The organism is Kribbella sp. NPDC003505 (assembly GCF_040610875.1).
GTDB lineage: Bacteria > Actinomycetota > Actinomycetes > Propionibacteriales > Kribbellaceae > Kribbella.
Window position 1 is genome coordinate 1 of sequence record NZ_JBEXNA010000003.1, and the last position, 57,066, is coordinate 57,066.

The 57,066-nt window shown below is 70.0% G+C and carries 50 protein-coding genes and 1 pseudogene (1 of these 51 only partly in view); 31 read left to right on the plus strand and 20 right to left on the minus strand.

What is annotated here, in order from left to right; genetic code table 11:
* Positions 1-98: 98 nt before the first annotated feature.
* Genes ABZX12_RS09080 through ABZX12_RS09105 form a run of 6 tightly spaced genes read right to left on the minus strand, consistent with a single transcriptional unit; the run spans position 99 to position 7,545 of the window.
* Positions 99-2,231, minus strand: a complete 2,133-nt coding sequence (locus ABZX12_RS09080) for a TIM-barrel domain-containing protein (RefSeq protein WP_355691334.1) — start codon at positions 2,229-2,231, stop codon at positions 99-101.
* Between the two features lies 1 nt (position 2,232).
* Positions 2,233-3,333: a glycoside hydrolase family 15 protein gene (locus ABZX12_RS09085; RefSeq protein ID WP_355691336.1), complete on the minus strand. Its 1,101-nt coding sequence runs from the start codon at positions 3,331-3,333 to the stop codon at positions 2,233-2,235.
* Positions 3,330-4,589, minus strand: coding sequence for a sugar ABC transporter substrate-binding protein (locus ABZX12_RS09090; protein WP_355691337.1), 1,260 nt, complete (start codon positions 4,587-4,589; stop codon positions 3,330-3,332). The genes ABZX12_RS09085 and ABZX12_RS09090 overlap by 4 nt, the downstream gene beginning before the upstream one ends.
* A 13-nt stretch (positions 4,590-4,602) precedes the next feature.
* Positions 4,603-5,406 carry a carbohydrate ABC transporter permease gene (locus tag ABZX12_RS09095; protein WP_355691339.1) on the minus strand — a complete coding sequence of 268 codons (804 nt, stop codon included), beginning with the start codon at positions 5,404-5,406 and terminating at the stop codon, positions 4,603-4,605.
* Complete coding sequence (locus ABZX12_RS09100) at positions 5,399-6,349, minus strand: sugar ABC transporter permease (protein WP_355691341.1); 951 nt, start codon at positions 6,347-6,349, stop codon at positions 5,399-5,401. The genes ABZX12_RS09095 and ABZX12_RS09100 overlap by 8 nt, the downstream gene beginning before the upstream one ends.
* Complete coding sequence (locus ABZX12_RS09105; protein WP_355691343.1) at positions 6,346-7,545, minus strand: ROK family protein; 1,200 nt, start codon at positions 7,543-7,545, stop codon at positions 6,346-6,348. Before ABZX12_RS09105 ends, ABZX12_RS09100 begins: the two co-directional genes overlap by 4 nt.
* 153 nt (positions 7,546-7,698) lie before the next feature.
* On the opposite strand from ABZX12_RS09105, the gene ABZX12_RS09110 reads away from it, so the two are divergent.
* The gene (locus ABZX12_RS09110; protein ID WP_355691345.1) at positions 7,699-8,328 is read left to right on the plus strand and encodes a hypothetical protein; all 630 of its coding nucleotides are present in this window, start codon (positions 7,699-7,701) and stop codon (positions 8,326-8,328) included.
* A complete protein-coding gene (locus ABZX12_RS09115; RefSeq protein WP_355691347.1) occupies positions 8,325-8,816 on the plus strand; it encodes a carbohydrate-binding module family 20 domain-containing protein in 492 nt (163 codons plus the stop codon). The genes ABZX12_RS09110 and ABZX12_RS09115 overlap by 4 nt, the downstream gene beginning before the upstream one ends.
* Here ABZX12_RS09115 and ABZX12_RS09120 read toward each other — a convergent pair.
* On the minus strand, positions 8,749-9,675 hold the full coding sequence (locus ABZX12_RS09120) for a proline dehydrogenase family protein (protein ID WP_355691349.1): 927 nt from the start codon (positions 9,673-9,675) through the stop codon (positions 8,749-8,751). The genes ABZX12_RS09115 and ABZX12_RS09120 overlap by 68 nt on opposite strands.
* Positions 9,676-9,790: 115 nt before the next feature.
* Between ABZX12_RS09120 and ABZX12_RS09125 the strand changes: the two genes are divergently transcribed.
* Complete coding sequence (locus ABZX12_RS09125; RefSeq protein ID WP_355691351.1) at positions 9,791-10,966, plus strand: helix-turn-helix domain-containing protein; 1,176 nt, start codon at positions 9,791-9,793, stop codon at positions 10,964-10,966.
* Here ABZX12_RS09125 and ABZX12_RS09130 read toward each other — a convergent pair.
* Positions 10,917-11,933, minus strand: a complete 1,017-nt coding sequence (locus ABZX12_RS09130) for a LacI family DNA-binding transcriptional regulator (RefSeq protein WP_355691353.1) — start codon at positions 11,931-11,933, stop codon at positions 10,917-10,919. The genes ABZX12_RS09125 and ABZX12_RS09130 overlap by 50 nt on opposite strands.
* Before the next feature lie 185 nt (positions 11,934-12,118).
* Between ABZX12_RS09130 and ABZX12_RS09135 the strand changes: the two genes are divergently transcribed.
* The 7 genes from ABZX12_RS09135 to ABZX12_RS09165 are packed head-to-tail and all read left to right on the plus strand — an operon-like array spanning position 12,119 to position 19,312.
* Positions 12,119-13,084: an ABC transporter permease subunit gene (locus tag ABZX12_RS09135; RefSeq protein ID WP_355691355.1), complete on the plus strand. Its 966-nt coding sequence runs from the start codon at positions 12,119-12,121 to the stop codon at positions 13,082-13,084.
* Complete coding sequence (locus tag ABZX12_RS09140) at positions 13,081-13,989, plus strand: carbohydrate ABC transporter permease (RefSeq protein WP_355691357.1); 909 nt, start codon at positions 13,081-13,083, stop codon at positions 13,987-13,989. Before ABZX12_RS09135 ends, ABZX12_RS09140 begins: the two co-directional genes overlap by 4 nt.
* A 29-nt stretch (positions 13,990-14,018) precedes the next feature.
* Positions 14,019-15,647 (plus strand): extracellular solute-binding protein, encoded by a 1,629-nt coding sequence (locus ABZX12_RS09145; protein ID WP_355691359.1) that lies wholly within the window; start codon positions 14,019-14,021, stop codon positions 15,645-15,647.
* A 6-nt stretch (positions 15,648-15,653) separates the two neighbouring features.
* Positions 15,654-15,956 carry a hypothetical protein gene (locus ABZX12_RS09150; protein ID WP_355691361.1) on the plus strand — a complete coding sequence of 101 codons (303 nt, stop codon included), beginning with the start codon at positions 15,654-15,656 and terminating at the stop codon, positions 15,954-15,956.
* Positions 15,953-17,005: a Gfo/Idh/MocA family oxidoreductase gene (locus tag ABZX12_RS09155; protein ID WP_355691363.1), complete on the plus strand. Its 1,053-nt coding sequence runs from the start codon at positions 15,953-15,955 to the stop codon at positions 17,003-17,005. The genes ABZX12_RS09150 and ABZX12_RS09155 overlap by 4 nt, the downstream gene beginning before the upstream one ends.
* A complete protein-coding gene (locus ABZX12_RS09160) occupies positions 17,002-18,165 on the plus strand; it encodes a Gfo/Idh/MocA family oxidoreductase (protein ID WP_355691365.1) in 1,164 nt (387 codons plus the stop codon). The genes ABZX12_RS09155 and ABZX12_RS09160 overlap by 4 nt, the downstream gene beginning before the upstream one ends.
* A 49-nt stretch (positions 18,166-18,214) precedes the next feature.
* Positions 18,215-19,312, plus strand: a complete 1,098-nt coding sequence (locus tag ABZX12_RS09165) for a glycoside hydrolase family 172 protein (protein WP_355691367.1) — start codon at positions 18,215-18,217, stop codon at positions 19,310-19,312.
* Between the two features lie 74 nt (positions 19,313-19,386).
* Here ABZX12_RS09165 and ABZX12_RS09170 read toward each other — a convergent pair whose 3' ends face one another.
* Together ABZX12_RS09170 and ABZX12_RS09175 are read right to left on the minus strand one after the other, a co-directional pair.
* Entirely contained in the window at positions 19,387-20,640 is a 1,254-nt protein-coding gene (locus ABZX12_RS09170; protein WP_355691369.1) for a HAMP domain-containing sensor histidine kinase, read from the minus strand.
* The gene (locus tag ABZX12_RS09175) at positions 20,637-21,329 is read right to left on the minus strand and encodes a response regulator transcription factor (RefSeq protein ID WP_355691371.1); all 693 of its coding nucleotides are present in this window, start codon (positions 21,327-21,329) and stop codon (positions 20,637-20,639) included. The genes ABZX12_RS09170 and ABZX12_RS09175 overlap by 4 nt, the downstream gene beginning before the upstream one ends.
* Positions 21,330-21,454: 125 nt before the next feature.
* Between ABZX12_RS09175 and ABZX12_RS09180 the strand changes: the two genes are divergently transcribed.
* From ABZX12_RS09180 to ABZX12_RS09205, 6 genes and pseudogenes are all read left to right on the plus strand, one after another.
* Positions 21,455-21,706, plus strand: a complete 252-nt coding sequence (locus ABZX12_RS09180) for a hypothetical protein (RefSeq protein ID WP_355691372.1) — start codon at positions 21,455-21,457, stop codon at positions 21,704-21,706.
* A pseudogene (locus ABZX12_RS09185) lies at positions 21,703-22,702 on the plus strand (MoxR family ATPase); the annotation flags it as partial. The gene ABZX12_RS09180 and the pseudogene ABZX12_RS09185, both read left to right, overlap by 4 nt.
* Entirely contained in the window at positions 22,686-23,615 is a 930-nt protein-coding gene (locus ABZX12_RS09190) for a DUF58 domain-containing protein (protein WP_355691374.1), read from the plus strand. The pseudogene ABZX12_RS09185 and the gene ABZX12_RS09190, both read left to right, overlap by 17 nt.
* Positions 23,612-24,550, plus strand: coding sequence for a VWA domain-containing protein (locus tag ABZX12_RS09195; protein WP_355691376.1), 939 nt, complete (start codon positions 23,612-23,614; stop codon positions 24,548-24,550). Before ABZX12_RS09190 ends, ABZX12_RS09195 begins: the two co-directional genes overlap by 4 nt.
* Before the next feature lie 13 nt (positions 24,551-24,563).
* Positions 24,564-25,502, plus strand: coding sequence for a trypsin-like peptidase domain-containing protein (locus ABZX12_RS09200; protein WP_355691378.1), 939 nt, complete (start codon positions 24,564-24,566; stop codon positions 25,500-25,502).
* Positions 25,503-26,127: 625 nt separating this feature from the next.
* Positions 26,128-26,280 (plus strand): SUMF1/EgtB/PvdO family nonheme iron enzyme, encoded by a 153-nt coding sequence (locus ABZX12_RS09205; RefSeq protein WP_355691380.1) that lies wholly within the window; start codon positions 26,128-26,130, stop codon positions 26,278-26,280.
* 221 nt (positions 26,281-26,501) lie between these two features.
* Here the strand turns inward: ABZX12_RS09205 and ABZX12_RS09210 are convergent, their stop codons facing one another.
* Together ABZX12_RS09210 and ABZX12_RS09215 are read right to left on the minus strand one after the other, a co-directional pair.
* Positions 26,502-28,403 carry a DUF222 domain-containing protein gene (locus ABZX12_RS09210; protein ID WP_355691382.1) on the minus strand — a complete coding sequence of 634 codons (1,902 nt, stop codon included), beginning with the start codon at positions 28,401-28,403 and terminating at the stop codon, positions 26,502-26,504.
* Positions 28,404-28,515: 112 nt separating this feature from the next.
* The gene (locus tag ABZX12_RS09215) at positions 28,516-29,355 is read right to left on the minus strand and encodes a phytanoyl-CoA dioxygenase family protein (RefSeq protein ID WP_355691384.1); all 840 of its coding nucleotides are present in this window, start codon (positions 29,353-29,355) and stop codon (positions 28,516-28,518) included.
* A gap of 87 nt (positions 29,356-29,442) precedes the next feature.
* Between ABZX12_RS09215 and ABZX12_RS09220 the strand changes: the two genes are divergently transcribed.
* From ABZX12_RS09220 to ABZX12_RS09275, 12 genes are all read left to right on the plus strand, one after another.
* Positions 29,443-30,282: an AraC family transcriptional regulator gene (locus tag ABZX12_RS09220; RefSeq protein WP_355691386.1), complete on the plus strand. Its 840-nt coding sequence runs from the start codon at positions 29,443-29,445 to the stop codon at positions 30,280-30,282.
* A 56-nt stretch (positions 30,283-30,338) separates the two neighbouring features.
* Positions 30,339-30,713, plus strand: coding sequence for a hypothetical protein (locus tag ABZX12_RS09225; protein ID WP_355691387.1), 375 nt, complete (start codon positions 30,339-30,341; stop codon positions 30,711-30,713).
* A gap of 61 nt (positions 30,714-30,774) precedes the next feature.
* Entirely contained in the window at positions 30,775-31,125 is a 351-nt protein-coding gene (locus ABZX12_RS09230) for a hypothetical protein (protein ID WP_355691389.1), read from the plus strand.
* A 13-nt stretch (positions 31,126-31,138) separates the two neighbouring features.
* Positions 31,139-31,444, plus strand: coding sequence for a hypothetical protein (locus tag ABZX12_RS09235; protein WP_355691390.1), 306 nt, complete (start codon positions 31,139-31,141; stop codon positions 31,442-31,444).
* 10 nt (positions 31,445-31,454) lie between these two features.
* Positions 31,455-31,967 (plus strand): DUF6507 family protein, encoded by a 513-nt coding sequence (locus ABZX12_RS09240; RefSeq protein WP_355691392.1) that lies wholly within the window; start codon positions 31,455-31,457, stop codon positions 31,965-31,967.
* 1 nt (position 31,968) lies between these two features.
* Positions 31,969-37,770, plus strand: coding sequence for a toxin glutamine deamidase domain-containing protein (locus ABZX12_RS09245; RefSeq protein ID WP_355691394.1), 5,802 nt, complete (start codon positions 31,969-31,971; stop codon positions 37,768-37,770).
* A complete protein-coding gene (locus tag ABZX12_RS09250; protein ID WP_355691396.1) occupies positions 37,767-38,306 on the plus strand; it encodes a YrhB domain-containing protein in 540 nt (179 codons plus the stop codon). The genes ABZX12_RS09245 and ABZX12_RS09250 overlap by 4 nt, the downstream gene beginning before the upstream one ends.
* 6 nt (positions 38,307-38,312) lie before the next feature.
* Positions 38,313-38,630, plus strand: coding sequence for a hypothetical protein (locus ABZX12_RS09255; protein WP_355691398.1), 318 nt, complete (start codon positions 38,313-38,315; stop codon positions 38,628-38,630).
* Positions 38,631-38,663: 33 nt separating this feature from the next.
* The gene (eccCa, locus tag ABZX12_RS09260; RefSeq protein ID WP_355691400.1) at positions 38,664-42,656 is read left to right on the plus strand and encodes a type VII secretion protein EccCa; all 3,993 of its coding nucleotides are present in this window, start codon (positions 38,664-38,666) and stop codon (positions 42,654-42,656) included.
* Positions 42,653-43,063 carry a hypothetical protein gene (locus tag ABZX12_RS09265; protein ID WP_355691402.1) on the plus strand — a complete coding sequence of 137 codons (411 nt, stop codon included), beginning with the start codon at positions 42,653-42,655 and terminating at the stop codon, positions 43,061-43,063. The genes eccCa and ABZX12_RS09265 overlap by 4 nt, the downstream gene beginning before the upstream one ends.
* Complete coding sequence (locus tag ABZX12_RS09270; protein ID WP_355691403.1) at positions 43,056-44,072, plus strand: DUF6177 family protein; 1,017 nt, start codon at positions 43,056-43,058, stop codon at positions 44,070-44,072. Before ABZX12_RS09265 ends, ABZX12_RS09270 begins: the two co-directional genes overlap by 8 nt.
* A gap of 5 nt (positions 44,073-44,077) precedes the next feature.
* Positions 44,078-45,403 carry an EsaB/YukD family protein gene (locus tag ABZX12_RS09275; protein WP_355691405.1) on the plus strand — a complete coding sequence of 442 codons (1,326 nt, stop codon included), beginning with the start codon at positions 44,078-44,080 and terminating at the stop codon, positions 45,401-45,403.
* A 115-nt stretch (positions 45,404-45,518) separates the two neighbouring features.
* Here ABZX12_RS09275 and ABZX12_RS09280 read toward each other — a convergent pair whose 3' ends face one another.
* The 6 genes from ABZX12_RS09280 to ABZX12_RS09305 form a co-directional block, all read right to left on the minus strand.
* A complete protein-coding gene (locus ABZX12_RS09280; protein ID WP_355691407.1) occupies positions 45,519-47,261 on the minus strand; it encodes a beta-galactosidase in 1,743 nt (580 codons plus the stop codon).
* 145 nt (positions 47,262-47,406) lie between these two features.
* Positions 47,407-48,474, minus strand: coding sequence for a LacI family DNA-binding transcriptional regulator (locus tag ABZX12_RS09285; RefSeq protein ID WP_355691409.1), 1,068 nt, complete (start codon positions 48,472-48,474; stop codon positions 47,407-47,409).
* Between the two features lie 20 nt (positions 48,475-48,494).
* Positions 48,495-50,432, minus strand: coding sequence for a family 43 glycosylhydrolase (locus tag ABZX12_RS09290; protein ID WP_355691411.1), 1,938 nt, complete (start codon positions 50,430-50,432; stop codon positions 48,495-48,497).
* A gap of 7 nt (positions 50,433-50,439) precedes the next feature.
* The gene (locus tag ABZX12_RS09295) at positions 50,440-51,309 is read right to left on the minus strand and encodes a carbohydrate ABC transporter permease (RefSeq protein WP_355691413.1); all 870 of its coding nucleotides are present in this window, start codon (positions 51,307-51,309) and stop codon (positions 50,440-50,442) included.
* 9 nt (positions 51,310-51,318) lie between these two features.
* Complete coding sequence (locus tag ABZX12_RS09300; RefSeq protein WP_355691415.1) at positions 51,319-52,278, minus strand: sugar ABC transporter permease; 960 nt, start codon at positions 52,276-52,278, stop codon at positions 51,319-51,321.
* The gene (locus ABZX12_RS09305; protein ID WP_355691417.1) at positions 52,278-53,558 is read right to left on the minus strand and encodes a sugar ABC transporter substrate-binding protein; all 1,281 of its coding nucleotides are present in this window, start codon (positions 53,556-53,558) and stop codon (positions 52,278-52,280) included. Before ABZX12_RS09305 ends, ABZX12_RS09300 begins: the two co-directional genes overlap by 1 nt.
* A 357-nt stretch (positions 53,559-53,915) precedes the next feature.
* Here ABZX12_RS09305 and ABZX12_RS09310 point away from each other — a divergent pair, with 357 nt between their 5' ends.
* Entirely contained in the window at positions 53,916-54,680 is a 765-nt protein-coding gene (locus ABZX12_RS09310; RefSeq protein ID WP_355691419.1) for a sulfite exporter TauE/SafE family protein, read from the plus strand.
* Between the two features lie 38 nt (positions 54,681-54,718).
* Here ABZX12_RS09310 and ABZX12_RS09315 read toward each other — a convergent pair whose 3' ends face one another.
* Positions 54,719-55,498, minus strand: coding sequence for a LysR family transcriptional regulator (locus ABZX12_RS09315; RefSeq protein ID WP_355691420.1), 780 nt, complete (start codon positions 55,496-55,498; stop codon positions 54,719-54,721).
* Between the two features lie 72 nt (positions 55,499-55,570).
* Here ABZX12_RS09315 and ABZX12_RS09320 point away from each other — a divergent pair, with 72 nt between their 5' ends.
* The gene (locus tag ABZX12_RS09320) at positions 55,571-56,230 is read left to right on the plus strand and encodes a type 1 glutamine amidotransferase domain-containing protein (RefSeq protein WP_355691421.1); all 660 of its coding nucleotides are present in this window, start codon (positions 55,571-55,573) and stop codon (positions 56,228-56,230) included.
* Between the two features lie 10 nt (positions 56,231-56,240).
* On the opposite strand, the gene ABZX12_RS09325 is transcribed toward ABZX12_RS09320, so the two are convergent.
* Entirely contained in the window at positions 56,241-56,663 is a 423-nt protein-coding gene (locus ABZX12_RS09325; RefSeq protein WP_355691422.1) for a MarR family winged helix-turn-helix transcriptional regulator, read from the minus strand.
* A 78-nt stretch (positions 56,664-56,741) separates the two neighbouring features.
* Between ABZX12_RS09325 and ABZX12_RS09330 the strand changes: the two genes are divergently transcribed.
* Positions 56,742-57,066, plus strand: the start of a protein-coding gene (locus ABZX12_RS09330; protein WP_355691424.1) for an alpha/beta hydrolase. The gene runs 434 nt beyond the window's last position; only the first 325 of its 759 coding nucleotides appear in the window; the start codon lies at positions 56,742-56,744; its stop codon lies beyond the right edge, outside the window.

Genomic DNA, 57,066 nt, shown 5'->3' on the forward strand with positions numbered 1-57,066 from the left:
CAGCCGCCGCGGCCGCCGCGGGGGTCGCCAACACCCCGTGCGGACCCCCGCGTCCGGCGGCCTGGGCATCGGCCGCCGGACGCCGGACGCCGGGGCGATCAGCGCAGTACGCCGGGCCTGCGGCTGTAGACCGGGATGACGTCGATCGGCACGTCGCGGGTGATCAGTCCGCTCCCGACGGGCTCGTCGGTCCAGGCGTCGTACCAGGTGCCCTCGGGCAGATACGTCGTCCAGGTGGTGACGCCGGGCTCGAGGATTGGGTTGACCAGCAGGTCGTCACCGAGCTGGTACTGGTACGGGTGGTTCCAGATCTCCGGGTCGCCGGCGTGGTCGAAGAACAGCGGCCGGAGCAGCGGGCGGTCGGTGGCGACGGCTCGCGCGGCCTGCGCCGCCAGGTACGGGACGAGCTTTTCCCGGAGTACGGCGTACGCACGGAAGACCGGGACGACGCGGTCGTCGCCCGTGGTCTCGGCGACGAACCACGGTGTCCGGTCCCGCAGCGGGAGCTGGTGGTGGTTGAACTCCGAGTGGTACTGCATGATCGGCAGGAACGTCGACGCGGCAGTGGCGCGCAGGTACAGCTCGGCGTCCGGCACCGGTCCGGAGAAGCCGGCCAGGTCCCAGCCCCAGTAGACGATGCCGCACGACGCCGCGGTCAGGCCCGCGGTGATCGACGACCGGAACGCCTCCCAGGTCGAGTCCTCGTCGCCGGCCCAGAAGATGCCGTGCGCCTGCGACCCGGTGAACCCTGCGCGGGAGAACGTCACCGGCGCCTTGCCGGCCGACCGGAGCAGGTCGCCGAACGCGCGGGCGTAGTGCACCGGGAACAGGTTGTTGCCCTCGTCCCCGCGCCGCCCGTCGGCGTACCGCAGGTCGTGACCCCACGCGTGCTCGCCGCCGTCGGTCTTGAAGCCGTCGACGTCGAAGTCCTCGACCAGGTACCGGCGCTTCTCGGTCCACCAGTCCCGGGTGCGCTGCACGGACAGGTCGGGCATCAGCGCCTTCGGGAACCACCAGCCGCGGTTGTGGTACGCCGTACCGTCCGCCTCCAGCACCGCGTGACCTTCACGCACCATGGCGGCGGCGTCCGCGGCGACCTGACCGCTGTCGAACTCGCTCTTCTGCAACGGGATCTGCCACAGGACGACCTTGATGTCGCGGCGGTGCAGCTCGTCGATCATCGCCCGCGGATCCGGCCACGCGCCGTCGGCCGGGTAGCTGAAGTCCGCGGCCTTGTGCGCGCTGCCGTCCGGCGTCACCTCGTACTGCGCGTCGCGCCAGATCGTGATGCCTTCCTCGTCGCTCCACGCCTCGATCACCACGGTCCCGACCGGGATGTCCAGGTCGCGGTGCGCGTCCATCCGGGCCATCACCAGCTCCTGGGTGTTCCATTCGTTGCCGGAGGCCCACAACCGGAAGACCCAGTCGGGCAGCTCTTCGGCCCGGCCGGCCTCGTCCAGGAACGCCGACAGCACCTCGGTCGGGTCGCCCTCGTAGATGCCGAGGTCGACGACCGGATCGTCGCCGAGGGCGACCTCCACGGTGACGCCGGTGTCGTCGGAGGAGAACCAGGTCCGGCGCGACGTGCGGACGTGGAAGCCCCAGCCGCCGTCGACCACGTGCGCGAACGGCATCGGCAGGTAGGTGCGGCCGTGTACGCCCTGCGCCTTGTACTGCTCGAACACGACCGCGTCGAGCTGCTGCCCGCGCTGGTCCAGGTGGTCGTAACGCTCACCGAAACCGACCAGGTGATCGGTCGGCTGCAAAGGCAGCCTGAACCGCGCGCGATGGACGCCTTCGGCCGACACCAGCCACTCCACGTCACGGACCCGATCACCCCCACCGCGTACCTGTCCACCTTCAGCCACCCACGCAGCCGGCGCCACGTCGAACCATTCGCTCGTCTCGGTTCCCGCGTGGAAGCGGTAACGGACCGGTTCGGTGATCGGCGGGGTGACGACCGACCAGCTGTCGTCGGAGCCGAGCGACTTCGCCTGGGCCGCGCTGAGGTGGCCTTCGCCGCCCGCCAACGCCGCCGCGTCGGCTGCCGTCGCCTGTGCCGGCGTGAGTTCGAGGGTTGTCGTGCCCCACTCGCAGACGACCGACGTGACGTCGGGGGAGGCGACGACGCCGAGGCGTACCTGTTCGCCGGCCAGCGGGAGGACCGGGACGCGCTGGTCCGGGGAGCTCGCGTACGGATGCTCGATGCCGTGCGGGCGATGGGTGATCATGTCAGGCCTTCTCGGAGAGGATGCCGAGCTCGTCGGCGAGGATCAGGTACATGCCGTGCGACCACAGCAGCGGCGTGGCGACGGTGCCCCAGCGGGCGATCCACTCGTCCCGCGACCCGGGGTGCAGCAGGTGGTGCGCGACCTGCTCGGGAAGGTCGCCGTCGGGTGTCGCCTGGTCGGCGATCCAGCGCAGCAGCCGCCACGCCCCGGCGGTGTCGCCGGCGACCGCGAGGTTCCAGCCGAGCAACGCGGACAGCAGGATCCATTGCCCGCCGCCGTAGAACACATCGGCGGTGAACCGGTGGACGCCGCCGTCGGCGTCGAGGTCGCGCGCGACCGCCGCTAGCGTCGCCGTCCCGGCGTCACCCGACACGAGCCCGAACGGTACGACGCAGGCGGGCAGCGAGCCGTCGACGGCCGCGGTCCCCAGCCACTTGGTCAGATGCCCGTCGTGCATGCCCTCGGCAACGACCAGGGACCGGATGCGCTCGGCGACGTCGAGGACGGCGACCTGGGTGTACGGCGCGATCGCGACCAGCCCGCCGTGGATCGCGCCGAGCGTCGACACGTGCCGCTGCTCGACGTGCTCCTCCCACCAGTCGTAACAGGGCCGGTCCCAGAACGCGACCAGGTAGTCGACGGCGACGTCGATCCCGCCACGCCACCGATCGAGGTCCAGTCCGTGCCGGGCCGCGTGCGTGACGACGGACCACAGCCACGTCCCGTAGCCGTCGGTCTGGAAGTCCCACCACGGGTCCGACCCGTCCGCGCCGTCGAGGGTGAAGCGGGTCGGCAGCATCGCCGAATCCGGGGGAGTGTCGCCGCGGGCGGTCGCCGCGCGCAGGTCGTCCACCTGCGCGCGACGGCTCCGCAGAACGCGATCCACCCAGTCGTGGAACCGATCGGCCGACGCGACGTCGCCGTACCGCGAGATCCCTTCCGCGGTGAACGATCCGTCCCGCAACCAGGCGTAGCCCTGGTACGCCGAGAAGGTGGGCGCCGCCGGATACGCACCACCGTCGTCCTGGTGCTTGGTGATGACTGCGTGGCTGGACTCGGCCAGCGCACGCAGTCTGGTCAGATCAACCTCCGACGCGATCACTTCTTCAGCAGACCGTTCACCTTGGACTGGGCGTCGGCCAGTGCCTTCTCGACCGTCTTCCGGCCGGCGGCCGCGGAGCTCAGTTCCTGGGTGACCGCGTCCTGCATCTCCTGCTGGCGCTCGACGACCGGCGGCAGCACCGGCTCCTCGAGCGCGGTGAAGACGGCCTCCCGGTTGGCCGGCTTCGGCTGGTCGAGATAGGTCTTGAGCTTGTTCTCGTCGGCGACCGGCGGCAGCTCCCAGGACGACGCGAGCCGGATCTTCGTGGTCTCGTCCGACGAGGACAGGTAGGTGATCCACTTCTGCGCGGCGGCCGCGTTCTTCGAGGCGGCGTTCACCACCAGGCCGTTCGCGAACATCGCCGACGCCTTCTTGGTGTTGCCGGGCTCGACCGCGACGTCCCAGTCGAACTTCGCGTCGCTGAGCGCGGAGAACATCCAGATCCCGGTGTGCCACATCGCGAGCTTGCCGGACTTGAACAGCTTCGAATCGAAGTCCGGCGTACCGGCGCCGTCGGCCTCGGTCGGCATCGTCTTGCCCACCTTGCCGACCAGGAACTTGGCCGCCTCGACACCCTGCGGCGAGTTGAACGTCGCCTCGGTCCGGTCGGCGTTCAGGAATTCGCCGCCGTTCTGCGCGAGCACCTTGTAGAACTCGTTGTACGACACCGGCTGGTAGTCGCCCCAGGTCTTGGTCGCCTTGTTCGTCAGCTTGGCGGCCGCGGCCTGCTCGTCCTTCCAGGTCCAGTCGGCGGTGGGCTCGGCGACGCCGGCCTGCTTGAACAGCGTCTTGTTGTAGAACAGCACGACGTTCGAGAACGACTCGGGGACGCCGTACTGCTTGCCGCCGTTGTTGAACGCGTCGTACAGGGTCTTCTTGTAGACCGACGAGTCGACGTCCTTCAGTTCGGCCAGCGAGCCGTTCGTCGCGTACGTCACGAAGTTCTCGTAGTTCAGCTCGAAGGCATCCGCCGCGGTGCCACCAGCGACCGCGGTCTGCAGCTTCGTGAAGTAGTCCGCGTACGGCACGGTCTCGACCTGGACGGTGATGTCCGGGTTGGCGGCCTGGAAGGCGTTGACGATCGCGGTCAGGTCCTTCTCGTGACCGTCGTTCGACGAGAAGTTCATGTAGCGCACGACCGACTTGCCGGCCGGCGCATCGGCCTGCTTGGTCGCGGATCCCTGCCCGCAGGCGGTCAGCGCGAGCGCGGCGGTCAGGCTCAAAGCAGAGACGGCCGCGAACTTCAGGAGGCGCATGGGGTGTTTCCTCTCACTTGATACCGGTGTGTGCGACACCGGCGATGATGTGGCGCTGCGCGAGCAGGTAGACGATGGCGATCGGCACGATCGAGACGACGGATCCCGCCATCACGACGTCCCACTGGGTGGTGAACTGGCCCTGCAGCGTGGACAGGCCGAGCGGCAGGGTCATGAACTCGGGCGACCGGATCACCACCAGCGGCCAGAGAAAGCTGTTCCAGCTGCCCATGAAGGCGAACACGGCGACCGTCGCGAGTGCGGGCCGGATCAGCGGCAGCACGATCGTGGTGAAGATCCGCAGGTGCCCGGCGCCGTCGATGGTGGCCGCCTCGTCGAGTTCGGCCGGTACGGCGGTGACCGCCTGCCGGAGCAGGAACACGCCGAACGCGGACGCGATCGTCGGCGCCAGCAGGGCGAAGTACGTGTCCTGCAGGTTCAGCGTCTTCATCTCGATGAACAGCGGTACGACGAGCACCTGCAACGGGACCATCAGCGTGGCCAGGTAGCAGCCGAAGATCACGTTCTTCAGCGGGAAGTGCAGGCGCGCGAACCCGTAGGCCGCCATCGAGCCGGTGATCAGCTGGAGCACCGTCGAGGCGATCGCGATCAGCAGCGAGTTCACCAGGATCCGCCAGATCGGCATCGCGTCGAGCAGCGTGCGGTACGCGTCCAGGGTCGGGTTGTGGACGATCAGCTTCGGCCCCTCGGCGAGCGAGCCTTCCGGGGTGATCGACGTGATCACGGTCCACAGGAACGGGAAGAGCATGATCGCCGCGCCCGCCACGACCGCGGCGTACAGCCAGAACCTACGCATAGTGCACCCACTTCCGCTGGCCGCGGATCTGGACCACTGTGATCACCAGGATCACCGCGAACAGGATCCAGGACAGTGCGGACGCCTCACCGGCGCGTCCGTACCGGAACGTGAGGTCGTAGATGTGCCCGACCACGACCTGGCTGCTGCCGGACGGCCCGCCGCCGGTCATCACGTACACCTGGTCGAACACCTGGAAGCCGTTGATCAGCGAGATGACCACGACGAAGAACGTCGACGGGGACAGCAGCGGCAGCGTGATCCGCCAGAACCGCTGCCATCCGCTCGCGCCGTCCACCAGCGCGGCCTCGTAGACGTCGGACGGGATCGCCTGCAGGCCGGCCAGCAGGATCACCATCACGAACCCGAGGTCCTTCCAGGCCGACGACAGGATCACCGCGGGCAGCGCCCACTGCGGATCGGTCCACCAGCCCGGGCCCGGTACGCCGAAGAAGCCGAGCACCTCGTTGACGAGGCCGTTCGCCGGGTTGAGCAGCCACTTCCACACCAGCGCGACCACGACCCAGCTCGTCACCACGGGCAGGAAGTACGTCGCCCGCAGGAACGCGCGGCCCTTCAGCCGCTGGTTCAGGACGAGCGCCAGGCCGAGCCCGCCGGCGTACACCAGCGGCAGGTAGCCGGCGACGTAGATCAGCGTGTGCAGGAAGACGCGGCGCGTCATCGGGTCGGTCAGCAGGTTCGCGTAGTTGTCCAGCCCGACCCACTGCATCGGCGAGATCAGGTTCCACTGGTGCAGGCTGACCCAGAGGCTCGACACCATCGGCACGAGCGTGAACGCCAGCAGCGGGATCGCGCTCGGCAGCAGGAAGAACAGCACCCAGCCGAGCTTCTTCCAGCCGCCGCCACGCCTGGCCGGCGCGGGTCGGGGCGGTGTGTGCGTCTTCCGGTCCCGCCGGCGCTCGGTGAGTGTCGGCGTACTCATGACGCTCCCAGCCGTGCGCGCACCAGACGGCTCTGCTCGCCGCCGTTGTCCGCCGAGTCGAACGGCGAGGCCAGCACGAGCGAGGCCGCGCCGCGCGCCCACTGGTCCTCCGTCCACGGCTCGACCAGCACGGGTACGCCCTTGCGGGCCGGCAGCAACGATCGCCGGAACGACGGTTCAAAGCCGGGCTGCCAGAACTCCCATCCGTCCACTCCTTCACCCAGCAGGACGACGACCTCCGGGTCGACGGTGTGGATCACGCCGGCCAGTGCGCGGCCGAGCAGGTCGCCGGCTTCGGCGTACACCGCCTGCGCGGATTCGTCCCCGGAGGCGGCGGCACGCAACAGACCGGCGAGCGTGCCGCGCGGGCCCAGGACGCCGCGGCTGCGCGCCGTCCGGACGAGTCCGTCCGCGCCGATGTAGGCCTCCAGGCAGCCGGTCGAGCCGCAGGTGCACGGCGGCTGCTCGGTCGCGGAGTCCCAGACCGGGATGTGCCCGATCTCGCCGGCGCCGCCGTTGGCGCCGCGGTAGATCCCGCCGTCGACGACCATCCCGCACCCGATACCGCGCCCGATCGTGACGACCAGGTACGACGAGTGCTCGCGGCCGATGCCGTACAGCCGCTCGGCCGCGGCGAGCGTGTTCACGTCGTTGTCCACGAGCACCGGCGTACCGACCGCCTGCCGCAGGATTGGCCCGACCTGCGCGGCCCGCCAGCCGAGTGTCGGCGCGTCGACGATCCCGGACGCCTGCGAGTCGACCGATCCGGGGACCCCGACACCGACACCGAACAGCTGGTCGTCGAGGCCGGCGACCTCCTCGGTCAGGATCCGGCCGAGCCGGTCGATGGCGTCGGCGGCCCGCGGGTCGAAGTCGTGCGATCCGGACGACCGCACGCTCCCGTCGAGCTCGACCGTGACCACGGCGACGTGGTCGGCGGTGACCTTCGCGCCGAGCGCGACGCCGGTCCGGCTGACCAGCCCGAGCAGCCGCGCCGGCCGGCCGCCGTTCGACGGCACCGACTCGAGCTCCTCGACGACGCCGCGGGCGATCAGGTCCTTGGTCACCTGGGTCACGGTGGCCGGGCTGAGCCCCAGGTTGCGCGCGATCGCGGTCCGCGACGTGGGCCCGCGGGTGCCGAGCATCGCCACGATGCCGGACGGCACCAGGTCGCCGCGGGGACTCTGACCGGTCACACTCGCCTACTTCCTTTGGGACTAAATTTAGTCAGAAACTAAGCAGTCCTGGTCAGAACTGTCAAGGGCTCGGGGCCTTGACCGCCCGTGATCGTGGGGGATACGTGCCGGGGCACTTGCTTCGGCTCCGACATCGGCGGGTTCCGGAGGGAGGTGCTCAACTCCGACCTGAACGAGCTCTACACGCAGTGGCTCGCGAACTCGGCGTGGTTCGACCTACCGATCCGCCCGCACACCGAGAACCTCTGCAACTGCGCCGAGACCTCATCGGACTCGATCGGCGACGTGCCGAGCAACCTGGCGAACCTGCGGCAGCGGTACGAGCTGATGCCGCCGCTGGTCTACCAGTACCAGAACGGCCCGAACGTGCGGGAGATCGGCCACGAGAAGCTGATCGGCAAGGACTTGCTGGTCGGGGTCGTTGCCGGCGCCAACCAACGGCAGCGCGACGTGTACCTGCGGGTCGGCGCGATCATCCCGAAGATGGCCGTCGACGACCAGACGATGAACGCCGTGGGCAAACGCGCCGACGGGACCACGCGCAACGAGCTGGTCGCGCGGGTCTATGCGGACAGTACGGCGTCGTCGTTCACGCTGGCCGAGGACGACGGGACGACGGTCGGGTACCAGGCCGGATCCAAGCGGACGACCGACCTGACCCCCAGCTGTCGGGCAGCACCGCCACCGTCGGGATCGCGGCGTCCTCCGGTACCTGTCCGGGAGCGCCGTCCGCCCGGTCGAACGTCGTCGAACTGGTCGCCGACACCCAGGCGTCCGCGGTGACGCTGAACGGCAGCGCCCTGACCCAGTACGCGAACAAGGCGGCGTTCGACGCCGCGACCAGCGGCTGGTACAACGCCGGCGGCAACCTGGTCGTCGCCAAGTCGGCGTCGCTCTCTCTCGGTTCGGCGAAGACCTTCGCGTTCACACTCGGACAGGCGGTCGTCTCGAAGACGTTCAGCTGCGCGAACGGCATGACGACGTCCGGCCAGTCGGTGTACGTCGTCGGCAGCGCGCCGCAGCTCGGCGCCTGGTCGGTGGCGAGTGCGGTGAAGCTGTCGCCGACCGCCTACCCGACCTGGACCGGAACGATCAGCAACCTTCCGCCGAGCACCGACCAGTGGGTCCGGATCCGAACATCTCGTTCACCACACCGGCTACCGGCAACGGCGGTACGACGAACGGAGGGTCCTGATCCAGTGGCTACTTGGTCACCAGTGAACGGAGGAGGAACCCGACGTTGGCGGGTCGTTCCGCGAGCCGGCGCATGAAGTAGCCGTACCAGTCGTCGCCGTACGGGACGTAGATCCGCATCCGCGAGCCCTGGGAGCGCAACTGCTCCTGGGTGCTCGTCCGGATGCCGTAGAGCATCTGGAACTCGAAGTCGTCCGATCCCTTGCCGTGCCGGTCCGCCAGGCGCTGGGCGGCGGCGATCATCCGCGGGTCGTGGCTGGCGACCATCGGGTAGCCGAGTCCGCCCATCAGGATGCCGAGGCAGCGTTCGTACGCGGCGTCGACATCGCTCTTCGCGGCGTGGGCGACGGACTTCGGCTCGGCGTACGCGCCCTTGACCAGCCGGATCCGCGACCCCGCGCCGGCCAGGTCGCGGCAGTCGGCCTCGGTGCGGTACAGCATGGCCTGCAGCGCGACACCGACCCACGGGTGGTCCTTGCGCAGGTCGCCGAGGATGCCGAGGGTCGAGTCGACCGTGGTGTGGTCCTCCATGTCGAGGGTCACCGTCATGCCGGCGCCGGCCGCGGCCGCGCAGATCGCGTGGGCGTTGTCGGCGGCCAGCTTCTCGCCGCCGCCGGGCAGCGCCTGGCCCATGGCCGACAGCTTGAGCGACGCCTCGGAACCGGCCGCGAGGCCGTGATCCGCGAGCAGCGCGATGAGCTGGAGGTAACCGTCGCGGGCGGCCTCGGCCTGCGCGCGGTCGAGGGTGTCCTCGCCCAGGCGGTCGAGGGTGACGGTGAAACCGCCCGTGGTCAGCCGGCGGGTGGCCTCGACGGCCGCGTCGGCGTCGTCGCCGGCGATGAAGCGGGTCACGACCCGGCGGGTGACACGCGACTTGGTGACCATCGCGCGGACGCGGCGGCTCCGGGAGGCGGCGAGCAGAGCGGTACCGAGCATGGGTGGCTCCTTCGAGGTCAGATGACGGCACTGTAAGGAGCCCGGTCTGCCCGAAGCCTCATCCAGTTGGCAGGAAGCTGGAGTGAATCTTCATACATTTGTCTAAACTGTCGTCATGGACCTCGACGAGCTGGTCGGTGCGATCTCTGACGTGTTCGGGACCCCGGCGGTCCTCGAGGATCGCGACTTCAACCTGGTCGCGTACAACACGCAGCCCAACGAGATCGACGCGGTCCGGGCCGGGTCGATCCTGCGGCGCCGGTCGACCGCCGAGGTCCGGAGCTGGTTCGAGCAGTTCGGCATCGCCGGCGCGACCGGCCCGGTCCGGACGCCGGCCGAGCCGAGCCTCGGAATCCTGCCCCGGCTGTGCCTGCCGGTGCGGTGGAACGGTGTGACCTACGGGTACTTCTGGCTCCTCGACCCCGAGGCCGGACTCGGTACGGCGGAGCAGCTCGAGGCGGCTGCGGCGGTCGCGCGGGAAGCGGGTGCCGTGCTCGCTCAGCGGGCCCGTGGCGGTCGCGACGCCTCGTTGCTGCTGACGAACCTGCTGGCGCCCGACGACGAGGTGTCGCAGCGGGCAGCGGACGAGCTCGACGGCCGCGGGCTGGTTCGGCGTACGGCGACGGTCGTGGTCGTGCACGCGGAGCAGCCGCCGGGCGAATCGCGGGAGGTGATCCCGCTGAATCTCTGGTCGCTGCCGCGGCACGTGATCGCCCTGTCCGGCGAGGGATTCACGACGTTGCTGCTCGACCTCGGCGTCGACCGGTCGTCGCGGATCGACCAGGCGATCGACCGGCTCCGGCAGCTGTATGCCCAGCGGCTGGGAGAGCAGGCCGCGAGCCGGTTGCTGGTAGGTGTCGGGGATCCGCAGCGCGGGCTCGCCCAGGTGCGGACCAGCCATGAACAGGCACGCCGTGCCGCGCAGGTCCTGGCCGCGGTTCCGGGGTCAGGTGTGGTGGCGCGCTGGTCGGAGCTCGGTGTGCGGCGGCTGGTTTCGTGCGGTCCGCATGACGCGCTGGTGGACGCCGTACTGGATCCGCGGGCGCGACGGCTCATCGCGGAGGGCGGCGAGCTGGTGCGTACGGCTCAGGTGTTTCTCGACAAGGCCGGGAACGTGCAGGAGCTGGCTGCTGAGCTGGCGATCCACCGTCAGACGGCGTACTACCGGTTGCGGCGTATCGAAGCCGTGACCGGCTTCGACCTGCGCCATGGTGAAGATCGGCTGGTCCTGCATCTTGCCCTCACGATGGCGCCCCTGCTGGCGGTGGGGCCGTCGACTCGCGAAAGATGAGGCGGTTGATGGTCCGGATGGCGGGCTCCGGGATCGGCTCGCCGCGGATCTCGGCGACCAGCCGGTGGATCGCCGCGCGGCCCTGCGCCTCGCGATCGACGGCCACGGTCGACAGCGACGGCGTGGCGAACCGGCCGATCTCCTCGTCGTCCCAGCCGAAGACGCTGAGGTCGCCCGGCACGCTCCAGCCGCGCGAGAGGGCGCCGCGGATCACGCCCATCGCGACGACGTCGTTGGCGGCCACGACGGCGGTCACTCCGCAGTCGTCGGGCAGGCTGGTGATCGCGTCGAAGCCGGACTGTGCCGACCAGTCGCCGTCGACGGCGCCGACCGAGCGCAGCCCGAGCTCCTCGATCGTCTCCAGGTAGACGCTCTTGCGGTTGCGGGCCGAGGCGAAGTTCTGGGCGCCGGCGACGTGCAGGAAGGTCCGGTGCCCGAGCGAGACCAGGTACTCGACGATGTCGCGGATCTCGGTGGCGTCGGCGAGCTCGGCCAGCCCGTGCAGCTTGTCGTCGTACGAGCCGCTGACCACGATCGGCACCCGGTTCGACCTCTTGCCCTTGAGGCTGATCGGGGACAGGGCGAGGATGCCCTCCACCTGGCCGGAGCGCGCCAGCTCGTCGATGCGGGCCGACCGTTCCTGTGATCCGCCCTCGACGCTGACGATCTCGACCTGGTATCCCGCCTCGTGCGCCGTCCGCGAGGCCGCGGCGAGCAGCCGGCCGGGAAAGTGGGCGCCCGACGCGAGCACGATCGCGAGCCGGTTGGTGTGCCGGGTCCGCATCGACCGGGCGACCAGGTTGGGGCGGTAGTCGAGCGCCTTGACCGCGTACTCGACCTTGATCCTGGTCTTCGGCTTCAGGCTGTCCTTGTCCTGGAGGTACCGCGACACCGTCGTGTGCGACACCCCGGCCAGGCTGGCCACCTGGTGGATGGTCGCCGGCCGGTTGGCTGCCGTGTCCGCCACGTTCCCCTCCTCGTGCCAGGCCGTCTCAGGCCGGGCAGCTTATCACCAGCGCCCGTCCGAATAGCGCGGCGAGGTCTTGACACCAAAAGTGGGCTGCGGTTAGCTACCGGCTCAGAAGTGGATCGATCACTTTTTATCCGAGTATCGAAGGAGTGCCTGTGGCTGAAGCTGACACTGCTTCTCGGGTGCGTGATCCAGTGCGCGTGGACGCGGATTCCGGGGTTCGCAGCCAGGAGCGCAAGCGATCCCTGCTGTCCCGGCTGAGACGCGATTATCCCGTGCTTTTGCTGGCGATACCGGGCCTGCTCGTGCTGCTGGCGTTCCAGTACTACCCGCTCTGGGGCAACGTCATCGCCTTCCAGGACTATCAGCCGTTTTTGGGAACGGCGAAGAGTCTGTGGTCCGGATTCGAGAATTTCTCCGTCATTTTCAATGGTGATCCGGAATTCCTCAATGCGGTCCGCAACACCTTGGTTCTGACCGCTATCCAGACCGTGATCGTATTTCCGGCGCCAATCGTGGTGGCGCTCGTGCTGCACAGCCTGCTGTCGAACAAGCTCCGCCAGGTCGTGCAGACGATCATCTACCTGCCGCACTTCATGTCCTGGGTGATCGTGGTCGCGGTGTTCCAGCAGGTGCTGGGCGGGACCGGGATGATCAACAACTGGCTGCGCGGCCACGGGTACGACCCGATCCACGTGATCGGGAACGTCGAGGCGTTCCGGGCGCTGCTGACCTCGCAGGTGCTGTGGAAGGACACCGGCTGGGCGACGATCCTGTTCCTCGCCGTGCTGTCCCAGATCGACCGCGCGCTCTACGAGGCCTCGGCGGTGGACGGCGCCGGACGCTGGCGGCAGACCTGGCACGTCACGCTGCCCGGGCTGAAGCCGATCATCATCCTGCTGCTGATCCTCAAGCTCGGCGACTCGCTGACGGTCGGTTTCGAGCAGATCGTCCTGCAGCAGCAGGCCGTCGGCGTCGACGCCAGTGAAGTGCTCGACACCTACGTCTACAACAACGGCATTCTCGGCGGGAACTGGGGAGTGGCGGCCGCGGTCGGCCTGGTGAAGAGCGCCGTCGCCCTCGCTCTGGTGCTGTCCGCCAACAAGATCGCCCATCGCTTCGGCGAGGAAGGGGTCTACCGCGGATGAAGGCCAAACCAGCTCCGACGATGGTCGGCGGGATGCCGATGCCAGGGCCGACCGAGCGGATCGTCAAGGCGGTCTTCCTCACGGTCATCTGCGGGGTCGTCGTGTTCCCGTTCATCGGCGTGATCTCGACCAGCCTCGCGCCCGCCGAGGAGGTGACCAAGGCCGGCGGATTCGTCCTGTTCCCGACGCACGGGCTGGACTTCACGGCGTACCGCTCGATTCTGTCGGGCGGGACGGTCACCCAGGCGCTGCTGATCAGCGGCTTCGTCACAGCGGTCGGTACGGCGCTCGCGCTGGTGCTGACCTGCACGCTCGGATGGGCGCTGAGCCGACGCGGCACGATCGGCAACAGGCCGCTGCTGCTGCTCGTGCTGATCAGCCTGCTGTTCAACCCGGGGCTGATCCCGTCCTACCTCGTCGTCCAGCAGTTCGGACTGCTCGACAGCCTGTGGGCCGTGATCGTGCCGGTCAGCGTCAGCGCGTTCAACGTCATCGTCGTCCGGGCGTTCTTCGTCGGGCTGCCCGTGGAGATCATCGACGCGGCCCGGATCGATGGCGCCTCCGAATGGAAACTGTTCCGGCACATCGGCCTGCCGCTGTCGAAGGCGGTCGTCGCCGTCGTCGGGCTGTTCTACGGCGTCGGCTACTGGAACAGCTTCTTCAACGCGTTGCTCTACCTCAACGACAGCAGCAAGTGGCCGCTGCAACTGGTGCTGCGGACGTACGTCGTGAACGGCGTCGAGCTCGGCGGTCAGGACCTCGGGCTGGCAGGCGAGGCGGTTCCGCCGCAGACCTCGATCCAGATGGCGATCCTGATGATCTCGATCGTCCCGATCCTCTGCGTCTATCCGTTCATCCAGCGGCACTTCGCCAAGGGCGTCCTCACCGGCGCCGTCAAGGGCTGACCACAAGACCTGGAAAGTAGGTAACACCCATGAGTGTCTACGATGCACGGCCGCTGGGGCGCCGGGCGGTCCTCGCCGGCGGGGCGGCGCTGGGCCTGGCCGGTGCGGTCGGCTGCTCGAACGACGGCCGCGGGGCGTCGGGCGCGGGGAACGACGAGGCGGCGCGGTCCAAGGTCCGGCCGGCGTACGAACGGTACACGGGGGTCAAGCCGGACCTGGCCGGCGCCGAGTACAACATCCCGGACGCGTTCGACAAGTACCCGGCCGATCCGGTGCGGGTGATCGACGCCGCGCCCGGCGACGGCAAGCCGATCACCGTGACGACGTACACGAACACGCCGATCCCGCCGAAGCTCGAGCAGAACACGTTCTGGCAGGAGTTCAACAAGCGGGTCGGGTCGCCGGTGCAGGTGAACCTGACACCGTCGGTGGACTACGACAAGAAGTTCGCCACCGCGGTGGCCGGCGATCAGCTGGGCGACCTGTTCGTGGTCGGCGCGATCGCGCAGACGCCGCAGATGCTGGCCGCGAAGGCCGTCGACCTGACGCCGCATCTGTCCGGCGACACCATCAAGAAGTACCCGTTCCTGGCGAACCTGCCCGAGGTGGCCTGGAACTCGGGCATCTTCGACGGCAAGATCTACGGCGTCCCGATCCCGCGCGGCGCGATCAGCTCGCAGGTGATGTACAGCCGCGGCGACATCCTGGCCGCCGAGGGACTGCAGGCCGGGGTCAAGAGCGCCGACGAGTTCGTCGAGCTCTGCAAGGGCCTGACGAACAAGAAGCTGAACCGTTTCGCGCTGGCCTCCGCGCCGACGCAGTTCGTCCGGAACATGTTCGAGATCCCGAACACCTGGAGCAAGGACGGCGACAAGCTGGTCAGCAACCTCGAGCACCCTGCGCACGAGGAGGTGTTCGGCATCCTGCAGAAGCTCTGGAAGTCGGGCTACATCCATCCGGACGCGTACGCCGGGCAGAACCAGGACCTGAAGACCCGGTTCTCGAACGGCTCCAGCCCGCTCGTCCAGGACACGTTCAGCGGCTGGCCGACGTACCTGCAGATGATGACCGATCCGAAGGCCGAGATCGCGATCATCGCGCCGCCGAAGCACGACGGCTCCGGGCAGGGCAAGACCTGGCTGGGCGCGCCGGCGATCGGTGTCACCGCGATCAGCAAGAAGGCCGAGGGCCGGGTCGAAACACTGCTGGCCTACCTGAACTTCCTGGCGGCGCCGTTCGGCACGCAGGAGTACCTGTTCCGCAAGTTCGGTCTGGCCGGGGTGCACCACACGATGGTGAACGGCAGCCCTGTGCTGAACGCGAAGGGCTTCAGCGAGACCCAGCTCGGCCTGATGTACCAGGCGGACGCGCCCTGGACGATCTTCCTGCCCGGCAAGGAAGGCAGTGCCGAGAACCAGTTCAACGCGATGAAGTCGGTGTGCCCGACGGCGCTCGCCAACCCGGCGGCCGGCGTGTACTCCGAAACCAGCAACCGCAAGAACAAGCAGCTCAACGACGCGATCAACCAGGTCACCGACGACATCGTGCAAGGCCGCAAGCCGGTGTCGGCGTGGGCCACGGCAGTCAAGAAGTGGAAGAGCGACGGCGGCGACAAGATCGCCGAGGAACTCGCCCAGGCCCTGAAGGCCTCGCGCTGAGCTGCCATGAGAACGCACTCACTGGTTGAGACTGTCCGCGACCTGCGGAAGGCCGGCGAGGTAACCTCGGAGGCGATGCAGTTGCTGCAGCGAGGGATCCTCACAGCGGACGCAGAACTCCGCGAAGGCCACATGGCCGGCCGTCTGCCGGCCCTTCAGGACGTCCGCCTGACGCTGTACCGCCTGCCGGTCGCCGAGGTGACGGCGCACGCCCGGCTCGCGACCGACGCCGGGGACGGCAACCTCGACTCCATCACTCTCGAAGCCGACCCGGGCGTCGTCGGCCGACATCGGAAGGAACACCCTTGAACTCCAGCCAGCCCATCCGCTTCGCCGCCGTCGGACTTGACCACGCGCACATCTTCGGCCAGGTCGCCGGCCTGCTGAAGGCCGGTGCGACGTTCGCCGGGATGGCCACCGACGACCCGTCGGCGGCGGTCGCGGTCTCGGTCCGCGAGCGGTACCCCGACGTACCGTTCGTCGACGACCCGGACGAGCTGATCGCCGCCGACGGGATCGACCTGATCGTGACCGCCGCCGTACCGGACCGGCGCGGGCCGATCGCGGTCGCGGCGTTGCGGGCCGGCAAGGACGTGGTCGCGGACAAGCCCGGGTGCGTCACCCTCGAGCAGCTCGAGGAGATCGAGAAGGCGGTCGACCAGAGCGGCCGGTTCTGGTCGGTGACGTTCTCCGAGCGGTTCGAGGTCGCGTGCGTCGTCAAGGCCGGCGAGCTGGTCCGCGAGGGCCGGATCGGCACCGTGGTGCAGACACTCGGCGTCGGGCCGCACCGGATCGGCGACCGCGGTCATCTGGCCGGTGGCGGCGGCCGCCCGGACTGGTTCTACGACAAGGCCCGCTACGGCGGCATCCTGACCGATATCGCTTCGCACCAGATCGATCAGTTCCTCTGGTTCACCGGTGCGCGGACCGGTGAGGTGGTGACCAGCTCGGTCGGGAACTTCGCCAACCCCGACGAGCCGGGGCTGCAGGACTTCGGCGAGATCCTGCTGCGCAGCGACAACGCCCAGGGCTACATCCGCGTCGACTGGTACACCCCGGACGGCCTGCCGACCTGGGGCGACGGCCGGCTGACGGTGCTCGGCACCGAGGGCTACATCGAGATGCGCAAGTACGTCGACCTGGAAGGCCGCCCGGGCGGCAACCACCTGTTCCTGGTGGACAACAAGGGCACGCACTACATCGACTGCTCGGACGTCGAGCTGACCTACTTCCCGGATCTGCTGCGCGACGTACGGGACCGGACCACGACGGCCGCGCCGCAGGAGCACACGTTCGAGACGATGCGGCTGGCCCTGACGGCGCAGCAGAATGCGACCGTCCGCGGAGCGGCCCGATGAAGGTCGCGATCGTCGGCTGCGGCAACATCAGCCACCGGCACGCCGAGGCGTACGCGAAGACGGGCCGGGCCGATCTGGTCGGGGTCGCCGACATCGTCGAGACCAAGGCGCGGGCGGCGGCGGAGAAGTACGGCGCGACGCCGTACGCGAGCGTGGCGGAGCTGCTGGCGGCAGAGGACCCCGATCTGGTCTCGGTGACGACGCCGCCCGGCAGCCACGCCGAGATCGCGATCGAGGTCCTGGCGGCCGGCAAGTCGGTGCTCCTGGAGAAGCCGCCGGTGCTGAGCCTCGCCGAGCTGGACGAGGTCGCGCGGGCCGAGGAGACGAGTGAGGGATCGGTCTGGGTGGTGTTCCAGCACCGGCATGGTTCCGGGGCCATCCGTGCCGCGGACCTGCTCGGCCGCGGCGCGCTCGGCCGTCCGTTGGTCGCGGTCTGCGAGACGCTGTGGTTCCGGCCGCGCAGCTACTTCGATCCGGAGTGGCGCGGCACCTGGGTCGGTGAGGGCGGCGGACCGACCCTCGGGCACGGCATCCACCAGATCGACCTGCTGCTGCATCTGCTCGGACCGTGGCGGACGATCACCGCGTCCGCGGTCCGGCTGGAGCGTCCGGTCGAGTTCGAGGACGTCTCGACGGCCTCGGTGACCTTCGAGAGCGGCGCGGTCGCGACCGTGGTGAACAGCCTGCTGTCGCCCCGGGAGCTGAGCCGGATCCGGATCGACACGTCCGGTGGAACGCTCGAGGTGAACCACGTCTACGGCTACTCGGACCGGGACTGGACGTTCCATCCGGCACCGGACGCGGCCAAGGCAGCCACGCTCGGCCTCGATCCCGGTGTCCGGCAAGCAGACGGCCTGCTCGTCGGCACGGCGGAGTCCGGGGCTGCGGCCGACCCCTGGGCCGCGTCGGCCGGCGAGGACGTGCCGAGCAATCACGACGCCCAGATCACCCGGCTGGTCGACGACCTGCTGAGTGGCCGCACCCACGAGACCACGCTGGCGAGCACGCGGCCGACGATGGAGTTCGTCACGGCCCTCTACGCGTCGTCGATCACCGGCGGGCCGATCCACCGGACCGATCTCACCCCGGCCCACCCGTTCTATCGCGCACTCCACGGCAACCTCCCGAAACCCCAGGTCACCGAGTCGTTCCTGCCGTGATCCGGCCACCGGGCGGGTGCCGTCAAGCAGCTGTCCTGAGAGGAATCTCGTGTTCCCCACGTTCACTGTTCCTGTCCTGCCCGACGGTGTGGTCAGCCGGTCGATCAACGCCGAGAACCGGACCGGCGCGCCCGGTGCGGCTGCGCGGGCCGCGTCGGCGCTCGGTCCGTCCCGAAAAGGTTCGCCCGCTCTCGTGCTGCCCGCGGGGGAGACGGCTGTCCTGGCCGAAATCGACGGCCCGGGCGTGATCCGGCACATCTGGCTGACGGTTCCCGACCGCACCGAGCGCGGTCCGTTCGTCCTCCGGGACCTCGTCCTGCGGGCGTACTGGGACGGGGCGGACCTGCCGTCGGTCGAGGTGCCGCTCGGCGACTTCTTCTGCAACGGCTTCGGCACCCGCGCACTGGTCACCTCCGCCCCGATCGTCGTCGCGCCGACGGGTGGGATGAACTGCTACTTCCCGATGCCGTTCCGGACGGGCGCTCGCCTCACGCTCGAGAACCAGCACGCCGGCGAGCTGCCCGGGGTGTACTTCCAGATCGACTACACGCTCGGCGACGACATCAGCCCCGGTACGCCGTACTTCCACGCGCAATGGCGGCACTGCGACGGTACGGCGGCGTTGGGCACCGACCACGTGATCCTCGATGGGGTCGAGGGCCGCGGCACGTACGTCGGCACGTATCTCGCGCTGACCTCCCTGCATCGGTACTGGTGGGGCGAGGGCGAGGTCAAGTTCTTCGTCGACGGCGACGACGAGTTCCCGACGTTGTGCAGCACCGGCCTGGAGGACTACGCGGGCGGCGCGTGGGCCTTCCAGGACGCGCTGCGCACCGACCCGGAGCCGGAGATCGTCACCTTCAGCGCGCCGTACTGCGGGTATCCGTTCCACTCGGCGCGCGACCGGACGAAGGCGTCGCCGTTCTCGACCGAGGCCCTGCCGATGCACGGCCTGTACCGCTGGCACCTGCCGGACCCGATCCACTTCGCCGAACGCCTCAAGGTCACCGTCCAGCAGATCGGCGCCTGGGACCACGGCCTCTTCGAACGTCAGGACGACATCGCCACCACGGCGTACTGGTACCAACTCCCACCCCACAACCCGTTCCTGCCACTGCCCGAACCCGACTCCCGCCACCCCCGCTAGGCGACGGTCCGGCGGCCGAGCCTCAGTGCGGACGCTCCCGGATCACGTCGGGGGCGGACTTGGGGCGCCGAGGGTCAGCGGCGGGGGCCGAGCGGGTCGTCGGCCGGAGGCGTGGGGGAGCGGCGGGTGGTGTTGGTGAGGGACCGTTCGGGGAGCCAGATGACGAAGGTGCTGCCGACGCCGAGCTCGGAGTGCAGCGTGACGGTGCCGCCGTGGGACTCGGCGATCTGGCGGACGATCGCGAGCCCGAGACCGGCCCGCCGCTGGCCGGTCGACGGCACCGTCGCGGGCGACTGCTGCTGGCCGGCCCGGTAGAACCGGTCGAACACGCGATCGGCGTCGTCGGCTGCGATCCCCGGGCCCTCGTCGCGGACCGCGATCCACGCCCAGCCGTTGCGGCTTCCGACCGCGAGCACCAGTTCGCTGCCGCCGCGGGCCAGCCGGACCGCGTTCGAGAGCAGGTTGTCGACCGCCCGGCGCAGCGCCGACGCGTCCCCGGCGGCGACCGGGCCGGGCGCGAGCCGCCGTACGACGCGGAGCTCGCGGTCGGCGGCGAGCAGCTCGTACTCCTCGGCGGCCTCGCCCGCGATGGTGGCGAGCTCCACGTCGGCGTCGACGAACGCCGGTGACGACCGGCGCGCGGAGGCGAGCAGGTCCTCGACGAGCCGCGTCATCCGCTGGATCGCGCGACCGACGATCGCGGTCGCCTGCGCGCGGTCGTCCGGTGTCGTGTCGTCGTGCGCCAGGACGGCGTCGACGTTCGCCTGGATCACGGCGAGCGGGTTGCGCAACTCGTGCGAGGCGTCGTCGACGAGCTGACGCTGGGACAAGAACGCAGTCTCGAGCCGGCCGAGCATGCCGTCGACCGTGTCGGCCAGGTTGCGCAGCTCGTCGTGCGGTCCCTGCAGGGCGATCCGGCGGGACAGGTCGGTCGCGGAGATCTCCTGCGCGGTGGCAGTGATCCGCCGTACCGGACGCAGGACCCGGCCCGACAGCCACCAGCCGGTGCCGAGACTGACCAGGAACAGCGCGCCCATGCCGGCCGCCGAGTAGTTCCGCAACGTTTGGAGCGTCTGGTAGTTGACCGCGGACTGCACACTCGTGAGCTCCGCGGCCTGGATCACCTGCCCCGGCTTGAGATGGAGATTGCCCTGCGCATCCTTGTAGTACTTCTTGACCTCGATCTGGTCCAGCGGCTTGGGCTCGAGGATCTGGGACAGCGCGACGTACACGCCGCCGAGCAGCAGGGCGGACAGCGCGATCAGGACAGCGGAATAGGTGAGCGTCAGGCGGAACCGGATCGTCTGCGCCCAGAGCGGGAGCTTCATGTGTCACCTCGGAGGCGGTAGCCGCGGCCGATCACGGTCTCGAGGATCGGTTCCTCGCCCTCGCGCGCGAGTTTGCGGCGCAGGGTGCCGACGGTCACCCGGACGGTCTGGGTGAAAGGATCTGCGTTCTCGTCCCAGACGTGTTCGAGCAGTTCCTCGGCCGAGATCACGTGCCCGGGGCGCGACATCAGGTACCGCAGGATGCCGAATTCCTTCAGCGTCAGCGGGAGCTCGCGCCCGGCCCGGGTGGCCAGGTGCCGCGAAGAGTCCAGGACCAGGTCGCCGACGTGCAGCTGGGTGGTGCCGTTGGTGACGTCGCGGCGGAGCAGCGCGCGGATCCGGGCGAGCAGCTCGACCAGCGCGAACGGCTTGGTCAGGTAGTCGTCGGCGCCTTCGTCGAGGCCGCGGACGCGGTCGGCCAGCGAGGCGCGCGCGGTCAGCATCAGCACCCGCAGCTCCCGTCCCGACGCCACCTCGATCTCGCCGCGGCGGACCGCGCGGCACAGGTCGAGGCCGCTGGTGTCCGGCAGCGTGATGTCCAGGATCGCCAGGTCGTACGGCGTGCTCGCGAGTTTGTCCATCGCCTCGGCGCCGGTGGTGGCCGCGTCGACGGCGTACCCGGCCCGGCCGAGTCCCGAGCGCAGCGCGCTGACCAGGCCTTCCTCGTCCTCCACCACAAGTAGTCGCACGCACCCAAGGTAGCCGGGAACCCGCGCCGGTCCGGCCTGTGCTTTCGGCGGGCTTTCGGTCGGCTTTCCGGTCGTTTTCGCGCCTGCTTGATGAGCTGTGGCCAGGCGAATCGAAGGAGATCCTGATGAAACTCCCGGTCAAACGGCTGGTCCTCGGCAGTGCGGTGGCGGTGGCGGCGCTCGGTGCGGGCGGGATCGCGTACGCCGCCGGAAACGACCCCGCGCCGGAGCAGGGGTACGTGACGGTGGAGGACGGCGACACCACGCCGTCACCAGCGCCCTCGAAGGACTGTCCGGACAAGGGCGGCCAGGGCGGCCAGGGGCAGGGCGAGCAGCCGTCCCAGCCGTCCGAGCAGAACCCTGCTGGAAACGCATGACCGCGGCAACGCTCGAGCACGCGCTGTTCGAGGTGAAGCGGGTTGTCGTCGGGCAGGACCAGCTCGTCGAGCGGATGCTCGTCGGGTTGCTTGCCCGCGGCCACTGCCTGCTGGAAGGCGTGCCGGGCGTCGCCAAGACGCTCGCCGTGCGCACCCTGGCCGAGGTGATCGGCGGCCGGTTCGCCCGGCTGCAGTTCACCCCGGACCTGGTGCCCGGCGACATCATGGGGACCCGGATCTGGCGGCCGTCCACCGAGGGGTTCGACACCGAGCTCGGCCCGGTGTTCGCGAACCTCGTCCTCGCCGACGAGATCAACCGGGCGCCGGCCAAGGTGCAGTCCGCGCTGCTCGAGGCGATGGCCGAGCACCAGGTCAGCATCGGCGGTACGTCGTACCGGCTGCCGGAGCCGTTCCTGGTGCTCGCGACCCAGAACCCGATCGAGTCCGACGGCGTGTACGCGCTGCCGGAGGCGCAGCGGGACCGGTTCCTGCTGAAGATCACAGTGGACTACCCGACGCCGATGGAGGAGCTGACGATCCTGCAGCGGATGAGCGCGCACCGGCCGCACGCGAACGCCGTCCTCACCCCGGAGCAGGTCGTACAGTTGCAGGAGGCAACGGACGACGTGTTCGTCCACAACGCGGTCGCGGAGTACGTCGTACGCCTCGTGCACGCGACCCGCGTGCCGTCGCAGTACGGGATTCACGATCTGGCCGGTGTGCTGGAGTTCGGCGTCAGCCCGCGGGCGACGCTGGGACTGGTCGCGGCCGGGCGGGCGCTGGCGTCGCTGCGTGGACGAGACTACGTGTTGCCGGCCGACGTGTACGACGTCGCGCTGGACGTGATGGCGCACCGGTTGGTGCTCACGTTCGACGCGCTCGCCGACGGGGTCGATCCGCGGTCGGTTGTCACGCGGATCCTGCACACCATCGAGCAGCCGCACGTGGTGCCCTCCGACGACGCCCAGGGCTCGGCGGCATGACCGACCTGCTGATCGGGCGGGAGCGGGCCCTGCGCGCGCTCGAGCTGACGGTGAAGCGGAAGCTGGAAGGCTTCCTGCACGGCGAGATCACCGGCCTGCGCAGCGGTCCCGGCAGCGAACCCAACGAGGCGCGCCCGTACCAGCCCGGTCAGGACGACGTACGGCGGATGGACTGGAACGTGACGGCTCGCTCGCTGGAACCCCATGTCCGGGCGCCGCTGGCGGAGCGCGAGCTGGAGACGTGGGCCTTGCTGGACGCGTCCGCGAGCATGGACTTCGGCACCGTGCTCAGCGAGAAACGCGACCTGGCCGTCGCGATCGTCGGGGCGGTCGGCCTGCTCTCCGACGGCCCCGGCAACCGCCTGGGCGTCCGCATTGCCCAAGGCAACGACCTCCGTCGCCTCTCCGCCGCCTCCGGTGCCGTTCAACTCCGGCGAACCCTGCGCACCCTTTTGTCGCTGCCCCGACCCGAGCCAGGCGCTGTTCCGGCGACAGATCTGGGTCTGGCGATCAGTCGCCTCAACCGCGACCACCCGCGGCCGGGCCTGCGCCTGATCGTGTCGGACTTCCATGAATCCGGCTGGGCGGATCCGCTGCGGAGATTGGCGGCCAGGCACGAAGTGATCGCGGTGGAAGTCCTGGACCCCCGCGAGCTCGAACTCCCCGAGGTCGGCCTGCTCACCCTCGTCGACCCGGAGACCGGACGACGCCGCGAGGTCCAGACGTCCAGCCGCAGACTCCGCCGCCGGTACGCCGACGCGATGGCGGTGCACCGCGAACAAACCACCCAGGCGATCCGGGCCGCCGGTGCGGCGCACCTCGTGCTGCGCACCGACACCGACTGGGTCCGGGACGTCGCCGCCTTCACCACCGCGCGCCGCCGGGCCGGCGTCCGGCGGAACCCGACTGCTGTGAGGACCAGATGAGATTCGAGCAACCGCTGTGGCTCTGGCTGCTGGTGCTGGTCGCCGCGCTCGTGGCGGCGTACCTGATCGCCCAGCGCCGCCGGACGAAGTACGCCGTCCGGTTCGCGACCCTCCCGATGCTGGAGAAGGTCGCCCCGAAGCGGCCCGGCTGGCGCCGGCACGCGCCGGCCGCGGCCTTCCTCGCCGCGCTGACCGTGCTGACGATCGCGATCGCCCGGCCGGTCGCGGACCTCCGGGTCCCGCGCGAGCGCGCCACCGTCCTGGTCGCGATGGACATCTCGAACTCGATGGCGGCGACCGACGTCGCCCCGAACCGATTCGAGGTCGCGAAACAGGCCGCGGTCCAGTTCGTGCGGGACCTGCCGGAGAAGTTCAACGTCGGGCTGGTGTCGTTCGCGCGCACCGCGACCGTGGTGTCGGCGCCGAGTACGAACCACCAGGCGACCGTCGACGCGATCAACAGCCTGCAGTTGAGCGACTCGACAGCGATCGGGGACGCCGTCCTCACCAGCCTGCAGGCGGTGCGGACGATCGACCCCGACGATCCGCCGCCCAGCCGGATCGTGCTGCTGTCCGACGGCGGCAACACCGCGGGCAGCCCGGTCGACCAGGCGGCCGAGGCGGCCGCGCAGGCCGGCGTACCGGTGTCGACGATCGCCTACGGCACGCCCGACGGAACCGTGAACCTGGAAGGACGCGAGATCCCGGTTCCCGCGGACACCGAGGCACTGCAAGGTCTCGCCGACGCGACCGACGGGTCCTTCTACGAGGCCGAGAGCGACGAGCAGTTGCGTGACGTCTACTCCGACCTCCAGTCCTCCATCGGCTGGACCACCGAGCCGCGCGAGATCACCAACCTCGTTGCCGGGATCGCACTGGCGGCGGCGTTGCTGGCCGCGCTGGCCTCGCTGCTCTGGTTCTCCCGCCTTCCTTGATCAGGAGCCACCTATGCCTCCACATCTGGGCCACCCGTTCCGCGGACCGGACTACGTCCCCGGTCCGCCCCCCAGCTCCGTCACCCCGGCCCCCGCTCCGGCATCCCCCTCTCCGGCGGCGGCACCTCAGGCCGGGGTGACGGCCCAGCCACTCATCCCGCCGGTAGCGCCCCCGGTTGCTCAGCCGGTTGCTCAGCCGGGCGTTCGGTCCGGCGCGGGGCGGCGGCGCGCAGGGCTGGTCATCGGCACGCTCGCCCTCTCCATCACGGCCGGCGGACTCGCCGGCGCCGTCACCGGCGGCCGTGGGCCCGCGACGGATCTCCAGCAGTCGTCAGCACCTCCCGCGGCCGCCCAGGGTTCCATCACCGCGGCCGCCGCGAGCGTCCTGCCGGGCGTCGTCTCGGTCCGGGCAGGACGAGCGACCGGCTCCGGCTTCGCGGTCGACCAGCAAGGTCATGTGGTCACGAACGCACATGTCGTAGAAGGAGCGAGTGATGTCTCACTGGTCCTGTCGACCGGCCGTACCGTCGACGCGCGAGTCGTCGGCGCCGACGAGGACAACGACCTCGCCGTACTCCAGGTCGCGCCCGCCGACGCCGCGGCCCTGCGCGCGCTCCCGCTCGGCCGGTCCGCACAACTCCAGGTCGGCGACCCGGTGCTGGCCGTCGGATCCCCACTCGGCCTGGAAGGAACCGTGACCGCCGGCATCGTCAGCGCCGTCGACCGCCAGGCCCGCTTCGGCGACAACAGCACCCGCCAGACCGCGATCCAGACCGACGCCGCCATCAACCCCGGCAACTCCGGCGGCCCGCTCGTCAACGCCGCCGGTCAGGTCGTCGGCGTCAACACCGCCATCGCCACCCTCGGCGCCACCCGCTCCGGCAACATCGGCATCGGCTTCGCCATCCCGGTCGACCGGATGACCACCATCGTCGACAACCTCCTGGACTGACGCCGAAGATCAAAGGGGAGAAGGGCGGCCGAGCTCAGAGCGGTGGCTCGCTTCAGTGGCCGGCTGGAGGTCGTCTGTGTTCCGTCAGCGTGTCAGAACGCCCCGAACTGGTGAGCGGTATGGTCGGATCCTCAAAGGGCCGACCGCGGACGCCGGGGCCGACCGCCGAGCGTTGGGGTCCTGCACGGCGTCAGCCGGCCGACCATGCCGCTGGCCGACCAGGTCCCCTGCTTGTACGAACCCGAGTCGCAGCGTGTTCGTCAACCGCGAGGCACTGGTCGACGGCACCCTGCCTGCCTTGTTACACCTGTCGCCGTTTGCGGATCCGATCGCCACGCGACCACCGAACGCGGTTGGGAACCCGTGCTCGACGGCATACCTGGTACGCCGCCACCGTCCCGTACAAAACACAGCGCCTTCAAGCAGCTGAGTCCCCCCTTTTGGTGGGCCGGTTCCGAGTTCGCCAGGAGCGGTACAGAACCAACGCCCCCACGACACAGTCCGGCTCGGCCCGTACCCGGTTGCACGGGGCGGCGCGCCGCGCAGCGGGTCAGCTGGTACGACGCCGTTGCCTTGTGCAACCAGATGTCGTCGGACGCCCTGTTGCCGCCCGCGTAGGCGATCGATGGCGACCAGGTTGCGTGGGAATCGGTCGTCGCCCGGCTGCCGCTTGCCGACCGAGGCCGAGTGGCAATACGCATGTACCGGCGGCACGCCCGGCTACCGCTACGGACCACTCGACGAGATCGCGGGGTGCGTATGGCCGCGCGAGGGCTGACGCGCCAGCCGGATCCGTCCCCGAGGAACGACTGCGTCACTTGGTCGACGACCCGGGCCGCGGTGTCGTACTCCATCCAGTTGTGCCGGTTCGCCCGGGTGGCAGGACAATCGCACGCTGCCGGAGGCGCTGGAAGGACTCCTCGCTCTCTCCGACCGGCAGCAGCACAACAGCCTCCTGCCCGCAGGGCCGCGGTGAGGAGGTGTTGTGTTGTCCGCCCGCTACCCGGTGGCTGCAAAGGCAGCCGCTTGCTGGAGAACAGCCTCGTCGGCCCTCCAGCGCGAGCGGTCCGGGATGCTCTCCCCGCTGCCGGCTGCCTCGACATCCGCCGCTACCGCGAGTCCAACCCGACCGTCGCCCGGCAGTTCCGCACGCCGCGGCCCGGCATCCAGCGATGCCGCGCGCCCAGCTTGGGCGTCGTACAGCGCCGCCCGTCCAGGTTGTGCGTCGAGCGGTGCCGCGCGTCCGGGTTGGGCGTGGGGCGGTGCCGCGCGTCCAGGTTGGGCGTCCGGCGATGCCGTACGTCCGGGTTGGGCGTGGGGCGGTGCCTCGCGTCCGGGTTGGGCGTCGGGCGGTGCTGTACGCGGTGCGTCGGTGTCCACTGGTGCCGTACGTCGGGCCCGGGCATCTGGAGACGCCGTACGTCGTGGCTGGGCGTGTGGCGGTGCGGTGCGTCGCGCGGTGGTGGGTGCGGGTTCGGCCCAGGTGGGCCGAGTGACGTGGACTTCGCCGTTGGTGATGGTGATGTGCCAGCGGCCCTTGTGTAGGTCGGTGTGGTGACGACGGCAGAGCAGGGCGAGGTTCGAGACCTTGGTGTCGCCGCCGTCGATCCAGGAGATCAGGTGATGGGCGTCGCACATGACCGGCGGCGCCCCACAGACCACGCAGCCACGGTCGCGGGCCTCCAGCGCGCGGCGCATCGCCTTGGTGACCAGGCGCACCCGGCGGCCGACGTCGAGCGGCTCGGAGTTCGAGCCGAGCACCAGCGGGATGATGTTCGCGTCACAGGCCAGCCGGCGGATCGTGGCGGCCGATAGCCCGCCGCTGTAGACGGTGCGCCCGACCGCGTCCGCGGTCGCGGCCTTGAGGTCGTCGAAGTCGATCGTGACCGTGATGGTCGCCTTCGCGCCATACCCGGCCACCCGACCACCGGTCCCCGCGGCACCGGCTGCACCGGCTGTGTCCTCGGCGCTCTCAGCCGCCGAAGCCACGGCTGCGATGTCCCCTGTACCCGCGGTGCGCGCGGCGCCACCTGTACCCGCGGTCCCCGCGGTGCCCGCGGCGGGGTCGGTGGTGGGGCCGGTGGTGCGGCCGGCTGTGGGGCCGGTGGTGTCCCACACGGCGGCGGCGATGCCCAGGGCGGTGGACAGCGCGTCGGCCTGGCGCTTGTCACGCGGCCGCGGGTCGTGTTCGCCGTCGACGGTCTTGTGCGGGCGGGCACCGGCATGCACGACCGCCCGCAACAGCTCGGCGTTCTCGTTGGCCAGGAAACCCTTGAACTTCACCCCGTTGTCCGCGGCCGACAGCGTCAACGACTCCCGTTCGTAGGCCTTGTGCTCTTCGGGTTCGGGGCCGTCGGAGTCCAGCAGATCGGCGATCTCCTTCGCGGCCGTGCGCAGCTCGCCGGGCGACAAATGACCAGCGAGCCCGACCAGCTGCTCCGCGGCCGCATCCAGGTGCTCCACCGGCACCCGGGAGCGGACCCGGTCCAGCCCGAACACGATCGCGGCCGCCTGCGCCGGACGCACCAACCACCCGCCGTCCGATCCGCTGTCTCTCGGTCCGCCCTCTTCGGGTCCGCTGTCGTTGGCGGTGTCGGCGGTTGCGGTTGCGGAGGAGGCCGTCCGCTCGAGGGCGGCCGCCACGGCCGGGTAGTGCGGGGCGGCCTGGGCCAGCCGGAGGGTGCGGCGGGCGGCCGGGGCGTCCAGGCGGTACCGGAAGCGCAGGAGTTCGGCGGTGTCGCGGGCGCCGAGCTCTTCGGCGTACCCGGTGGACTCGATCGCGGCGATCACGCTCAGCCGGTACGCCTCCCGGCGGGCCAGCTCGGCCTCCACCTCGTCGAGAGTGGACAGCAGTTCGCTGCCACTCATCGACCACACCGGCCGCTCACCCAGAAGCTCCATGGCATTGACTCTAGATGGCGCCACCGACAGTTTCCGAGCCGGAATCCCCTTATTTTGTGGGCTTTTCGTGGGCCCACAACCAGCAAACACCAGCGAGTCCTCATCGCTCCGGCTAGTGGCGACCGGCGGTGTCGTACAGGACCGGATTGAGGGGGGATCGGGGGATCTCGCCGGGGGTGGTGCCGGGCATCCAGTTGGCGAGGTCGGCGTGCTGGTTGTCGTTGGTGGGAGCGGCGGCGCGGATGTCGGCGTCGATGTAGATGACGGTCATCACGCGCCGGGGCTCGGTGCCGCGGTTGGGGCCGGCGTGGTGGAAGGTCCAGCCGCGGTGGAAGGACGCATCGCCGAGGGCGAACGATTCGACGACGTCCTCGAAGCTCTGCTCGGCCACGGCGGTCTTCAGCTGTTCCTCGGACTCGTCGGAGATCGGGAGGTCGCGGCCGAAGGCGAAGTTGTGGCTGCCGCGGGCGAACGCGAGCGGCCCCATCTCCCGCGGGGTTTCCTGCAGCGGCAGCCAGATCGTCACGCACCGATCGGAGGACAACGGCCAGTAGTACTGGTCGGCATGCCACGGGGTGATGCCGCCGCTCGGCTCCTTGTAGAGCGCCTGGTCGTGGTACAGCCGGACGGCGTGCACGCCCAGCAGTTGCGCCGCGATACCGGCCAGACGCCGGGAGAACACGAGCTCCTTCACCAGTTCGTTCTGCTGCCACAAGTTCGTCACCTGCAGGAACGCCTTGCCGTACGTGTCGCGCTCGGCGAGCGGCAGGTGCTGGGTGTTGAGCCGGATCACCTCGGAGGTGATCGTCGGCTCGTACCGCGCGATGGTGTCTGGGCTCAGGACGCCGGACAGGTGGGCGAACCCGTCGCGGTTGAAGTCGGCGGTGGCGGTCGGCGGCAGACCGTCGTACGGCATGTCGAGCTCGTCGACGGAGAGGTCGGTGGTCGTCATGGCCTCCACGATTCCAACCGCGGCGCTCTGGGTGCTACGCCGCTGATGACCGGTTCCGGTACTCAGTTGTCCTCCTAGACTGTGCCGATGAACCCGCGCTACGAGCGGCCGGGAGTGCCGAGCGGTACGACGTTCACGTGCTTCACCAGGCGCGAGCGGTCGTTCGGCTTCGCCTGGCACTTCCACCGGGAGTACGAGCTGACGCTCATCACCGCGGGCTCCGGGACGAGGTACGTGGGTACCGATGTGGAGGGGTACCTGCCGGGCGATCTCGTGCTGCTCGGGCCCGATCTGCCGCATACCTACGCGTCGGATCAGCAGTCCGAGGCTGCCGTGACACAGTTCCGGCACGACTTCCTCGGTGCCGGCTTCTTCGAGCTCCCGCAGTTCGCGGCCGTCCAGGGTCTGCTGAGCCGCTCGGCCCGCGGTCTGTACTTCGGCCGCCACGAGCTGCACGCGGAGATCGCCGCGCTTCCGCGGCTGGCACCGGCGGATCAGACGCTGCGGCTTCTCGACGTACTGCGGCGTCTCGCCGGTGCGACAGCGACAGCGACACCGATCACCGGAGCCGGGTACGCCGCCGCGCCGAGCACCGCCGTACGGGATCGGGTCGACGTGGTGTGCCGGCACCTCCAGCAGGCGCACACCGAACCGGTCGTACTCGAGGAGGTCGCCGCGCTCGTCCACATGGCACCGACGTCGTTCAGCCGCTTCTTCCGCCGCGCGCTCGGCTGCACGCTGACCGACTACGTCAACCAGTTGCGCATCGAGACCGCCTGCCGTCTGCTCACCACCACCTCGCTCCCGATCACCGAGATCGCCACCCGCAGCGGCTACCACAACCTCGCCAACTTCAACCGCCGCTTCCGGGAGCAGAAGGGCATTCCTCCCACCAGCTACCGAGCCACCCACCACCGATCCGCCTGAGGTCGACGGACCCCGCGCACGTCGTACTGTGCAGGACCGGACGGAAGGGGAGCCGAATGCGGCGCGTGTTGGGTGTTGTTGCCGGGCTGTTGTACGTCGCAGTGGCGGTCCTGCTGTTCAAAGGGCCGAGTTTCGACATCGACGACGACGGTGAGGGAGCGGTGCACGTCAGTTGCGGCTCGCTGATCGCGGTCGGCTGGCCGAGCGACCACTCGTACCTCGACGACGAGAGCTCTACTTCGTGGGGCGACCACGTGACCGGCGACCGGAGCGTCGGCACCGCGGGACGGCTCGGGATCGCGCGCGACTGCTCGGAGCGGCGGGACACCTACCTCGCCCTCATCGTGATCGCCGGCGGCGCGGCGAACGTCGCTGCTGTCGCCGCGCTCGTCACCGGCCGCAGCGCCAGGAGTCCGATGAAAGCGTTTTGAAAGCGGCCTCCGCCACGCTGAGTCGACTGTGTACGTCGAGTGGGCTCGGGAGGCACGAGGGATGGCTGGTCAGCGGTGGGACATGAGTCAGGGCGCGTTCGACCAGGCGGCGAAGGGGACCGCCGGGCGCGCTCAGGACCTGGGCGGACTGGTCAAGCAGTTGGTCGAGGCCGCCGCGCCGCTGGAGGGGAAGTTCGGCGGTGAGGGCAAGAAGCAGTTCGACGCGTTCAAGCAGAACGTGGACAGCATCGCCGCGAGCCTGAACGCGGGGATGGCGCATCTCGCCGTCGGCCAGCACGGCGTCGGGACCGCGATGAACGCCGCGCAGAACGATCAGGTGACCACGGCCAAGCAGAACATGGGCGCGGCCGAAGGTCAGTCCGACGCCGCCCGCCGATTCAGCGGACGCTGAGGGGGACCGGGACATGAACGAGCGCAACAGCTACGACATCGCCGCCTCAGAGCAGGTACAGACCCGGGTCAAGCAGCTCTCCGGGCAGATCAACTCGCTGATCGGCCAGCACGAGCGATCGGTCCAGGTGTTGCTGTCGGACGCGTCCATCTCGGACGTCACCGAGGAGTACCGCAGCATCGAGTCGGCGTTCAGCAAAGCCGCCGAGGACGTGCGCGCCATCATCAAGCTGCTCACCGACACCCTGCAGGCCAACGACCGTACGGCGGACGCCGCGCTGAAGAAGGCCCGCTCCGCCGTCAACCAGATCCCGCACTGATGTCGGCGTCATGACGGACTGGGACATCGACCCGGAAGGGGTCAGCCAGGTGCTGCAGGCGACGTACGACGAGGCGACCAAGCTCGAGACGTACGCCGGGAACTACGGGCAGTACCTTCAGGGCGCGGCGAGCAACGCGGGCGGGCTGATCGCCGACGCGCTGAACGGATTCGCGATCAGCTACAACGGGACGTTCAACGCGATCGCGGCCCAGGTCATCGCATCGATGACCGGCGCCAAGGATGCCACGATCGCCTACCTGGACGGGCATTACGAGATGGCGCTGAACGCACAGCGCGGCGCCAACGGTGCGTTCGACCGCGAGCACCAGGTCGCGCAGCGCAAGTCGGAGGAGCAGTTGAAGGCGCGCGAAGGCCAGCGTGAACCCGGCTCGCCGGACCGCCCGGGGACGGGCAAGTTCGAGAAGGCGGGCAGCGAGGAGGTCGGCCCGGCCGAGCCCTATACCGGCACCGGGGCCACGTCGACGGTGGATTCCGGCAAGACCCCGGGCGGAGCCGCCTGATATGCCGCTGGTCAACCCCGACGGCCTGCCGGACCTGATCCCCGGCAACCTCGACTACGTCGAGTCCAACGGCCGCAACCTGTCCGACGTCGGGCAGTTCATCACCGACACCGGCGCCGCGGTCAGCCAAGCGTTCTGGCGGTTGCAGGGTGTGTACGTCGCTCCCGAGGCGTACCAGCTGATGACGACGATCAACCCGGCGTACAACGAATGCGCCCGCGTCGGGAACGCGATCAAGGACGCCGGCAACGCGCTGCAGTGCTATGTCCGCGAGGTCCGTCCGCTGCACGAGCGGCTCGAACGCACCAAGCGCGAGGCGTACACATTCCTCGAGGTCATCGACCGGGAGGTCACGTCCGAGGGCGAGGACTGGAACGACCACGAGAACATCATCGCGGACAACAACCGGCTCGCCGAGACGATGAGCAACCTCGTCCTCGAGATCCTCGGCTGCCAGGTCCGCTGGGCCAACAAGATCGAGGCGATCTACGGCGGCGCCGGCTGGAACCCGGAGACGATGGACCGGAACTGGCAGCCGGGGATGCCGTACCGGCCCAGCCCGAAGGTGATCTCGAAGACGGACGAGCCGGTGTACCCGCCGTGGGGCGGGTACGAGGAGTGGGACAAGCCGTGGATCATGGACGTCGGCGATTTCGCCGTCGACGTCGTGGACTCGCTGACCGTGATGAGCGGCCTCCAGTGGTTGCTGCGGGAGAAGTTCCACGTCAGGTCGATGTTCGGTCACGAAACGGCCGACATGTACACGACGTTCGACGCATGGGGTGAGGCGGCGACGGACTTCGTCGCGCTGATCCACGCCATTCCCGGTGTCGGCGACGCGATGGACATGGTCACGCCGGACGGCTTCGGCGAGGATCTGGACGCCCGCTTCGACGCGCAGATCGACGACATCCGCGAGGACTGGGACTCCGGCAACCAGGTCCGCGCGGTCGCCGGCGTGCTCGGCTTCGTCCCCGGCCTCGGCAAACTCGCCACCATCGCCACCAAGACCGGCCGCTTCGCCGGCCTCGCCGGCAAGGTCCCCACCATCGGCAAGATCGCCGACGCCGCCGGCGCCTACCTGGGATTCAAGGCCGAGATCCGCGCCTCGGTCATCCGCGGCGCCACCAGACTCCCGGTCCTGGGCAACGTCCTGAAAGGCATCTCGCACATCCCCATCCTCGGCGAAACAGTCCGCATCCACCGCGGCGTCCCCCTCGGCAAAACCCCCGAAATCCCTGAAGCCGAACTCCCCGACCCCCACACCCCGACCCAACCTCACGAACCCCCCGCCCACTCCGGCGTCCCGGGCCAGCCGGCGGATCCCCGCAAACCGGCAGACCCAGGCCGCGTGGCCGTCCCCGGCGAGCCGGTAGACCCGGGCCGCCCGGCCGTGCCGAGCCATCCGGTCGATCCGCGCCGGCCCGTGGACCCCGGGCGCTCGGTCGTGCCCGGTCGTCCCAGCGTTCCAGGCGAGCCGGTAGACCCCGGACACCCGGTGGATCCACGCCGGCCGGTGGACCCCGGCCGCACAGTCGTCCCGGGCCACCCGGTCGATCCCGGCCGCTCGATGGGCCGGGTGGACCCGGGCGGCGTCAACCCCGGCGACGGGCGTGGCCACGACCGCAGCGGCGTACCTGAGCCGAACACCACAGACCGCGGCCGCCACCAGCACGAGGCCGGCTCCACCGACAAGCCGACCGTCACTACCCCCAACTCTCACCACACCCGCAACGAACCCGACGGCCACCAAGAACAGCAAGGCCGCCAAGAACAACAAGGCAAGCGCGAACCACAGCGCCGGCGCGACCCCGCAGACCCACGCGAGCCGGCGGACCGGCATGATCCGGCAGACCGGCGCGACCCGCAGGAACGGCGCGAGCCGGCGGACAGGCATGAGCCGCAGGGTCGCAACGAACCGCGGCGGCGAGGTGAGCCGGACATGCCCGGCGGACGCGAGCAGGCCGGTCGCGACCGCACCCCGGAACCGATCGTCAACCCGACTCAGGTCCCCGCTGGCACGCCCGACCCCCGAGGCACCAACACCCACCCCGGCGATGGCACGCGGCCCTCGAACAAGCGACCCGACCCCGACCACGCCGGAACGCCGGACCGCCTCAAACCCCCCAACCCGCGCGACCCCGAACACGATCCGAACGACGACCGCGACCGTACGACGGACGACCACGGCGGCGAGCGCGACCGTACGAAAGACGGCGGCGGGGACCGTGACCGTACGAAGGGCGGTCGGGATGGAGGGCGTGCGAGCGGGGAGCACGATCGTGGTGCTGCTCGGTATCCGGAGCCCGCGCCGTTCGTACCGGGCCATGCAGCGCCTGGCGCCGACACCGGCCACCTGGCTCGCGCCGCACAGAGCGGCTCGCGTGACGGTGTACCCGAGCGGAACACCGGTGATGGTGTGCCGGCGAAGGCGATTGGGTTCATCGGGGCGCGGGTTCGGCGGTTCTACTCGCAGCCGGGGGCCCGGATCGAGCTGCTTGATCGGGGTAGCGAGCGGTACGGAATGTTTGCCGGACAGGCACGCGCCGAGCTGAACACGCCTGACCTGAAGAACCGGGCGCGCAAGGGCCGCGAGTATCTGGCGGAGGCGCTCGACGGCTCGCACCGGTACGCCGTGGTCGCCAGTGTGGGCGACCGGATCGCCTCCGCGATCTCGCTCGACGTACGCCGGGGTGAGCTGCAACTCAACAAACTCGGCAGCACCGCCGGTGTACCCGGCGCCGCGACGGCGGTCGAGCACTTCATCGCGCGGTACGCCGCGGAGAACGGCGGTCTCCCCGTGACGTCGGAGATGCCGCTCGACGACGCGCTTGAGTTCCACCACAACATCGGGCGCCGTACCGATCGACTACCCGGCAGCGGTCTGTCCGAGTGGTCGGCGCCCGACGTGCAGCAGATCGCCAAGCAGACCGAGTCGCTGTTCGACCACAACACATCGGCCCTGGTACGCCGGGACTTCGCGGATCTGCACGCTGCGCGCGTCGCAGGCTCGCCGTCCGGGATCGACCCGGGCGCCACGGCGGGCAGGCTGGTGCGGGAGGCCGACAGATTCCGCGAAGACGGCGGACGTGTCGAGGTCGTCGAGAACGACACCGGGGCCGACACGCACGTCGACCTCGGGGACGGCCAAGGCGTCACGGTGCCGGCGAAGGGGCGGTCGTTCGTCTCGTACGACGGCCGCGGTCGCCCGGCGTCGGTGCTGTCGATCCGGGACACGCCAACGCACGTACAGATCGAAGAACTCCGCCTCGGCGGGGCACCGACGCCCGGCTCGGTCGAGTCCGGCGTGCGCGAGCTGGTACGGCACGCATCCCGCAGCGGCCGCGACATCCGCGGACGGCTGACGGGCGACGCGCGGACGACGTTCGACCGGTCACTCGGTCTCGAGCACGGCCGTACGCCGGCCCCGGGCCTGCCGTCCCATGCGACAACCGAGATCTTCCACCATCTGCCCGAAGGCGAACGCCCGCCCGTACACAGGGTCGAACCCGACGGCACGCTCCACCGCGCCGGCGAGTCGAGTGCCGCGGGTGCCGCGGCGGCCGGCCACGCGGGTGCGGCCGAGACGCCAGGCCGTGACGGGCCGAGTGGTAGCGATGGCGGTCGGCACGAGAGCGGAGGTGACCTGAGCGGTTCGGCCGACCGCGCTCCACAGGGCAACGCGGAGCGTGCGGCGCGGCCGGAGGCGCGCGGGCGTTCGGGGCTTGCGGGGGAGCGGTCGGCGCATCGCGACGGTGCAGGGCGTGGTGAGGACGGCGGGGACCTGGGGGAGATCGGGCGGAGGCTGCTGGGGGAGGACGACCCTGGTCGGCGGGGTGCCGAGACGCCGGGTGGTGATCGGCGGGAGGACCGGGGCGGTGACCAGCGGGGTGGGGTCGGTCGGGGAGATCCCGATATCAGTCGGGCTGCCAAATGGCGGCCGGGGGACGAGAAGCTGATCGAGTCCGTGCGGTCGGATCGGCAGCGGACGGGGGGTCCTGGGGAGTATCGGCCGGCGGTTCGGCCGGTGTTGTGGGAGAGCACGGATCCGGACGGGAGCAAGCTGCAGCGGTTGCGGGACTCGCTGCCGGACGACCGGATAGAGGGCGTCGACGACTGGGCGGACAAGCTGGACGGTGGATCGGTCGAGGAGCTCGCGACGCGGACCGGTTGTGCTGAACGGTTCCGGGCGTTTGCGGAGGTCCTGCAGGGCGGGGAGCCGCGAGTTGCCCCGGGCAACGCGTTCGGCACCGGTGAAGGGCGCGCGGAGATGTGGGAGTGGCTCGGCGGCCGGCCCGGGGACCGCAGGCACGATCCGCGGCTGGGCACGCCGGAGGCGTTCACGTCCCAGGTCTACAGCCAGCTGGAGCGGTCGCTGCGCGGTAGCCCGCCGGGGACAGTGGTGTACCTCGGCGTGGACTGGCACGGGGGCAGTGGGCACGCGTTCGGTGCGTTCGTCGACCGACGCGGAGGGCTGCGCTGGTGGGACGGCAACCGGCGGCTGTACGACGAGCACGCGCCGGTCACCGGCACGTGGCCGCCGTCGACGCAGCCGCTCCGCTGGCTCGAGGTGGCGATGCGGCGACCCGGCGAGCGGTGGCTGACACCCGGCCGGGACGGGCGCTGGGGGGAACTCGGCAAGCTGCCGGACGAGTCGCACCTGATCGACTACCGGTACCCGCGGACCGAGCGCCCGGCGACCCCCGGAACCACCCGACAGGCCGGCGAACCTTCCGAGCCGCCGCATCCTGGTACGGCGGGAAGCTCGCCGGACGGGAACGTCGAGCGGATGGGCCGCAACGAGATCCGGAGTACGCCGGAAGGTGCGGCGGTGCGGGTCACGGTTCGGGAGGCAGTCGGGCCGGATGTGCGCGGGCGGCACCTGCCGTGGCCCGCGGTGGATCGCCTGGTGCCGCGCGACGCGACCGTGAACGCGTCCGCCTGGCAGCGGATGGGCGACGAGTGGGACCGGTGGATCGGGACTGGTCACGAGGTGCGGGCCGAGCTCCAGCCGTCGCTGCCCGGCGACGGAGCGGGCAAGCTCACGGTGCGGTACGAGGTGGTCGACCCGCGGACCGGCCGGACGCTCTGGGACGGCGGACGCGGCGTCTTCGACCACACCGGCGGTGCTGTCCTGCGTCACCCCGACGGCCGCCTGGAGACCTTCGGGCCCACCGGTACGCCGGCACACGCCCCACTACCCGACCCGCACACCGCATCCACCGAGTCAGCCCCGCACCACACATCCGAACCGGCACCCCACAATCCGTTGCCACCGGCAACTCGTGCCGAGGTGCCGGTGGTACATCGGGGGAACGGGCGGCGGGTCGGCTTCGGGGAGGTGTTTCCGGAACTGCTGGAGGTGAATCCGGATCGGCCGGGGTTGCCGCCGCGGCGGGCGTGGATGAACTGTGAAGGGTCGGTGATCGCGGCCGAGCTGACCTTGCGCGGGCAGCCGGCGTCGGCGGTGCTGGTTGATCCGTTGGAGCTGGACGGTAGCCAGCGGGTGCGGATGGCGCAGCGGGTCGGTCTGCCGTACGCGACGTTCCGCGAGGTCGGTGACTTCGGCGAGATCGCGCGGGAGATCGCCGCGGCCGGCGACGGAGCCCGCGGGCTGGTCTGCGGGTATCGCTCCTTCCTCGGGATCCCGACGTCGGGACACGTCTTCATGGTCGTCAACCGGCACGGCCGCGTGTACTACGTCGACCCGCAACAGCGCGGCTGGGCCCGGCTGGAACGGTTCAGCGGCGGGCTCGAGCTCCTGCGGACGAACTACGGAAGCAACGAAGGACAGCAGGCATGAAACTGACTGAGGCGAGGACGGCGGCGGCTGTGTTCCTGCGCAGCATCGAGCACACCGGCGAACCGCTCCGACTGGCCGGCGACGACCAGCACGTGGCCGACGTCGGCTGGGCGTGGGTGTTCGCGTGGTCGACGGCGCAGTGGTTCGAGACGGGTGCGGGCCGGCCGCCGGTCGGTGGCGGCCCGATTGTGGTGGTGAAGTCGACTCGCGACACCTGGATGCTCGACAGCGCGACGCCGTACGACGACCAGCTGTCCGCGTACGCCGCCGAGCACGGACTCGAGCACACGACGTCGGTGGAGGCAGCGGATCCCGCGGCAACCCTGGCCGCCTGGCTGACCACGCAATTGGCGAGGCCGGTGACCGTCGCCGAGCTGGCGACCTGGCGTTGTCGCGAGATCGGTGACTGGTGGTTGTTCGAGATGCCGGGGCTGACCGACACGATGTTCCTGGTCCGCGACGCCGTGGTGTACGAGTTCCACCCGAGTCGCCGGTCCGTCGACGAGGCGCTGGCCGCGGCCGGCGGGGCGGGATGACGCGGCGTGCCCCGGGAGTACAACCACCAGGTCATCGAGTCGGTCAGCGTACGGCGACAGCGGCTGCGGGACGCGATGCTGTTCGGCGCCGAGCGGGCCCGGCACAGTCTGGACGAGGGCGTCGGCAAGTTGTTCGCCAGTGTCGCGCTGGCGGCGGTGATCTGCGCGGGCTGCGTCGGCTGGTCGTTCATCGATCGCGAGCTGGCCAAGGAGAAACAGCAACAGAACCAGCCCACCCAGACGACAAGCCCAACAACAAGCCCAACAACAACCCCGACCACGAATCACAGCACGAAGCCGACCAAGACCCCGACATCGCGCTGACCGCGCACACCTCACACCAGAAGGGAGATCCCCGTGTTAGTGCACCGCCCGGCGCGGAGCACCCGGCATCTCGGCGAGCAGCCGCCGAAGGTGATCGAGGCACCGCCGACGCTCGGCCAGGCCGGCGGTGGCGGGCCGATGCAGGCCTTGTTGCCGATCACCGGCGTCCTCGGCTCGGTCGGCATGATGGCGGTGACGCGGAGCACCCTGTTCATGGTGGTGGGCGCGGCGATGCTGGTCGCCACGCTGGCCGGCGTCCTCGGCTCGGCGATGTCGCAGCGCGGTCGCGCCGGCCGGGACCGGCGCAAGCAGCGCGAGCGGTACCTGGACTATCTGGAGCGGCTGCGTGAGGAGTTCGCGAAGACCGAGCGGACGGTGCGGTCGGAGGCCGGCGTCCTGGACCCGCCGAGTGACGCGTTGGTCGATTGCGCACGCGACCCGGCGCGGCTGTGGGAACGCCGGCGGACCGACTCGGACTTCCTGCGGGTGCGTTGCGGGACCGGCCGGATACCGGTCGGGTCGGCCACGGTCACGCAGCACCCCGGCGCGGCGATGGATCCGCCCGATCCGTTCATGATGGCGGAAGCACAAGCCGTCGTACGCCGCTTCGCGCTGATGCCGGAGATGCCGCTCACGGTGCCGCTGGACCAGGCGGGCAACGTCAGCGTGGTCGGCGATCGCGACGGCGTGGTGACCGTGGCACGGTCGTTGCTGCTGCAGTCCGCGGTGTTCCACGCGCCGGAGGACGTCGAACTCGCGGCATGCTTTCCGCCGGCGGCGATGAAGGACTGGGACTGGCTGAACTGGTTGCCGCACGTCCTCGACCCGGAACGTCAGGACGGCCCGCACCCGTTCCGCCGGATCGCTCCTTCGCCGCAAGCCCTCGCCGGTTTGATCGCGGACGATCTGGCCGAGCGGGCGAAGTGGGCGAGCGAAGCACGGCGCGGTTCGATCGGGGAACAGGACACCCGCCGGCTCACCCAGCGCCTGCTGGTCCTGCACGACACCTACGGGCAGGTCAGCACGGAGGTCCAGGCGCCGGGTGACGCCCAGGAGATCCTCGGCCTGACGGTGCTGCATCTGGTCGCCGACCGGACCCAGGAACCCAGCAACGTATCGGTGCGGATCTGCGTGCAAGGCGACGAAGTAGTGGTCGAGGACCTCCGCGGCCCCGAACCGCTGGTCGCTACCGGTCAGCCCGACCGGACGGCGACCGCCACGGCGGAGGGCGTGGCCCGGATGCTGGCGCCGCTGCGGCTGTCGAAGGAGTCCGCGGAGGAAGACGCGTACACGTCCGACGTCGACGTGATGGGCATGCTCGGCATCGACGACCCCGGCACGCTCGACCGGGCGACGATGTGGTCGGGCCGGAGCGAGCGGAACTTCCTGCGGGTCCCGATCGGCCTGGACCAGGCCGGCAGCGCGGTGATGCTGGACCTGAAGGAGTCGGCCCAGCTCGGCATGGGCCCGCACGGTCTGTGTGTCGGCGCGACCGGTTCGGGAAAGTCCGAGCTGCTGCGCACGCTCGTCCTCGGGCTGCTCGCCACGCACACCCCGGACGACCTGGCAATGGTGCTGATCGACTACAAGGGCGGCGCGACGTTCGCCCCGTTCGACGGCGTACCGCACATCGCGGGCATCATCACCAACCTCGTCGACGACCCGACCATGACCGAGCGGGCGTACGCGAGCCTGGCCGGTGAGGTGCAGCGCCGCCAGCGGGTACTGCGGGATGCCGGGAACGTCGCGAACATCACCGACTACCGGCTGCTCCGTCGGCAACGGCCCGAACTGGAGCCGTTGCCGCACCTGTTCGTGATCATCGACGAGTTCGGCGAACTGCTCACCGTACGGCCCGACTTCATCGACCTCTTCTTGTCGATCGGCCGGATCGGGCGGTCGATCGGCGTCCATCTGCTGTTGTCCAGTCAGCGGATCGAGAGCGGCCAGCTGCGCGGGCTGGACACCTACCTGTCGTACCGCCTGGGGCTGCGGACCTTCTCCGAGGACGAGAGCCGTTCAGTGCTGGACACCACGGACGCTTTCCACCTGCCGCCGCTGCCGGGGTTCGGCTACCTCAAGGTGGACGTATCGGTGTACCAGCGGTTCAAGGCGGCGTACGTGTCCGGCCCGTACGCCGGCCGGATCACGCGCGAGCCGGAGACACCGGCCCAGGTGGTCCGCCCGTACCTGCTGACGCCGTACCAGCAAGACCTCAAGACACTCACACCGGCCGCTGAGGAAGACAAGGCGACCGACCGCACAGCAGGGCCGACGGTGCTGGACATGTTCGTCAGCCAGATCAAGCCGGTCGCCAAGCGAGTCGCGCAGATCTGGCTGCCGCCACTGCCCGCTGTCTGCACGCTCGACCAGCTCGCGGGCGATCCGCGACCGGGGCCGCGAGGCCTGCAGTTCCCGGTCGGGCCGCCGCAGCTGGCGCCGCCGATCGGGGTGCTCGACGACCCGCGCCGGCAGCGGCAGGAGGTGTTCCGGCTCGACCTGACCGCGGCCGGCGGGCACTGCGCGCTGATCGGCGGGCCGCAGTCGGGCAAGACCACCACGATCCGGACCATCGTCACCGCGCTCGCGCACAGCCATACGCCGGCCGAGGTCGCGATCTACGGTCTCGACCTGGCCGGCGGCGGTCTGCAGCCGTTGCGCGACCTGCCGCACGTCGGCGGGATCGCGATCCGCACCGACCGGAACCGGCTGCGGCGCACGCTGGAGGAGGTCCGCGGGATGATCGACCACCGCGAGCGGGTGTTCCGCGATCGCGGGATCGACACCATGGAGACGCTGCGCGAGCTCCACGGCGCGGGCCAGGTGCCGGAGCTGCCGTGCGCGGACGTCGTGCTGCTGGTCGACAACTTCGGCGCGATCCGCACCCAGTTCGACGAGATCGACGAGCCGATCGCGGACATCCTGCAGCGCGGCAGCGGGTACGGCGTCCATGTCGTCGCGGCGATGCTGCGCTGGAACGACGTACGGATGCAGCTGCAGTCGCTGTTCGGCACGGTGCTCGAGCTGCGGTTGAACGATCCGTCCGACTCGATGATCGACACGCGGCTGCAGGGCACGCTGCGGAGCGCGCGGCCGGGCCGGATGCTCACCCCGCAGGGCAAGCTGTTCGCGCAGGTCGCCCTGCCGCGGGTCGACGGCCGCACCGATGACGCGCACCTCAGCCAGGTGCTGGAGTCGCAGTCGGTCGCGATCAGGTCCGCGTGGAGCGGCGCGCTCGCGCCACAGGTCAGGGTGCTGCCGTTCCAGGTGGGTCGGCGCGCGCTGCCGAGCTCGGTGACCGAGCCGGAGCGGGTGCCGATCGGGCTGGACGAGGCCGGTCTGGCGCCGGTGCTGCTCGACCTGTCCGGCGACGACGGAAGCTTGGTTGCCTTCGGCGACAACGAGTGCGGCAAGACGAATCTGCTCCGGCTGGTGATGCAACAGCTCGCCGACCGGTACACCGCGTCCTCGGAGCTGGTGTTCGGGGTGATGGACCCGCGACGGTCGCTGCTCGACGTGGTGAAGTCGCTGCCCGAGGACTACATCGGCGGTCACGCAACCACCGTCCGGCAGGCCGCCGGCCTGGCGAGCGCGATCGCGGCAGAGCTGGAACGCCGCTTGCCGGACGAATCCGGTACGTCGGCGCCGGGGCCGCGGATCGTCGTGGTGGTCGACGACTACGACCTGCTCACCACCGGCGGACAGTCGCCGCTGGAACCGTTCCTGCCGTACGTCGCGTCCGGCCGCGATCTCGACCTGCACTTCGTCGTCGCCCGGCGTGCCTCGGGGGCGTCCCGGTCGATGTACGAACCGTTCCTGCAGTCGGTGCTCGAGTCCGGTTCAGCCGGCCTGGTGATGGCCGGGGACCCGAGTGAGGGACAGATCTTCACGGGCGCCCGGCCCGGCAGCTACCCGGCCGGCCGGGGCCTGTTCGTCCGGCGCGGTGATGGTCCGGTGCTGATCCAGACCGCCCTCGCCGACGGTACCGGCCCGCTGGGACACCGCGGAGAAGGAGGCACTTCATGACGTACGACGTGGTGGCGTTGCTGGAGCGGATGCCGTCCGACGAGGACGCGCTGGCGGCGCTGGCGGCGACCGGCACCGAGCACCGGGTCCGGGCGGTGTCGGGCGGTGTGGTGATCCAGCTCTGCGACGAGGACGACATGCCGCTGGTGTCGATCGATGCCCCGATGTACATCCAGGCGCCGGGTGAGCCGCTGCGGCTGTTCGGATCCGCGTACGCCGACGTACCGGTGCCGATGTGGTGGGTGGAGATCCGCGCCGCCACGCGCGACGGCTGCTCGCAGCTGGCCTGGCGGTACGCCGAGGAACTGGTCGATCGCGCCGGCGGCCGCATCTGGGCGCCGCCGCCGGCTGCCGGAAAGGGAGCTGCCGGAAAGGGAGCCGCCGGAATGGGAGCCGCTGATGCCTAACGCACTGGACTACAGCCCGGGTGTCGACCTGATCACCGAGGACGTGGCGGTGATGATGCAGGACCGGCCGGTGGTCGGCCTGTCCGCCTGGCTGCTCGACGCGGCGGCTGCCGCCCAGCGCGAGGGCCGCGGCATCCAGGTGGTGACACCGGCAGGCGTCCGGCTTAGCTATCCGGCACGGACCCGGCTGTTCTCGGCCCGCAACGCCTTGTGGGTGGTGAAGGCGCCCAGCGGCGACGAGATGTACGACGGCCTGACGGGTCTCAAGCTCGAGTGGAACGGGCGGAAGTTCGCACCGCTCGGACGTCGTGAGGTGGGGGACGCCTGGACCACCGGCCTCGACCACCTGGACGTCCGGGCGAACCTCCAGATCCTCGCCCGGGTCCGTTATCCCTCGTTGGACAGCACCCTCGTCGGCCGGGCCACCGAGCTGCTGTTCACCGAACTGACCGGCGCGCCACCGGCGGGCTGGGGGACCGAGGAACCGGTGAATCGCCCCTGGAACGCCGACGCCCGCGCCGCCTTGACCGCGTACTGCCATCGCCGGTCGCCGCGGCCGTCCTTGCTGACCGTGGTCGGCGCGCACGCCGAGGGAGTCCGGCCCGCGACCGCTTCGGCGGTGATCAACAGCCGGCCCGCGGGCGTCGAGGAGACCGTCATGCTCGCGATGGCCCAGCCGGGCCTGGAACCGCCCGATCCGCAGGTGATCCGGGACGCGATCGCACGCCTGGCCGCGGAGGTCGAGCTGGTCGCGGTGCTGGTGACGGCGGCGGGCGCCGCGCCCGACACCACGTCGTACCCGCGGTTCACCGGATTCCCCGGGCCGATCGGGCTCGCACTCGGCCCACAGGAAGCCCCGATCGACCAGCCGGTCACGCCGGTGCCGATCGGTCCGGCCTCGCGCCCCGCCGCGTGGTACCCGATCGGCGACGGCACCCGCGTGCCGGACTGGGAACGACTCGGCGTCCTGTTGCGCGACGCCGTCTCCGGCACGACCAGAAGAGGATGAGGTCAATGGGTACGACGTACAGCAGGGTGACCGTGATCGGCCGGCGGCGGCGGATGGACGCCGTACTGCCGGCCGACGAGCCCCTCGGCAAGCTGCTGCCGGACCTGATGCAGATGCTCGACGAGCCGGTGGAGCGGTGGCCGAGGCGCAGGTTCCTGACCACGGTCACCGGTGAGCAGGTCGCACCGGAGTACAGCCTGGCGAGCGCTCGGCTCGACGACGGCGCGGTGCTCAGGCTGGCCGCCGAGGGGGAGTTGCCGCCGGCGCCGACGGTGTACGACATCACCGAGGAGGCGGTCGACGACCTGGAACGGCGAGGGACCGCGTTCCAGCCCCGGCACCGCCGGGCGCTCGCCGGTGCCGCGCTGGTGCTCAGCGTGCTGGCGGGCGCGATCGCCCTGGTCAGCCGGTCGGAATCCGACCTGGCGCTGTTTCTTCTCCTGGTGGTCACCACGCTGACCGGCTTCGTCGGCGTGGTGCTCGGGCGCTACCAGCGACCGGTGGTCGGCGTCCCGCTGTTGGCGATCGCCACCGGCACGCTGGCGATCGGCCTGGCGGTATGGGCGTTCGCGGCCGGCTGGTCGACGCCTTTGGCGCTGGCGTCCGGCGCGGTCGGCGTGGGAATCGGCGCCTTGCTGTTCGCCGGCGCAGGACTGTCTCGCGGCGGGGTCCTCGGCGGCCTGGTGACGATCGCGTTCGCGGTGCTGTGGATCGGCGGTGTGCAACTCGGCGCCGACGCGGACCGGGTCGCCGTCCTCGTCGGTGGGTTGTCCGTGCTGGTGCTCGGGCTGCTGCCGCGGATCGGCCTGGCGATGTCGGGCCTGACCGGGCTCGACGACCGGCGCGCTCAGGGTGGCGAGGTGCAGCGCACCGACGTCCAGGCGGCGATCAACGCGGCGCACCTCGGCATCGCCTTGGCGACCGTCCCGGTCGCGATCTCGTCGGTGGCGGTCGCGGTGCTCTTGCTGCGCACCTGGAACGGCTGGTCGATCAGCATCGCGGTGCTGCTGGCTTTCCTGCTGGCGTCCCTGGCGCGGCTCTACCCGCTGCTGACGGAGGTCGCGGTGCTGTGTGCGGCGGCGCTCGGCATCATGCTGGTGCTCACCTTCGAGCTGTCCAGCAAGGAGACCGGAGGCGCGCTGATCGCCGTCGGGCTGCTGGTCGTGGTCGGCATGGTCGCCGCCTTCGGGATGCGCCCGGAGTCGCCGCAGCACGTCCAGGCCCGGGCCTCCCAGCTGCTCGACGCGGTGGAGGTGGCCGCGATGATCGCGTTCGTACCGCTCGCGTTCGGTGTCTTCGACGTCTACGCCAAGCTCGTGGGTGTCGCCTAATACGGTGTCCTGTCGGCGACGACCTGCTCAGTGCCGTGTGGGGACCGGAGGTCCACCGGCTGGCCATCGACGCGTCGGCGCTGACGACGTTCGAGCTCACCGTCCGGAAGACCGGCTAGAGGTCGGTGAACCCGAGCGACGCGGAGCCCGTGAAGGTCGCCGTGGGCGTGTCCATGACGTCGAGCTCGAGGACGACGAGGGTGTTCGTACCCTGCGCCAGCAGCGGCGCCGGTACGTAGAGCGTCTCCTGGGGGCCGCGGCGCCAGTACCGGCCGAGGCAGAAGCCGTTGACCCAGGCGAGACCCTTGCCCCAGGCATCGGTTCGCAGGAACAGGTCGGACTCGCCGTCGGTCTCGAACGTCGCGCGCCACGCGGTCGGCCCGAGGCCGAGCGCGGACGGTGTCGGGCCGGCGGAGTCCCACAGCCGCGGAAGGTTGTCGAGGTCGATCACGCACGCCGACCAGCCGGTGAGCTCGTCGGCGCCCAGGCGTACCGGGCCGATCAGCCCCTTCGGCTCACCGATCCGCGGTCCGTAGTTGACCCGGCCCTGGTCCTCGACGACGAGCTCGAGCCGGCCGCGCGTGTGCGGGAGCATGATCGCCCGCTCGTGCCGTTCCCGTTCCAGGACGCCGACCGGCGCACCGTCGAGGAACACCTGGACACGGTCGCGGACCTCGCCGAACGTCAGCAACGCCGGCCCGCCGCCGCGGAGCTCGGTGCGGAAGATCGCCAGCCGCGCCTCGAGGTCGTCGAGCGTGGGCAGCGCGACGTGCTCGGACCAGGTGCCGCCGCAGCCCTGCAGGAGCCCGATCGGATCGGCCAGCGCGACGCCGAACTCGCGGGCCGGCGGCCGGATCGCCGGCAGCTCGTCCGGTACCGGGGCGTACCGCGAGATCACCTCGCGGAACGCGTGGTACTTCTCGGTCGGGTTCCCGGCCTCGTCGAGCGGTGCGTCGTAGTCGTACGACGTCACGGTCGCGCGGTACACGCCCTTGTCGTTGGCCCCGCTCGTCAGCCCGAAGTTCGTGCCTCCGTGGAACATGTAGATGTTCACCGACGCCCCGGCCGCGAGCAGCGCATCCAGCTCCGCCGCAGCCTCGGCCGCCGACGTCGTGTGATGGCGTCCGCCCCAGTAGTCGAACCAGCCGTCCCAGAACTCCATGCACATCAGCGGCCCGGTCGGCTGGTGCTTGCGCAGCGCCTGCAGCCGCGACGGAACCCGCGACCCGAACGACGCGGTCCGCAGTACGCCGTCCAGTCCGCCGGCGGCGAGCATCGCGTCGGTCGGCTGGTCCACGGTGACGAGCGGAACGGTCGTGCCCGCGCCCCGGATGACCTCGGCCACGGCCTTCAAGTAGGTCTGGTCGTCGCCGAAGGCGCCGTACTCGTTCTCCACCTGGACGAGCAGCACCGGGCCGCCCCGGTCGATCTGCAGCGGGCCGACGATCTCCAGCACGTCCTGCAGGTACTGCGTGACCGCGGACATGAAGCCCGGCTCGTACCGGCGGACGCCGACACTACTGTCCCGGAAGAGCCATGCCGGGAGCCCGCCGTTGTCCAGCTCGGCGCAGATGTACGGTCCCGGCCGCACGATCGCGTACAGCCCGGCGGCCGCGACTTCGCGGAGGAAGCGCCCGAGGTCGAGCAGTCCGGAGGTGTCGAAGACGCCCGGCCGCGGGCTGTGCAGGTTCCAGGGGACGTAGGTCTCGATGGTGTTGAGTCCCATCAGCCGGGCCTTCTCGATCCGGTCGGCCCAGCTGTCCGGATGGATCCGGAAGTAGTGCAGCGCACCGGAAATGATCTGGAAGGGCCGGCCGTCCAGGAGGAAGTCGGCCTCACCGATGGCGAAGTCAGGCATGGGTTCTCATCTCTTGTCGAGCCGTGCTGGTGACGTTGTTTACGTAAACATCGTCGTCAGGACGGTAACTTGTCGGCGTCACGTATGTCCACCGGGACCAGCACCGGGACCAGCACAGTGATCAGCACCGGGACCAGCACCGTGGTCAGCGCCGGGTCCGTCGGCGCGGGCGCGGCGCGGCCGTGCTCTGCCGGACGATCAGCGGCGCCGGCACGGTGCCGTGGTAGCCGGTCAGCTGCTCGCGGCCGCCGAGTTGCCGCATGATCACCTCGACCAGGTCGTGGCCGATCTGGTGGAACTCCTGCCGGACCGTGGTCAGCGGCGGCCAGAGGTGGGCGGCGAGGTCGATGTCGTCGAACCCGACCACGCTCACGTCGTCGGGCACCCGGCGGCCGGCCTCGTGCAGCGCGTGGATCAGGCCGGCGGCCATCTCGTCGTTCGCCGCGAAGACCGCCGTCACGTCGTCGCGCCGGGCGATGCTGCTGCCGATCCGGTAGCCCGCGTCCGCCGACCAGTCGCCGGCGAACGCCTCCGGCACCTCCCGTCCGGCGCTGCTCAGGGTCTGCCGCCAGGCGGTCGCCCGCAGGTTCGCGGGGCCGGAGTCGCTCGGCCCCGCGATGTGGTGCACGGTCGGATGCCCGAGGTCCAGCAGGTGCTGGACCGCGGCTCGGCTGCCGCCGGCCTGGTCGGCGCCGACGGCCGGGTGCTGCCCGACGAACCGCGAGTCGGACACCGCGACCGGCAGCGTCGGCGGCAGGGCCAGCGCGGCCGGTGTCGCGGTCTCGGCGCGGATGATGATCAGACCGTCGATCGCCTGGTGACTGAGGTGCTGGACCGCCTCGCTGACGTCGCTCGACGACGGGGTCTCGACGTCGACGAGGCTCACCGAGTAGCCCTCCCGGCGAGCGGCCTCGATCACGGCCTCGATCGTCTTCGACTCACCCGTGCGAATGACCTGGTGAGCGATCAGGCCGATCGACCGGAAGTTGCCCTGGCGCAGGGCCCGGGCGGCGAGGTTCGGCGCGTAGCCCAGTTGCCTCATCGCGTCGAGCACCCGCTCCCGGGTCTCGGCCCGGACCGGCTCCGAGCCCGTGGAGACGCGGGACACGGTCTGCGACGACACCCCGGCCAGCCGCGCCACGTCGCCGATGGACGGTCCCGACTTCGGGTGTCCCTTGGCGCCGCGGCGCGCGCCTTTGACCTCGCTCGACATGGCATCAGCATAGGCGGGCGTCAGTTACCGCGAGCCACCATCAGCCAGCTGACCTGGATGTCGGGGGAGCGGGTCGGAGTAATCGTCACCGTGAGCTTTCCGTCGGTCCCGACCGTGATCCCGCCGTACGTCGCCGCCACACCGGTGCCGGTGAACAAGCGCTGCTGGTCGACGACCGAACCGTTGACGGAGACCTCGGCGGCGCGGTTGGCCCACGGCCACGGGTCGTAGTAGCCCGCATGGACGGCGTAGGTGCCGGGCTCGAGGTTCCCGAACGTGTAGACCAGCGGCTCGTGGTTCTTCGCGTATCGCAAGGTGGTATAGAGGTCACCGGTGCCGGCCGGAGCGCTCGAGCCGGTGTAGCCCCAGTGTGTGCCGGTGACGGGATCAGTGCCGAGCGGCTGCTCCGGCGCCGAGTTGAGCAGTGGCTGCTCCGTCGACGCGACCTGGGTCAGGCGGGTCCAATCGGGTGTCGCCGTCCCGCCGGCATTCACGGCGTACCGAAGACCGTGCGGCACGACCACGACCGATCGGGTGAACGTCCTGCCGTCCGCGAGTGTGCCGCGCAGCGTCGCCGGTCCCGGTTGCGCGATGCTCGCCGCGTCCCAGGTGACCGCGACCTGCTGGGATCCCGAGGCCGTCGTCACCGTGACGGCGGCGGGCAGCGTGCTGGTGTCGCCGAGCCAGACGTGGTCGGGGATCGTGCTCGTGACGGTCCAGCGCGTGTACGGCGTGAGGTCGCGCAGCGTCCACTCGGTGTCCGGGCCGATGCTCAGCGCGCCGCCTTCGCCGAACCTCATCGGCATCCAGACGTACGGCGCGTTGGCGAGGTCGTTCGGTGTCCACCGGTCACCCATGAACACGAACTTGTTCTGCTTCTGGTCGAGCGGGATCACGTTCGTGCTCTGCGAGTGGTACGTGGTCGCCGCGCCGTCGCCGCTGATCGGGACACCGCGATCGGTGAACTGCCCCAGGACGTTCTGCGAGGTCGCGTAGCGTGCCGGGTTCGGATCCCAGCCGGTGGCACCTGACGTCACCAGGTAGTAGGTGCCTTCGGACTTGAACATCGCGGGCGCCTCGCGCTGGTTGCACGCCAGCGTGCGGACGAAGTCCCTGCCCTGGACGGCGTTCTCCGGCGCCGCGGACAGGTAGGTGTACGACCTGTTCAGCTTGGAGATGTACATCGTCCGGTTCTCCTCGGACGAGTAGCTGATGTACGCCGTGCCGTCGTCGTCCACGAACAGGTTCATGTCCCGCGCCATCCCGCCGGCCGGGTCGAACGCCGACCCGCTGCCGCACCACGGCACCGAGTCGCTCGGCACCCGGTTGAGGCGGTACGAGTCGATCCAGCGGAACGGGCCCTTCGGCGAGTCCGCGATCGCCACCCCGGCCTCGGCGCGCGCGTACGTCGACGTGCTGGTCGGCGACGACGGACCGTCCGAGTGCACCCACATGACCCACTTGCCGGTCGCCTGGTTGTAGATCACCTTCGGGCGTTCGAGGATCGACGGGCGGGCCCAGCCGTCGCTGCGGACGCTGTTGGTGGACAAGTCACGCCACACGACGTCCTTCTGCGCAGGCGTGTACTTCTTGTAGAGCTTCGCGAAGTACGGATCGTTCGTGAACTGGTCGGGCGAGTTCATCGCGCGGAGGGCGAGCCCCTGGTCCTTCCAGTTGTACAGGTCGTACGACGAGTACAGGTGCACACCCGGGCTGTCGTAGTACCCGTTGCTCCGGTCCTCGCCGTACCAGTAGTAGACGCGCCGGCCGTCGTCGTCCTTCGCCGGCACGACCTGACCGCCGTGGGCCTGGATCACCTTGCCGCTCGTGTCCAGCCAGGGCTGACCGGGGCGGAAGGAGGTGTTCGCGGTGGGTTCGGCGGAGTTGGCCGGTGACGCCAGGAGGCTGAGCCCGACCGCCGCCGGCAGCACACCCGCCCAGAGAGTTCTTCGTTTCACAGGGTTCTCAACCTTTCAGGCCTGTCTGGGCCACACCCTGCACGAGATACCGCTGCAGGAAGACGAAGACCAGGACGAGCGGCAGGATCGAGACAGCTGCCGCCATGAACAGTTGCGGGATGTTGATGGTCTGCGCGGTGACGAAGGTCGAGAGCGTGACCTGCACGGTCCAGGCGCTCTCGTCCTGGGCCACCACGAGCGGCCACAGGAACGAGTTCCAGCTCGCGATGAACGTGATCACGGCGATCGCCGCGATGAAGTTCCCGGAGTTCGGTACGACGATCCGCCAGAACGTCCCGCCGTACCCGAGGCCGTCGATCCGGGCCGCCTCCTCGAGCTCCTTCGGGAACGAGAGGAAGTACTGGCGGAACAGGAAGACGGTGAAGCCGCTGAACAGCGACGGGATGATCAGGCCGCGGTAGTCCGAGACCCACCCGAGCCACGACACGATCACGAAGCTCGGCACGAACGTCACCGCGCCCGGGATCATCAGCGTGGCGAGCACGGCGTAGAAGATCTTGTTGCTGTGCGGGTGGTTGATCCGGGCCAGCGCGTATCCGGCCAGCGAGCTGACCAGCAGGGTGCCGGCCGTGGTGAGGACGGCGACGACCGCGGAGTTCCGCAGCGAGCTGAGCATCGGGATCTCGGGGTCGCTGAACAAGTCCGCGAGGTTGTGCCACTGGATGTCCTTGGGGAAGAACGTCCAGCCCGGGGCGGTGATGTCCTTGGTGCTGGCCAGTCCGTTCCTGATCAGCAGGTAGAACGGGATCAGGAACAGCAACGTCATCACGAGCAGCACGGCCATCCCGGCGCCATTGGCGATCCGGTCGGCGAGAGTACGCCGGTAGCCGACGGCCTGCGGCTGATGGGAATCCATGGGAATCTCCTAGTCGCTGGGTCTGCCGAAGCCGAGGAGCTTGCCCTGCAGCACGGTGACGACGGCGATGATCGCGGCCAGGATCAGCGAGCCCGCGCTGCCGAGGCCGAAGTTCTGCTGACTGCCGAGCGCGAGATGGTAGAGGTACACCAGCGGTGGGCGCGCGTACTCGACCGCGCCGAGCAGGTTGTAGAACTCGTCGAAGGCCTGGTACGCCGCGATCAGGCACAGCAGCAGCACCGAGATCGAGGTCGGCCGCAGCAGCGGGAGGGTGATGTGCCGGAACACCTGCCAGCCGGGCTTGGCGCCGTCCACGAAGGCGGCCTCGTAGAGCTCGGGGTTGATGTTCTGCAACGCGGCCAGGAACAGGATCATGTAGAAGCCGGCCTGCAGCCACAGCCGCGCGGTCACGATGACCAGCCAGTACCACGGCGGATCCAGCGAAGCCAGCCAGCTGACCGGTTCCACGCCGATCCAGCCGAGCAACGTGTTCGCCATCCCGAACCGGACGCCGTTGAAGATCGACAGCTTCCAGATCAGCGACGCGACGACGTACGAGCAGGCGGTCGGCAGGAAGAACACCGACCGGAAGAACGCCCGCGCCACCCGGACCCGGTTCACCAGCACCGCCAGGAACAGCGACAGCGCGAACGTGGTCGGAACGATCAGGACGGCGAACGCGGTGAACGTCACCAGTGAGGAGACGAACGCCTTGTCGCCCAACATCGCGGTGTAGTTGCCCAGGCCAACGAATTTGGTCGGCGTCACGGTGCCCTGGGCGTCGAAGAAGCTGAGGAACGCGCTCCAGGCGATCGGGAAGTAGACGAAGACCGCGAGCCCGATCAGGAACGGCGCGATGAACAGCCAGAACGCGCGCCGCTGCCCGTGGATCGCCCGCGTTCTCCGTGCGCTCGAGGTGCGCCCGCCGACCGGGCGCACCTGTGCGGCAGCGGTGGTCTGCTGCGACATCAGCCGAAGATCTTGCTGAGCTCGGTGTTGATCTTCTGCACCGCGCCGGCCAGCTCGGTCTCGGGGTCACCGCCCTTGCCGATCACTCGCGTGACGGCGTCGGTGAGCGCGGTGCTCATCGCGGGTGTCCAGTTCGGGTCACCCTGGACCCCGAAGTCGGTGTTGAGCTTGACCGACTCGGCCGCGGGGCCGGACTGGAGCTTCGAGGCCTTCGCAGCCAGGCTCTTCCGCGGCGGGATGTGGAAGCCGTAGCTGAGCGACCAGTCCTCCTGCAGGTCGGTCTTGTCCACCCACAGCCACTTGGTGAACGCCTTCGCGGCATCGATGTTCTTGGACTTCGCACTGACGAACGCCGACCAGCCGCCGGAGACGACCGCCGGCTTGCCGCCGGCCGCGGCCGGGAACGGGAACGCGCCGATCTCGTCCGCGCCGAGCGCGGTCGACATACCCGGCACTGCCCACATGCCGATCCACTGCATCGCGCACAGGTTCTGGTTGATCGCGGACGGATCCCACCAGTCGGTCGGCGCACCGAGCAGCAGGCTCTTGTCCGCGGCGAACTTCCGGAGCTTCAGCAGCACCTCGGCGACCTTGGCGGGGTCGAAGCCGATCTTGTGGTCGGCGGTCAGGAACCGGCCGCCGGTCGAGTAGATCGCCGCCGTGGTCAGGCCGCCGCCGGTGTTGTTGGCGTCGTTCCCGGCGAACAGGCCCTTGACCGACTTGTCGGTGAGTTCCTTCGCGGCCGCGATCAGGTCGTCGAGAGTCTGCGGCGGCTTGATGCCCTTCGCCTCGAACAGGCTCTTGCGGTAGTAGAGCATCTGCGGGTCGTTGATCATCGGGATTGAGTACAGCTTCCCGTCGATCGAGTTGGCGGCCAGATCGCCCTCGGCGTAGTCGTCCTTGACGTCGGCGATCAGGTCGTCGAGCGGCACGACCTGACCGGAGCTGACCAGTGAGCGCTCGAGGTGTCCCTCGAAGGCATCGGGCCCGTTGCCGGACGAAAGGCCGCTGGACAGCTTCGCCGGGTAGTCGCCGGGGATCCATTGGATCTGGACGGTCGCGTCGGTGTACTCGGTGGCGTACTTCTTCGCTGCTTCCTGCGTCCCTTTCTCGCCGTACTGGTGGTACCACTGGCTGAGCGAGACCTTGCTGCCGCCACCACCAGTGGCAGCAGCTCCAGTTCCCTTGTTGGAGCCGCAGGCGCCCAGCACCCCTGCGGCGGCCAGACCGAGTGCTCCGCCGAGCACGGCGCGGCGGGAGACGTTGGCGGGCGGGGTCATCGTTACCTCCGGAGAGCCAAGAATGTTTACGTGAACAGAAGGTGCCGATGATTAGAGCGCCCCTGTCGATCCGGCGTCAAGAGCCCGCGTCCGGGAATTTAGACTGATCCGGTTCAGTTCGCGAAGCCCCTGATTTGCTGGTGTTTGGGCGACTCGAAAGGTCTGCTCGCGGCGCGGAGGTGCCGGCCTCTTGACGTCCGTGCCGTCGTGGGCCGATGATCTGGCCGAGTCGGTCTGTTTGCGTAAACAGCGTCCCGGACCGACCGTGTGCCCGGCCGCTGCCGGTCGTCAATAAGCTGGAGCCATGGAGTCGCCCGAGATCATGCTGGATGCCGGCGTCGCGGTGCGGGACAGGACGTGACCGGTGCGGAGCATCTGGCCATCGTCGCGGCCGGTCTCGGCGCCGGCGTGCTCACGTCCACCGTCGGTGTCGCGTCATTGGTCAGCTTCCCGGCCCTGATCGCGCTGGGGATCCCGCCGGTGGTGGCGAACGCCTCGAACACGATCGGCCTGCTGCCCGGCGCGCTGAGCGGCTCGTTCGGGTACCGGCGGGAGCTGCGCGAGGTGTCCCGGCCGACGACGATCGCCGTCGTACTGACGTGCGCGATCGGCGCGATCGGCGGCGCGGCGCTGCTGCTGGCCCTGCCGCCCGGGGTCTTCGCGGCGGCCGCGCCGTGGCTGATCCTGTTCACCTGCCTGGTCGTCGGCGTCCAGCCGTGGATCTCCCGCCGGCTGCGGTCGCGGCACGAGACTCCGCCGGGAACGCGGGCGACGATGACGCCGGCGACGACGTTCTTCGCCGCGCTGACCGGGGTGTACGGCGGGTACTTCGGCGCCGGTGCGGGCGTGATGATGATGGCGGTGCTCGGCCTCGGCCTGGACCTCGAGCTGCGGGTCGCGAACGCGCTCAAGACCCTGTCCCTGCTGGCCGCGAACCTCGTGGCCGGCATCATCTTCGTGTTCGTCGCCGACCTGAACCCGACCGCGATCGTGTTGCTCGCGGCCGGGTCGGTCGCCGGCGGGTACGTCGGCGCGCACATCGGGCGCCGGCTCCCGAGCGGCCTGCTCCGCGCCCTGATCGTGGTGGCCGGCGTCACCGCCGCGGTCCTGATGCTCCGGTAGTCAGGAGTCCCGGATCGGCCGAGCGCCGCGATGCCCGGTCAGGAGCTGAAGGTCCGCACCAACCGGTCCCGCACCATCGCCGTCGAGTTGTTCGCCCCGGTGCTGGACCTCGTTGCCAGGTAGAGGGTGTTGAGCGGCGGCAGTTCGGGATCGGACAGCAGGACCAGTTCGGCGGCGGCCAGCGCCTCGTCGCACAGGTACGTCGGCAAGACGCTCGCGCCCGCACCGGCGCGGACCGCGGCGAGGACTCCGCGCAGATCCGGTACGACGAGGTCGGCGGTCCGGGTCAGGCGGGTGGAGAAGACGGTTCGCCAGTAGCGGCGGATGATCGGCGCCTCCTCGGCGTACGCGATCAGGGGGATCTTCCGGAGCGGCTCCGGTGAGCTGGTCAGCGTACCGGCAGACCACTTCGGCGCTGCCACGAGCGCGAAAGTCTCGTCGTAGAAGGGGGTCGCGCGGACTCCGGCGCGCCGCGGCCGGGTCGAGCTGATCACCAGGTCGAGGCTGCGGTCGACCAGCCGGTCCAGCAGGTCCTCCGGCAGGCCGAACGTCGCGCGGACCTGGAGTCCGTCGGCAAGGCGGCCGGCGAGCGCCGGCAGGACCATCGTGCAGAGGAAGTCGGACGGGCCGCCGAGATGGACAGTGGCCGCGGTGGGCGCGTCGAGTTCGTCGAGCAGCAGGCCGTGCAGGGCGTCGATCGGATCGGCGACCCGGCGGGCGAGCGGCTGGGAGAGCCCGAGCCGTTCCGCGCCGGCGGTGATCGAGCCGGCGCGATGCACGGCCAGGAACGTCCGGAGCAGGTCGAGGGACGGACTCATATCGGAAATCCTATGTCATACTGCGTCGATTCCTATTCGTCTGCGATGCCTCGTCGCTCGCATCATGAAGCCATGACACGCGTACTGATCGCTCTCACCAGTCACTCCCAGCTCGGCGACACCGGCCGTACCACCGGCTTCTACGCCTCCGAGGCGGCCGAGCCGTGGTCCGTCTTCACCGCGGCGGGCTTCGACGTCGACCTGGTCTCCGTCGCCGGCGGCCGTCCGCCGATCGACGGGCTGGACGAGGACGACCCGATCCAGCAGAAGTTCCTCGCGACCGTGGACCTGGAGCACACCCCGGCCGCGGCCGGCCTCGACGCCTCGGCGTACGACGCGATCTTCTTCGCCGGCGGGCACGGGACGGTCTGGGACTTCCCGAACGACGAGGCGTTGGCGTCGGTTGCCGCAGGCATCTATGAGAACGGCGGCGTGGTCGCGGCCGTCTGCCACGGCCCGTCGGCGCTGGTGAACCTGACTCTGTCCGATGGCCGTCACCTGGTCGACGGCAAGAACGTCGCCGCGTTCACGAACGCCGAGGAGGCCGCGGTCGGTCTGACCGAGGTCGTCCCGTTCCTGCTCGCCGACGCCCTGACCGCTCGCGGCGCGATCCATCACCCGGCCGCGAACTTCACCCCGCAGACCGTCACCGACGGCCGCCTCGTCACCGGCCAGAACCCGCAGTCCGCCACCTCGACCGCCGAGGCGGTCGTCGCAGTCCTCACCGCCTGAATCGTCCTCCTCAGGCGGTCGGATCCGGGCCCAGGGCAGCGTCCAGCAGATCGCCCAACTGCTGGAGTTGGGCGGCGGAGAGGGTGTGGAACGAGGTCGCGAAGACGTCGTTCACGGCCTCCTGGCCCTCGGCCCGGAGTCGCTCGCCCTTCGCGGTGAGGCGGTGTTTGACGGCGCGGCCCGGCCCGGGGAGGCGCTCGATCAGGCCGCGCTCGGCCATCCGCGCGGCCAGTGAACCGAAGGACTGGTCGGTCTGGAACGTCAGCACCGCGAGGTCGTGCAGTGACGCGTCCGGCTCGCGCTGCAGGTGCCGCAGCGTGTCCCACTGCACGAGCGAGAGCCCGAGCGGTGCGAGCGCGCGGCTCAGCGCGCGGTGGTGACGGTGTTGCAGGCGCTTCACGGCCAGGGCGACATCCGCGGGCTGGTGCTTCATGAGTCGACTCTACATCAGGTTGCTTATATCAGGAAGCTGATCTAAGGTTCCTTAGGTAGACAACCTGATGGAGTGATCATGAGTACTCGCACCCTCACGACCCGCGCCGGGATCACCGTCCAGGACCGGGATCGCGCCCGTTCGTTCCTGCTCCTGCACGGCGGAGGCGGGGTGCGGACCATGGACGGCTTCGCCGAACAACTGGCCGAGCACACTCGCTCCCGGGTCCTGCTCCCCACCCATCCCGGTTTCGGCGGTACGCTGAAGAGCGCCGGCCTCACCACGGTCGAGGCTCTCGCCGCGGCGTACGTCGAGCTGCTCGGCGAGCTGGATCTCACCGACGTGACCGTGATCGGCAACTCGTTCGGCGGCTGGCTCGCCGCGGAGATCGCGCTGCAGCAGA

What these genes read in the sequence shown, in the direction of transcription:
- ABZX12_RS09200 (WP_355691378.1), top strand. Translation starts at nt 24,564, where the DNA reads ATGCCTCCACATCTGGGCCACCCGTTCCGCGGACCGGACTACGTCCCC.
- ABZX12_RS09220 (WP_355691386.1), top strand. Translation starts at nt 29,443, where the DNA reads ATGAACCCGCGCTACGAGCGGCCGGGAGTGCCGAGCGGTACGACGTTC.
- ABZX12_RS09315 (WP_355691420.1), bottom strand. Translation starts at nt 55,498, where the DNA reads ATGAGTCCGTCCCTCGACCTGCTCCGGACGTTCCTGGCCGTGCATCGC.
- ABZX12_RS09270 (WP_355691403.1), top strand. Translation starts at nt 43,056, where the DNA reads ATGCCTAACGCACTGGACTACAGCCCGGGTGTCGACCTGATCACCGAG.
- ABZX12_RS09275 (WP_355691405.1), top strand. Translation starts at nt 44,078, where the DNA reads ATGGGTACGACGTACAGCAGGGTGACCGTGATCGGCCGGCGGCGGCGG.
- ABZX12_RS09100 (WP_355691341.1), bottom strand. Translation starts at nt 6,349, where the DNA reads ATGAGTACGCCGACACTCACCGAGCGCCGGCGGGACCGGAAGACGCAC.
- ABZX12_RS09305 (WP_355691417.1), bottom strand. Translation starts at nt 53,558, where the DNA reads ATGACCCCGCCCGCCAACGTCTCCCGCCGCGCCGTGCTCGGCGGAGCA.
- ABZX12_RS09095 (WP_355691339.1), bottom strand. Translation starts at nt 5,406, where the DNA reads ATGCGTAGGTTCTGGCTGTACGCCGCGGTCGTGGCGGGCGCGGCGATC.
- ABZX12_RS09300 (WP_355691415.1), bottom strand. Translation starts at nt 52,278, where the DNA reads ATGTCGCAGCAGACCACCGCTGCCGCACAGGTGCGCCCGGTCGGCGGG.
- ABZX12_RS09265 (WP_355691402.1), top strand. Translation starts at nt 42,653, where the DNA reads ATGACGTACGACGTGGTGGCGTTGCTGGAGCGGATGCCGTCCGACGAG.
- ABZX12_RS09205 (WP_355691380.1), top strand. Translation starts at nt 26,128, where the DNA reads ATGGCGACCAGGTTGCGTGGGAATCGGTCGTCGCCCGGCTGCCGCTTG.
- ABZX12_RS09120 (WP_355691349.1), bottom strand. Translation starts at nt 9,675, where the DNA reads ATGCTCGGTACCGCTCTGCTCGCCGCCTCCCGGAGCCGCCGCGTCCGC.
- ABZX12_RS09320 (WP_355691421.1), top strand. Translation starts at nt 55,571, where the DNA reads ATGACACGCGTACTGATCGCTCTCACCAGTCACTCCCAGCTCGGCGAC.
- ABZX12_RS09240 (WP_355691392.1), top strand. Translation starts at nt 31,455, where the DNA reads ATGACGGACTGGGACATCGACCCGGAAGGGGTCAGCCAGGTGCTGCAG.
- ABZX12_RS09230 (WP_355691389.1), top strand. Translation starts at nt 30,775, where the DNA reads ATGGCTGGTCAGCGGTGGGACATGAGTCAGGGCGCGTTCGACCAGGCG.
- ABZX12_RS09140 (WP_355691357.1), top strand. Translation starts at nt 13,081, where the DNA reads ATGAAGGCCAAACCAGCTCCGACGATGGTCGGCGGGATGCCGATGCCA.
- ABZX12_RS09215 (WP_355691384.1), bottom strand. Translation starts at nt 29,355, where the DNA reads ATGACGACCACCGACCTCTCCGTCGACGAGCTCGACATGCCGTACGAC.
- ABZX12_RS09285 (WP_355691409.1), bottom strand. Translation starts at nt 48,474, where the DNA reads ATGTCGAGCGAGGTCAAAGGCGCGCGCCGCGGCGCCAAGGGACACCCG.
- ABZX12_RS09235 (WP_355691390.1), top strand. Translation starts at nt 31,139, where the DNA reads ATGAACGAGCGCAACAGCTACGACATCGCCGCCTCAGAGCAGGTACAG.
- ABZX12_RS09250 (WP_355691396.1), top strand. Translation starts at nt 37,767, where the DNA reads ATGAAACTGACTGAGGCGAGGACGGCGGCGGCTGTGTTCCTGCGCAGC.
- ABZX12_RS09145 (WP_355691359.1), top strand. Translation starts at nt 14,019, where the DNA reads ATGAGTGTCTACGATGCACGGCCGCTGGGGCGCCGGGCGGTCCTCGCC.
- ABZX12_RS09160 (WP_355691365.1), top strand. Translation starts at nt 17,002, where the DNA reads ATGAAGGTCGCGATCGTCGGCTGCGGCAACATCAGCCACCGGCACGCC.
- ABZX12_RS09225 (WP_355691387.1), top strand. Translation starts at nt 30,339, where the DNA reads ATGCGGCGCGTGTTGGGTGTTGTTGCCGGGCTGTTGTACGTCGCAGTG.
- ABZX12_RS09325 (WP_355691422.1), bottom strand. Translation starts at nt 56,663, where the DNA reads ATGAAGCACCAGCCCGCGGATGTCGCCCTGGCCGTGAAGCGCCTGCAA.
- ABZX12_RS09170 (WP_355691369.1), bottom strand. Translation starts at nt 20,640, where the DNA reads ATGAAGCTCCCGCTCTGGGCGCAGACGATCCGGTTCCGCCTGACGCTC.
- ABZX12_RS09090 (WP_355691337.1), bottom strand. Translation starts at nt 4,589, where the DNA reads ATGCGCCTCCTGAAGTTCGCGGCCGTCTCTGCTTTGAGCCTGACCGCC.
- ABZX12_RS09150 (WP_355691361.1), top strand. Translation starts at nt 15,654, where the DNA reads ATGAGAACGCACTCACTGGTTGAGACTGTCCGCGACCTGCGGAAGGCC.
- ABZX12_RS09125 (WP_355691351.1), top strand. Translation starts at nt 9,791, where the DNA reads ATGGACCTCGACGAGCTGGTCGGTGCGATCTCTGACGTGTTCGGGACC.
- ABZX12_RS09195 (WP_355691376.1), top strand. Translation starts at nt 23,612, where the DNA reads ATGAGATTCGAGCAACCGCTGTGGCTCTGGCTGCTGGTGCTGGTCGCC.
- ABZX12_RS09245 (WP_355691394.1), top strand. Translation starts at nt 31,969, where the DNA reads ATGCCGCTGGTCAACCCCGACGGCCTGCCGGACCTGATCCCCGGCAAC.
- ABZX12_RS09280 (WP_355691407.1), bottom strand. Translation starts at nt 47,261, where the DNA reads ATGCCTGACTTCGCCATCGGTGAGGCCGACTTCCTCCTGGACGGCCGG.
- ABZX12_RS09080 (WP_355691334.1), bottom strand. Translation starts at nt 2,231, where the DNA reads ATGATCACCCATCGCCCGCACGGCATCGAGCATCCGTACGCGAGCTCC.
- ABZX12_RS09210 (WP_355691382.1), bottom strand. Translation starts at nt 28,403, where the DNA reads ATGGAGCTTCTGGGTGAGCGGCCGGTGTGGTCGATGAGTGGCAGCGAA.
- ABZX12_RS09180 (WP_355691372.1), top strand. Translation starts at nt 21,455, where the DNA reads ATGAAACTCCCGGTCAAACGGCTGGTCCTCGGCAGTGCGGTGGCGGTG.
- ABZX12_RS09190 (WP_355691374.1), top strand. Translation starts at nt 22,686, where the DNA reads ATGACCGACCTGCTGATCGGGCGGGAGCGGGCCCTGCGCGCGCTCGAG.
- ABZX12_RS09295 (WP_355691413.1), bottom strand. Translation starts at nt 51,309, where the DNA reads ATGGATTCCCATCAGCCGCAGGCCGTCGGCTACCGGCGTACTCTCGCC.